Genomic DNA, 55,058 nt, shown 5'->3' with positions numbered 1-55,058 from the left:
CCAAGCCGTCCGGCCGGCAAAATCCGCACGCCGCCCAAGGTTGCCGGCTTCGGCTCAGCGGCCAGCGGTGCGATCTGGGCGGGCGAGGGCGGATAGGCTGCGCCGCCGATGGTCTGCACAAGGTTGGACAAGGCGGCCTCGCTGATGCGGCCGGGCGACAGCAGCGCAAAGCCTTCAGGATGAATGGCCGCACGCTCCGCCAGTTCGGCGGCGGTTTCGGCTTCCTCGTCCGCGCGCAGCCGGCCGACGCCCGAGATTGCCTGCGTCAGCGCCAGGAGGGTCGGTTCGGACAACGTCCCGGTGAACAGTTGCCGCAGCCTGGGACGCTGCGCCCGCAGGTCACGGTTGGACGGATCCTCGATCCAGCCGATGCCGCGCTCGGTCAGGTAGTGCCGCAGCAGCTTCGGCGGAAAGGCCAGCAGCGGGCGCAGCAGACGCAGGCCATCCACCTCCCGGGACGCGGCCATGCCAGCGAGGCCGTGGGTGCCGCTGTTGCGGAGAATCCGCATTGCCACCGTCTCTGCCTGATCCGCGGCATGATGACCCAGCAGCAGGTCGCGGCATCCGGCCTCCCGGCACGCTTCGAACAGCACCTGATAGCGTGCAAGCCGCGCCCGCTCCGCCAGGGCCGGCCCCCGCGCCAGCGTCGTCAGGGTCAGCAGACGGGCCGGGATGCCAAGGCGTGTCACCCGTTCGACCGTGACCACCGCCTCGGCCGCCGATTCCGAACGCAGGCCGTGATCGACCACCAGGGCGCACAGCCGACGCTGCCGCGAATCCGCCCAGCCCTTGGCCAGCACGGCCAGGGCCGTACTGTCGGCGCCGCCGGAAGCCGCAACGGCGAGCGCCGGTTCAGGCGCATATGGCCCCAGCCTGTCCATCGCCGCGGCAAACGCGGCTTCCAGGCAAGCCGCGGCGTCCGTCACGAACAGGCTACCGGCAGCCGGCCCGCTGTGCCGTCGAGGCCATTCTGGCCCGAACCTCCGCGTGTGGCTGCGGGAACTCGGCCCGCAGACGGTTCAACGTGTCGCACGCTGCCTTCTTCTCGTTGATCGCCGTGAGCGATTCCGCCAGCCCGAGCAGGGCGTCCTGCGCGTGGGCGCCCTTGCGGGAACGATTATAGGCATCGTCGTAGGCGATTGCCGCCTGGGCATACTGCCGCTGGCCGGATAACGACCGGGCGAGCAGAAGCTGGGCATCATAAGCGCGTGGCGACGTGCGATTGGCCAGCACCTCGCGCGCGTCGGCCTCCGCCGCCGCATAGTCCCGGCGGGCAAGCGCTGCGTTGCCTTCCTGCAAGGTCAGTTCCGGCGTGCGCTTCACCGGACGCTGCGGCGGGTTCGGCGCCGGAGGGGGCGGTGCTGCCGGTGCCTCGGAGCGCGCTGCGGGGCCCGGTTCGGCGGATCGTGGCGTCCCACCAGCCGCCGCGCCCGCACCGCCCTGGCCGACCTGGAAGGCCAGGTCGTCGATACGCTTGCCGAGGTCCGCGCCCTGCCGCTGCAATTCGTTCTGCGTCTCATCGATGCGGCCGCGGAGCTCGCGCACCTGCTCCTCCAGCGCATCGACCCGCGTCAGAAGCTGGGCGACGAGATCGCCGCTGGCCGAGGACTGCGGCGGGGGCGCATAGGCCGGCGCACCGCCAGCGGCCGCGCCGCCACCTTGGGCCACCTGACCCTCCAGCCCCCTCAGTTCCTGGCGAAGCTGGTAGATCTCGTTCTGCAGCGCGATGCCCTCGCGACTGTCGATCTGGGCTATGGCCGGTGCCCGGATGACCGGGCTGACCAGCAGAAGCGAGGCCGCGACAAGACCTGCACCAACGGACCGCATACAGACTTCCTCATGAGGATGACGAGACAGCTTCCGTAGCATATTGCCGCGGCAGTTTGGTGGCGGAACCGATACGATGCTGCCGGCGGCCTGCGGGTTTTTCAGGCGGTTGGCAGATGACGCGCAATATACGGGGGCAAATTGAATGCGCCGGTATGAATTTCCGGAGTCCAATACTGCGTCATCCCTGAAATCCCGGCCTGCTCGGCGCGTGCCCTGATCACGTCCACCGGCGTCATGGCCAGCGATGCATCCTTCGCCGCCCAGCCCAGGGTCATGAACCCGCCAACATAGGTCGGCACGGCAGCGACATAAGCGGTGACATGCGGGAAGAACCGGCGCCGGCGCGCGCTGGTATCGCGCAGTTCGTCCGCCTGCATGAACGGCACGCCGCACTGGTTCACGACCAGGCCGCGGCCGGTCAGGATGCGCGCGCAGTTGCGATAGAAATCGTCGGTGAACAGCACTTCGCCGACGCCGATGGGGTCGGTGGAATCGACGATGATGACGTCGAACGAGGCGTCAGGCGCCCGCTTCACGTAGTCGATGCCGTCGCCGACGATGACCTCGGCCCGCTTGTCGCTCCAGGCGTCGCCGGCGATCCCCGGCAGGAATTCCTTCGACAGGCGAATGACCTCGCCGTCGATCTCGACCATCACGGCGCGCTTGACATATGGATGCTGCAGGACGCGCCGCAGCACGCCGCCGTCACCGGCGCCGATGATCAGCACCCGCTCGGCCGCGCCATGCGCCAGCAGCGGCACGTGGGTCAGCATCTCCTGGTAGACGAACTCGTCCGCTTCGGTGATCTGGATGACGCCGTCGAGCACCATGACCCGGCCATGCGTCGCGCTTTCGAAGATGACGATGTCCTGGAATTCGCTCTTCACACGCGCCAGTTCGCGCACGACCAGGAAACGCTGGCCCCATGCCGGGTAAAGCGTTTCGTTAATCCAACTATCCGTGGCCATAGCCCTCGCTCCATGCGTCAACGGCCCGGGCCTGCGCCCGAGCCGTTACTGATCCGGTGCGCCAGCCGCCGATCAGGCGATCAGGCCGCGCCGCTGTTCACCGAGATTGACGGATTGCGGCGCGAAGGCGGCCTTCAGCGCCGGCAGGCTATGGTACGGATTACAGGCGCCACACATGAAGATGTCGATGGCGGCAAAGTCACGCTCCGGCCATGTATGGATGGAGATATGGCTCTCCGCCAGGACGAGCACGCCGCTGACGCCGCCGTTTGGCGAGAAGTGATGGAAATGGCCGTGCAGAATCGTCGCGCCGGCCGCCTCGGCGGCTTCGCGCAGCGCGCGGTCGATATGCGCCGGGTCGCCCAGGTTTGAAGCACCCCACAGATCAACCAGCAGATGCGTTCCGGCGAACTTAACGCCGTCCTTCTGCACGAAGTAGTCCTTCTGGACCTCGATATCCTGACCTTCCGTGAGATTCCGCTCAGCGTCGGAATAAGACTGGTTGCTGCTCGGAAGTTCCGAGACCATCCCCAGTGGGCTGAGTGCGTTCATCGCGTACCCCTTCCTACCAGTAGACGGCCTGTTGGACCGTACGCGCTGCGGCGCGCCTACGGTCCCCTGGGGCCAAGGCCGCGCAACATGATGACTAGGCCCCCCGGGTGCAAGCCCATTTTTTGTTCCAGGGGCGATTATTCCGCATAGCGGCCACGCAACACCCTGATGTCATGTGTCATATGTCAGCGTGTCAGGGGCCGCCTTGCAGCGCTTTTAATTTCTCCGGCAGCGACGCGGCCAGGTTCACCTCCCGCTTCGACCGTCCGATGTCGCCCTCTGTCCGGATCGGCTCGGCGGTCAGCAGGCGGAACATGTCGCCCAGCGGTCCGGCGCCGACCCGGCTCGCGTACTTCTCGCGCAGCGCCGTGAGTCCGGGCTCATCCCCGCCCCGCTCGGTCGCGGTCGCCAGGCGCAGCAGCGTGCGTGTCGCGGCTTCGTCGAGCGCGCCCTCCGGCGGCACCGCCAGCGCGGCGTACGCCAGCCAGGCCTGCTCGGCGTCGGCCCAGTCCTTGGCGTTTTCCAGAATTTGCGCCCGTGCGGCGGTTGCCTTCGGCGTTTTCATGTCGGCCAGGATCGCCGCCGCACCGCTCGGGTTACCCTGTCGTGCCACGGCGTTGGCGCGTAGCACGGCACGCTGCTCGACCAGATCCGGCGGCAGATTGCTACCCTCGGATGCATCGAGTGTCGTCAGGACACCGGCATCGTCGTTCTGCCGCGCTTCCAGCGCCGCAAGCCTGGCACCCACGCGCGCCTTCGCGACATCCGACTTCGCCGATTGCATCAACTTTTCCAGCAGCGGCTTCGCGCGTTCCGGCAGATCCAGTGCCAGCAGCCGATCGGCCAGGGGCTCGGCGAGGGCCTCCTGATCCTTCGGGTCGGCCATCAGATCGGCGTTCTCGTCCAGCATGGCGACAAAATCGAGCGCATTCATCTTCTGCGACGCCGGATCCCGTATCATGCCGGCGAACATGTCCTTCAGCCGCTGATGCACAGCGGCCGCCTGGTCCGGGAAATCCGTCTCGGCCTGCCGCAGCATGGCCAGCCCCTCGCGCCAGGCGCCGGACTGTCCGCGCAGGTCCGCAATCCGTTCCCGCAGGTTCAGTTCCCGCTCACCGCCCCGCCAGGCATAAAGCAGCTTGTCCAGCGCATCGGCGGCGTGCGCCGTGTCGATCCTGTGCGCCGCCAGGCGCAGCTCCACGGCCCGTATCGCGGCGCGGGCATGGTCGAACTGGTCAGGACCGTTGGCCAGCGCGTCGAGCATGGCCAGGGCACGATCCGTGTCACCTTCAGCCTGCACCCGCAGAGCCCGGGCATAGGCCAGCTTGGGGTCATCCGGCCGCAGGTCGAGCAGGCGCGCCGCCGCGGCGACCTCGCCGCCCTTAAGCATCGTCTCCAGGATCAGCGGCAGGATACGGTCCCGGATGGCCGGCGGATATTGCAGTGCCAGAGGCGCGGTCGAGGCAAAGACCGACGCCGCGGCGGGCGAGCCGGGATCCTGCATGGCCTGCCGTACCGCGCGCCACAAGGCGATTTCGTCCGTTCCGGTCAGCCGCGGGTCGTCCAGCCCCTGGGCCTCGTCAGGTCGCCCGGCCAGCAATGCGGCGATTGCGGTCAGGGCCTCGGTGTCAGCCGATGCCGCCTCACGCGGGTCCTGATCGGCCGCGACCTGCAGCACTCCCTGCGCCTCGGCTTCCATACCCAGGGACATCATGGTTTCGGCCGCGGTCCGCCGTTTCGGCCCGCGTGCCATTGGCGGGGCCATGGCCGCATTGAATGTCTGCTCGTCCAGCTGCCGCAGCAAAGCGTCCGGCGGCATCATCGAGAAGCGCAGGCGCCGGGTCAGGTTGTCCGCATCCGCCGGCCCGTCCGCCCCGCTTTCGGGCGAGGACAGCGCGAGGCCGCCTGAGTCGGTCTCCAGGCTGAACCCGCCCGGCGTGGTCTTCAGCACCAGCCTGTCTGACAGCGGCTCGATCACAACGCCCTGCAAGGTTGGCCGCAGGATGAACTCGGTCGTCCGGCGGAAATTCACGACTGCTTGTCCGGCGCGGCGTTGTGTGCCGACGAGCAAGGTGGCGCCTGTCACCGGGTCCGCCATGCTGACGACGTCGCTCGCCTGTCCAGCCGGAAAATTCAGGTGTCCTGCCACGTTGACGGCGGGAATGGATTGCGGTCTGGCGGGGACCGTCAGCGCGGCAACCCGCCATCCCTGCGGCGTCGCCGACAGTCCAACCGAGACAGAGGAAGAGTGCGGCAACCCGATCAGGGTGCCGGCGGCAAGAGGCTGCGCGAAGGCCTGCCCGAAGACCGGATCACCTTTCAGTTCGGCCAGGTCGATCGGCTGCCGTTCATCGAACACCAGATAGGTGACATCCTGTTCGCGGAACGCCGCCGCCCCGGTTGAGGTGCTGAACGGCAGCAGAATGACCGAGCCGGCCTGGTTTCCGGGCAGTTGGTCGCGCCGCGCGACCAGCCGTTTCGATGCGTCCGTTGCGGGTGCCGGGTCCCGGACCGTTGCCGGCTGCCGCGCCACTCCGGGTGCCGCCGGTTCGGGCGCAGGTGGCGCCGCCGGCACCTGCGGGGGTGTCTGCACAGGCGTAGTGCCTGTGGAGCCGGCCGTTGGGCCGCTTGGCTGGTCCTTGGCAACCGGCGGCGCCAGCGCTGCCTGCGCGACCTGGCGCCCGCCCAGTTCCGGGGATCTGGTCATGGACGAGAATACAGGTGGATGTTCCTCGGCGTTCCCGGGGGCGTTCCCGGGGGCGTTCCCGGGGGTGTTCCCGGGGGCTTTCCCAGGGGCGGATCCACCGTGGCCCTTATGCGCATGCCTGGCGGCCTGTGCGTGGCCAGGTCCCATCACATCGATCACAAAACGATCCCCGATGCGGCCCGGCCGGATCGTGCAGCCGCTTCGGATGGTCAGCTCGATAGCCTGGTCCCCGGTTCTGATCGAGACCACGTTTCGCGGCGGCGGCGGCGGCCTGCCGAGGGCGACGGGCGAAAGGAAGCGGACGACAACACGGTCACCGGCCTGGTCGATGCGGTAAGCCGCCCTGGCATCCGTGTCGATAACGATGCGGCCGAAACCGGGATGATCGCCGGCCCGGATCATGGTTATGGCGTCCGGCTGCGCCATTGCGGCAGGTCCGCCGGAGGCTGCCGCCAGGACAGCAAGCATCGCGGCGGCCACATGGCCTCGTAACGGCCCTCGCAGTCTCATTCAAAGCTGGCCATCAGCTTGTCGATGTCCGACTGATCCATGGCGTGAGCTGGAAGCTGTGGCCCGTTCAGGAGATCGGGCTCGGCCGGCGTGGCAGGTTTGTGCGCCTCGCGCTCCAGTCCCTCGGTGGACGAGCCGAACGTGCTGATGATCTGCGCGACCTTGGCTTCGATGGTCTTGAGGGTCGTTACGACCTTGGTAATGCGCTGCCCGGTAATGTCCTGGAAGCTGCACGCCTCGTAGATGCGGGTCGTCGCAGTCTGGAGCTTCGCCGCTGGATCGCCGCTGATGGTCGCCGACACCTCGTCGAGCGTCTCACAGCTCTCCAGGATCGAATGCGTCGCCTGGGCGGTATGATCCACGATGGCATCCAGCTCGTCCGTGGCGAACGGGATATCGCGATCCGTGATGTCGTCCACCCGCAGTGTCGCGATTTCCGCCTTTGCGGTTGCGATGGTGCGCCCGAGCTCCTCGACTTCCCGCAGCAGCTTTGCTTCCTTCACCGTCAGGTCGTCACTGATCGTCGTCAACACGGCGCGCACTACCTCCGTAAACATTTCCGGCTCGACTTCAGGCTGCTGTGCCCGGATCGCGGCCAGCCTCGCCTTCAGCGCTTCGATCCTGGCTTGGCCCGTGTCGTCGGTGGGATCAGGCATGGCTGAGCACTTTCTCGATCTTGTCCTTCAGCGTTTCGGCGTTGAACGGCTTGACGATGTAGTTCGACACGCCGGCCGCCTTGGCCGCGACGACGTTCTCGGCCTTGCTTTCCGCCGTGATCATGATGAACGGCATGGCCTTCAGGCGGTTGTCGGCCCGGACTTCCTGCAGCAGTTGCAGGCCCGTCATCGGCTGCATGTTCCAGTCGCTGATCACCAGGCCGAAATTGCCGCCGCGCAGCTTCGACAGCGCTTCCGCGCCGTCCGTCGCTTCCTCGACATTGTTGAATTCGATCTGCTTCAGCAGGTTGCGGATGATCCGCAACATGGTCTTGTAGTCGTCCACGATCAGCACGTTCATGGACTTGTCGATTGCCATTTTCGCTTTCTCCTCTCGCAGTCGCCTTCAGCCACCCGAAGCCTTTTCGCCGGCGGAACCGGGCGCCGGCTCCGCGCCATCTGCGGCATTGTTTCGACCGGTTCGCATCTGAGCCAGTTCCGCGGTCACCTCACGCGCCCTTTCCGGGGCCATGGCCGCCATGATGGCTGCCGCCTTGGCGTCCTTCATCCGGTCGACCACCTGGAGCAGCACCGGCATCGACAGGTCATTGAAGATCACCGCCGCGTCCCTTGGCTTCATCGCTTCGTACAGCTTGACGAGGCCTTGCCAGCCGGCGTCCTCCTTCTGCTTCTGGGCGGCGTCCAGGCCTTCCAGTTGCTTCTGCAGCGCTTGCAGTTCAGCGACACGCGCTGCGACCTTCGCTTCTGCCGCCGCCAGGACGGATTCCCGTTCCGCCAGCGCTTCGGCCCGCGCGTCCAGTTCCTTCCGCCGCTGCCGCAGGTCCAGCAGAATGGCCTTCTCGCTCTCGCTGATCGGCGGATCTGCCGGTGCCGCAGCCTGGGGAGACGGGGTCTGGTCCGCCGCGGGCCCGGCCGTCGGCCTGGCGGCGCCTTTGGCGCTGTCCGTTTCCGCTCCCACCGCGCTGGCAATCGCCATCATCGCCCGGTCGGGCCGGTGATCCGCGGTCAACGCCGCTTCCAGAATGTCGCCGCTCTTGACCAGCAGCAGCGCCGCAAGCGTCGTGATGGTCATCGGCAGCAGGCGTGGGGCAGGAATCTTCAGCATCATCGGGCCATCCGCAATGCCTGGAGAATGTCCCGCTCGACCTGGCTGTGGCTGGCTGGTGGCGCTGGGTCATCGCCTCTGGCGGGCTTTTGCGCCAACGGCCGCGCTTCCCGCACCAATGCCTCCAGCCGATCGGCGAGGCGGTCTCCGCGTTCTGTCAGGAATGCAAGATCATCCTTGAGCGAAACGGACTTCGCGAACTGGGTCTCCAGCTGCCGCCCGGCACCGTCGGCCGCGGAACGGAGCCGCTGGATGCCGCTTTCCGCCTGCTGGGTACTGGCCGCAAAGCCCGTCACCAGCTTCTCGAGCGAGGCCCGGTCGCGTCTCAGCCTGACCAGGGCGCGCTCGAGCCTGATCGCGTGAAACAACGTCACGACCAGCAACCCGACCAGGACAAGTTCCAAAGCCCATTCCATGTCCACGACTGTGGCAGGCAAACGTTAACAAATGGTGAGCGTGCCGGCGTGTCCGCATCTTTTCTTGCCCGGTACGGCCCGCCGGAAATGCCGACCCCCATTGGATGGGACAGAAGGCACTCCGGCTTTTGTCCCGGCCACCATCGGCGAGGATGGGGACTGAAGCCGGGGCGGGCGGTGGCAGTGCCTCCCGCGGAACCGTCCGTGCTTGCTCATTCTTCCTTGATTTTCAACACGGAGAAGACGGAGGGCGCACGAAGCGCCACGGAGACCGGACCATGCTGGCTATGCGGGACCGGACACGCCGCATCCCTGAACTGGCGATCAAAGCGCATCGCAGCAGCGGCTGGCCTGTTCGAGGCGATTTATGCTTTGTACCTTTCGCACGGCCTGCGCCGTGTCATTGGCTGACTCGTTCACACCCTTCGTGGTCCTCGGTGGTCCTTCGGGTTCTCCTATGAAATTGCGGACCCGCAGGCGCCAATGGCAGGGCGGAGCCAGGTCGTCTCCCTATCGTCATGGCCGGGTGTGTCCCGGCCATCTGCGCACAGGCGGCGGGGGTGGATGGCCGGGACACGCCCGGCCATGACGGTGAGAGAACGGGTCTCGCCCATTTTCCGCCATCGCGGCGCCGGAGCCGCCGGCTGGCCAACTCCGTGTTAAAAATCGGTCGCCAATCCAGGCTCCGCCGCTGCCTTGACACGTCCGGGACCACAGTGCCGCTCGTTGCAAGGGTTGAGGGAATGGCGGCGGTGTCTTCGGCGGCCGGTACTAGCCGCGATCCGGCTGGTGCGCGCGGGACAGCTCGTTCTCGATCTTGACCGCGACGTGGTTGTTCTTCTGGCCGACCCGGCCCTCGAACAAGGCGATCGAGCCGCACCGGACGGTCACGATCCCGCCCGGGACAGTATTGAGCAGAAGCTGATGACCCGGCTTCAAGGCAATCACGTCAGACAAACGCATGACATGCTCATCCAGCACGACAGACAGCTCGACTTCGGTGTTCCAGAGCTGCTCGGCGAGATGGGTTTCCCAGATCGAATCGCGGCCGAATTTTTCGCCCATGAACTGCTGCAGCAGCAGTTCGCGCACGGGTTCGAGCGTCGCGTATGGCAGCAGCAGTTCCACGCGGCCGCCGCGATCCTCCATGTCGATGCGCAGTCGCGCCAGGATGGCCGCGTTCGACAGGCGGCTGATCGTGGCGAAGCGTGGATTGACCTCCAGCCGCTCGAACCGGAAGGTCACCGGACAGAGCGGATCGAAGCTGGTGGACAGGTCGGTCAGCACCACCTGGATCAGCCGCTCGACCAGCGTGCGCTCGATCGTGGTATAGGGGCGGCCCTCGATCCGCATGGCGGCGGTGCCGCGCCGGCCGCCCAGCAGCACGTCGACGATCGAGTAGATCATCGCTGAATCGATGACCATCAGGCCCTGGTTGTCCCACTCCTCGGCCTTGAACACCGCCAGCATGGCCGGCAGCGGGATCGAGTTCAGGTAGTCGCCGAACCGCAGCGAGATGATGTTGTCGATGCCGACTTCGACGTTGTCCGAGGTGAAGTTGCGCAGGCTGGTGGACATGATGCGGACCAGCCGGTCGAATACGATCTCCAGCATCGGCAGGCGCTCGTAGGAGACGAGGCCGGACTGGATGATCTTCTGCATGCCCGTCCGGTCTTCGCCGGAAGCCGGGCCGTTGTCGAAGCCAAGCAGGCTGTCGATTTCCGCCTGGTTCAGCACGCGCGCGGCCTGGGCGCTGTCCACCGCAGGCTCGGTGCCGGTCTCCGCGCCCCAGGCGGCGGCAAGATCCTCGTCGGACTGCTGGGGCGTATCGCTCATTGGATGATCATCTGGGTGAACAGGACATCGCTGATCCTGGCCGGCGCCACCGCGACGTTGGCGCGGGCCAGCAGTTCCTCGCGCAGCCGGTAGGTTCCGGCCGAGCCGCGCAGTTCGTCCGGCCGCATCTCCCGGAGATAGGTCTGCATGAGGTCCTGCAGCCGCGGCATCACTGCCTTGACCTTGGCGACGTCATCGGGCTTTGGCACTTCCACCCGCACAACGACCTTGATGTAGCTCGCGCGATGCGTGCCGCTGTTCAGGTTGGCAACCATTTCCGGCACATCGACATAGGTCGGCGGAGGAGGCGGCTCCTCCACATGCGCCTTCGGCTTGTCCATGCCAAGCAGGTGCGGCAGGACGCCGCTGAACCACAGGCCAGCGAGGGCCAGGACCAGGACAACCGGAATGGCGATCAGGATCAGCTTGCGCTTGCCGGACGCCTGTTTGGGCTGTTCGGCGACATCTTCCGCGGCGGGCTCTTCCGGGGCACTCATGCAGGACAGGATGCCAGACAACCGTTAACGAATGGTTGACGGACATTCCGGTGTCGGATCACCCAGGACGGGTCTATTGTGCCGGGCGGCAGGATTTGCCGGGTCAAAGCGGCATCCGCTGCTGAACCGCACGCTGCGGCCCGCGGATTGGCGCGCGTTTCCGGCCGCCGCGGCTCTGGCACGGCGCTTGCGGACGACGCGCGTATGGACATCACGACCGCACTCGCTGCCTCACGGCTGGTCGCGCAGCAACGCGCGATGGACGTCACCGCGAACAACCTGGCCAACGCCAGTACGCCGGGCTTCCGGGCCGAGCGCGTCCAGTTCAGCGCCTGGATCGACCGCCAGCCGTCCGGGTCAACCGTGCCGGGCGACCGCACCGTCGCCTATACCCAGGACCGCGCAACCTGGCGGGAGCAGCAGCCGGGCACGATCACACACACCGGCAACCCCTTCGACCTTGCGCTGAGCAGCGACGGCTACTTCACCGTCAATACCAAGGCCGGTCCACGGCTGACCCGCGACGGGCGGTTCGGACCAATGCCGAACGGCATGCTGGCGGACGGCAGGGGCAATCCCGTGCTCGATGTCGCCGGCAAGCCGATCCGGCTTTCGCCGACGGATACGCGGATCACCATCGCCAGTGACGGCTCCATCAGCTCGGAAAACGGACCGGTCGGCAAGATCGGCGTCGTGCGGCCGAACGATCCGATGAAGATGCGGGCCGAGGGAGCAACCAACTTCGTGTCCGACAGCCCGACCTCTCCGGTCGCGTCGCCCGGCATCGTGCAGGGCGCGGTCGAGGACTCCAATGTCCAGCCGGTGATGGAGGTCACGCGGATGACGAACGACCTGCGTGAGTTCGAGTTCGTCACGCAGCTTGTCCAGGCGGAAAGCGACCGCCAGCAGACCATGATCGACAAGCTGCTGCCGCCGGGTTCGTAAGGCCGGCATTTTTGGATCAACAGGAGGTTGATGCATGCGTTCGCTCGATATCGCCGGCACCGGGATGCAGGCCCAGCAGACCAATGTCGAAGTCATTTCCAACAACATGGCCAACATGACCACCACGGGCTTCAAGCGCTCGCGGGCTGAATTCCAGGACCTGATCTACCAGAACCTGCGCCGCGTCGGCTCTGACAGTTCCGACAGCGGGACGATCGTGCCGTCCGGCGCCCAGGTCGGGCTCGGGGTCAAGACGGCGGCCATCTACCGGATCAACGAGCAGGGCAACCTGCAGCAAACCTCCAACTCCCTGGACCTGGCGATCCAGGGCAATGGTTACTTCCAGATTACGTTGCCCAGTGGCCAGACAGCCTATACGCGGGACGGAACCTTCGCGCTCGGGGCAGACGGCACGATCGTCACGGCGGACGGCTATACGGTTCAGCCCGGGCTGCAGATTCCCACGGGGGCAACCGGGGTGACGATCAATACCTCCGGCCAGGTGCAGGCGACGATTGCCGGCCAGACGGCGCCGCAGACCATCGGGCAGCTTCAGCTTGCGGTGTTTCCCAATGAAGCCGGTCTCGACGCGCAGGGCGGGAACCTGTTCATGCAGACCGCGGCCTCGGGCTCGCCGGTCACCGGCAACCCTGGTTCGCCGGGCTTCGGCTCGGTCATGCAGGGGTTCGTCGAGACCTCCAACGTCAACGTGGTGACCGAGATCACCAACCTGATCACCGCCCAGCGCGCCTATGAGATGAACAGCAAGGTGATCACCACCAGCGACGAGATGCTGTCCACCCTGACCAATCTGCGGTAATCCGATGCGCTTCCTGGCGGCATTGTTCGCCGTGGCGCTGTCGATCGAGGCGCACGCGGCATCCTTGCGGACCATGACGACGCTGCACGGTCCCAACGTCTATCTCCGCGATCTGTTCGACAACGCCGGGCGCTATGCCGATCGGCTGCTGGGACCGGGACCGGCGCCGGGCGGACGGATCGTGGTCCAGGCGCCGCAACTGGATGCGATTGCGCGCCAGTATGACGTTCACTGGCGCTCGATCTCCGAAGGGGATCGCGCCGTGCTGGAGTGGCCCGGCCAGCCACTGTCGAAAGACATTGTCCTGGACGCGCTGCGGGCTGAGATAAAGGCGACCGGCGAGGCGGGCGAGTTCGATATCGACATGCCGGATTTCGTGCCGCCGGTCATTCCTGCCGAGGCAACGCCTGTCCCGACGGTGTCGCAACTCGACCTCGACAGCAACACCGGTCGCTTTTCGGCAATGCTGGTGGTGACCGGGAAGGCGATGAACCGGGTGCAAATGCCGCTCAGTGGCCGCGTTGCAGAAGTGGTCGAGGCGCCGGTCTGCGCCACCCGCCTGCTGCCGGAGACGGTCATCCGTGCCGGCGATCTCAGGATGGGGCGGATCAGGAAGACCTTGCTGCAGTATGAAATTGCCCGTTCGATCGACAGGATTGTCGGCATGCAGCTTCGCCGACCGGTTGCCGCCGGCATGCCGATCCGCCTGGAGGATCTGGTCCGGCCTGTGCTGGTTCAACGCGGCGGGGTCGTTCGCCTGGAACTGCAGGCGGCCGACCTGTTCATTTCGAGCCAGGCGGTGGCGCTGGAGGCCGGCGCGGCCGGCGACATTATCCGCGTGCAGCCGAAGAGCTCGAGCGCAGCGGTCACGGCCCAGGTGACCGCCCCCGACCAGGTGAGCGTGATCATCCAGCCGGCCAGGCTGAGCAGCCGGAATGCGGCCCTGCAATGAACATCCGGCGGCTTCTTCCCTGCGTCCTTTCCGTCATGCTGCTGAGCGGTTGCGGCCTTCTCACCCGCCTGTCCGAGGTCGGGCGGGATCCGGCGATGACGCCGACGGCGGACCCCACCAAGGACCCGTCATGGCGCCCGGTCTCCATGCCGATGCCCAGGCGGGAGCCCACGCCGAACGAGCCGAACGCGCTCTGGCGGTCCGGGTCACGCGCCTTCTTCAAGGACCAGCGCGCCGCGCAGGTGGGCGATATCGTCACGGTGGTGGTCAACATGAACGATGCCGCCAACCTGAAGAACGTCACGTCCGCCAACCGGACCAGCACCGAGTCCGCCGGATTGCCGAATTTCTTCGGACTCGAGGCCATGATCCCGAAAACGGTCACGGCGTCGAGCCTGGTCTCCGCGAGCAGCGCCAACAACAACACCGGGACCGGCCAGATCCAGCGCACGGAGGCGGTGACGCTGCGGCTGGCAGGCGTCGTCACGCAGGTCCTGCCCAACGGCAACCTTGTCGTCGCCGCCCATCAGGAATTCATGGTCAACGGTGAATTGCGGGATCTTCGGATTACCGGGGTCGTCCGCCCGCAGGACATCGCATCCGACAACACGGTGACGCACGATCGCATGGCGGAAGCGCGCATTTCCTATGGCGGTCGAGGGCAATTGACGGATCTGCAGCGTGCCCGCTGGGGCGAGCAGATGCTGGATATTTTGATGCCGTTCTAGAATGTCCCGGCTCTGATTGCAGTGCCGGAAGAATGACCGCTGGTCCGGCTGACCCCGGCGCAGGGGTGGACCTGACCTCGATTCCGGCTTTTGACAACGAAACCCGGGAAGCCACAGGTCGTGGCGAGGCACACGCTGCCTCCCCCCAACGGTTCGGCAGGAACATGGAACGGAGGCAGCGTGCCGGCGAAGCTTACCTCGCCGGAGCGGTCGCGGCCGGTGCTTCGGTAGCCGGCGCCATCTCGGTCGGCGCGGCAGCGGCCGGCGCCGGTGCGGCCGCTCTCGACTTCCTGGTTCTGACGTGTACGACCTGGCCACGGATCTCGCCGCCCGGATGAGCGGCGGTATGGATGTTGACGTAGATCCTGCCGGACCGCAGCTCCTTGAGCTGCTGCTCGGTCAGGGTGATCGAACCGCTGACGGGACTTGCGGGATTCGAGCCGTCGATGGGCGCGATCACACCGGCGGTCTGCCGGCGCGTCGCCGGGCCATGAAAATGAGCACCGGTGACAGGGCCGCTCAGGCCTTCAAAAGTCAGTGTGTACTTCAGTTCCTTCGTTGCCGAATCGACCGTGGCTTCGAGTTTGCCCGATCCCTTGGTTTGCACCTTCGGCACCTCGTTGCGGCCAGACAGGGTAGCCGTGTAGCTCATCGTCGCGGCGGAGGCGGACGCGACGAAGGCCGCCGCAACCGCGGCCGCCAGAACAACTCTCAGAAGCATGGTGGTCTCCCGTATGAAAAGGGAACACCGGCCGCGAAGCCGGAGCAATGACGGCTTGTCCGCAGCCGTCACTGAAGTCACGGTATCCCACGAAATGAAGGAATCTGTCATGCCTTTGCCGATTGGCCCGAAGGTCGATCCGACACCGCGTCCGCTGCCCGCGCGCGTTCCGATCCGCGGGCAGTACGCTTCGCTTGAGCCTTTGCACCGGCGCCATGCCGCGGAACTCTGGCGGTCCGCCCAGGGCGCGGACGAAACCTGGACCTACCTCGGAGCTGGTCCGTTCGCCTCCGCCGAGGCCATGGCGCGGCAGGTCATGGACCTCGCCGCGACCCATGACCCGATGCTGTGGGCGGTGCGTCCCGTCACCACAGGCGTGGTGGCAGGCTGGCTCGCGCTGATGGACATCCAGCCGAAGAACGCATCGATCGAGATCGGCAACATCTGGTTCAGCCCCGGCCTGCAGCGCACGCGCGCCGCGACCGAGGCCATGTTCCTGTTGCTGAAGCTGGCCGCGGACGACCTGGGCTACCGCCGCATGGTATGGAAATGCAATGCGTTGAATGCGCCATCCAAACGCGCGGCCGAACGTTTGGGCTTCACCTATGAAGGACGACACCGGATGCACATGATCGTCAAAGGACGCCAGCGCGACACCGACTGGTACAGTCTTGTCGGGGAGGAGTGGCCGCCCTGCCGCGACGCGCTGCTGGCCTGGCTCGATCCCTCCAACTTCGCCGCCGACGGCACGGCCCTGCGCGGCCTGGCGGACCTGCGGAGCCAGCGCGCATGATCGGAACCAGCCTGCTGCCGTGGCGCCGGCCTCGCCTGAACGTGATCATCCTGCACGGCATCATCGCGCCTCGGCCGGGGATGCTGAATGCCGACTCGGCCCGGCCGCTGATCGAAAAAGCCTTTGCTTCGGCGGGCCGCCGGCCAGTCATCCTCGACATCGAAAGCCCCGGCGGATCGCCGGTGCAGTCCGAGCTGATCGCCGGCATGATCCGCTCCCACGCCGAACGCACCGGAGTGCGCGTTCATGCGGTGATTCGGGAGATGGGGGCGTCCGGCGGCTACTGGCTCGCCTGCGCGGGCGACGAGATCCACGCCAGCCCCATGAGCATCGTCGGCTCCATCGGCGTCGTCGGCGGCGGCTTCGGCTTTCCCGGCCTGCTGCACCGGTTCGGCATCGAGCGCCGGATCTACACCGCCGGCCGCAACAAGGTGCGGCTCGATCCGTTCAGTCCGGAAAAGCCCGAGGATGTCGCCTTCGTCAAGGATCTGATGGAGAAGCTGCACGTCCGCTTCAAGGACTGGGTGCGCAGTCGGCGTGGCGCGCGCCTGAAGGCGGATGACGACACCCTGTTCGACGGCGGCTTCATGCTTGGCGAGCAGGCGCTGGAACTCGGCCTGATCGACGGGTTCTCGACGGTGGACGATCTGGTGCGCCAGCTTGGCGGCGACCGCGCGCGTCCGCGCCGGATCGCGCCGAAACGGTCGCGGCTGCTGGGGCGCCTGCCGCGCCTGACCCTGGACGCGCTGCTGGATGCGCTGGAAGATCGGAGCTGGCGGATCACGCTGCGCTAAAAGACACACAGGAGGAGACACATGCGTGCTGCGGTATTCCGGAAAGGCTCGATCGTCGTCGATACGCTCCCGGATCCGAAGCCGGTGGAAGGACAGGTGCTGGTACGTACGGTCGCCTGCGGGATCTGCGGATCGGATCTGCACGCCGCCAAACACACGCATCAGTTTGTGAATTTGGCACAGCGCGCCGGCAACCGCTGGTCGATGGATGCGGACCGGGACGTGGTCTTCGGACACGAATTCTGCTGTGAGGTGGTGGAGTACGGGCCGCGCACGCCGCCGCGCCTCGCGCCCGGCACGCTGGTCTGCTCGATGCCGATGACGCTCGCCGGCGAAACGGTGCAGGGGATCGGCTACTCCAACGACATTGCCGGTGGGTTCGCGCAATACATGCCGCTGGCCGATCGGCTTGTGTTGGCCGTGCCGAACGGCCTGCCGGCGTCCAGCGCCGCGCTGACCGAGCCGATAGCGGTCGGCTGGCACGCCGTGCAGCACGCGCGGCTGACGGCGGAGGACGTGCCTCTGGTCGTCGGCTGCGGCCCGGTCGGGCTGGCGGTGATCGCCGGGCTGGCGATCCGGAACATCCATCCCATCATCGCCGCCGATTTTTCACCCACGCGGCGCGCCCTGGCGCTGAAGATGGGCGCCGATATCGTCATCGACCCCGCGCAGAACTCGCCCTATGAAACCTGGCTGCAGGCGGCGAAGCCCGAGGGCTATGACGGCGGCCGCTACGCCCAGTTGTTCGGGCTCAGCCCGAAGCTGCGTCCGGCGGTGATTTTTGAATGCGTCGGTGTGCCCGGCGTGATTCAGCAGATCATCGAGGGCGCGCCCCCGTCGGCCCGGGTCGTCGTTGTGGGCGTCTGCATGGAAACCGACCGGTTCGAGCCGTTCTTCGGCATCGTCAAGCAGCTGAATGTCCAGTTCGTGCTCGCCTACACGCCGCAGGAGTTTGCCGAGAGCCTGCACCATATCGCCGAGGGCAGGGTGGACGTGACGCCGCTGATCACCGGGACGGTCGGGCTGGAGGGGGTGGACAATGCCTTCGCGGACCTGGCGAATCCGGAACGTCACGCCAAAGTGCTGGTTGATCCCTGGCAGTAAGGGGAAGTCGCCGTCGTTCTCTCTCCGGCACGGCCGGGACACGCCCCATGCGTGTCAGAATGAGCGAACTGGCGGAGCAAGGGCTTCTCCCCATCGTCATGGCCGGGCGTGTCCCCATATGTAGCAGGATAACCGGCATGGCGGAGCAAGGGCTTCTCCCTCACCGTCATGGCCGGGCGGCAGTCCCGGCCATCCGCGCTTCGACGGCGGGGGGGTGGATGGCCGGGACACGCCCGGCCATGACGGTGAGAGAACGGCCGCGGCACCAAATCCTCCTTCAGCCGCCGTCTTATCCTGCTACATATGGGGGCACGCCCGGCTATGACGATGGGGAGACGACCTTGCTCGGACGGGCCCTTGGCGCTCATGTGCATGGGAGCTGTGACAACCAGTGCCACGACACGCCACCGTCGATCAGCACGCACGCGGCGGAGTTCAGTCCTGACTGGGTGCAACCTCCGCAATGAACGTGACATCACCGGTCGCGACATCCGGATCACCGGGCCCATCCATCGCGACGATATGCCCGTTTCCCTGCAACGCGATCCACACCGTATCCAGCTTCGCCGCATGCTCGGCTTCCGCAATTACGTCCTTCGGCACCTTCGGCCATAACGTTTCATTCAGAACCTTGATTCGATCCATATCACCCTCCCGGTCTACGGCATGGTAACGCATCGGGTCTCGCAGCGGTTCAAGCCACCCGTCATCGGACCACCTTCACCAGCGGCAGCGATGCCAGCAGCCTCCGCTCATCGCCGCGGAAATCATCCATCACCCGGGACTCCCGGTCGAACACCATCGTTGCGCGGGTGGCGGATGAAAACGGCGGCCATTTCGGAATGGCGCCGTTGTCGGGACTCCCGTTTCTGGCGAAGGCAATCCAGGTGGCGCTCATCTGGTCAGCCAGAATCTGTGGTTCCGGCCCGGTTCCCACCAGTGACGCCGATCTGGCGACATTGTCGAAGACCAGGGGCACATCGAGCAAATGCGGCGATCCCCATTTGCCGCCATCGACCGGCGTCTTCCAGTCCAGCTCATATAGCCAGACCGGCGCCCCACCCTGGGCCGCCTTGCGCTCCGCCTGCGCCCAGGCCTGCTGCCGCACGCGCCGATCGGCGGTGATGGCAAAATACAGGCCGGACGGCGAGGCGGACGGCATGATGCGGCGGAATCCGGCCACAATCACGGGGATTTCCTTCTCCGGTATCCACGCGCCGAGGCGCCTGGTCAGCGTCGCCTCATCCATGTGGAAATCCTCGGGCGCATGCGATGCCAGCAGCGTTGTCGTCTCGGTTCCCGTGGTGCCTACGATCATCGGGATCGCGGCCGACACGGCCGGCGCGTCCGGCTGCCACGGTCCCTTCGGCAGCACGATGCCATCGACCACCGGGCTGTAGTTCGGCTTCGGGCCGGGCGCCTGCATCACCGTCTTCAGGCCGGCCACCAGCTTGTCCGGCGGCAGCCGCGCCAGGCGTTGCAATTCCGTTGGCTTCACATCCACCGCCGACAGGAACGCCAGCGCATGTTTCGTCGCCTCGGCCGGCGTCAGCCCCTCCAGGTGCGAGCCGCTCTGCACGATCGCCTTGTGGAACAGCCCGCGCGCCTGCGGCATGGCGAGCAGCGTGCTGACCTTCGCGCCGCCGCCCGACTGGCCGAAGATCGTGACGTTGGCGGGGTCGCCGCCGAACGCCATGATGTTCTCGTGCACCCAGTGCAAGGCGGCAATCAGGTCGAGCATGCCGGCATTGCCCGACTCCGCATACTCGCTGCTGCCGAGCCGTCCCAGGTACAGGAAGCCGAACACGTTCAGCCGGTGATTGACCGTCACCACCACGACATCGCCGCGCTGGCACAGGCGTGTGCCGTCGTACACGTTGCGCGACCCGGAGCCGGCGGAAAACCCGCCGCCGTGCAGCCAGACCATCACCGGCCGCTTCCGCTGGTCGTACAGCGCCGGGGTCCAGACGTTCAGCACAAGGCAATCCTCGCTGGCTTCCTTGTCGGTCGTCCAGGATGCCGCATAGCTGGCGCGCGCGGCGGGAAGCTGCGGACACATCGGCCCATAAGCGATCGCGTCGCGCACGCCCGTCCAGTTCTTCGCCGGTTTCGGTGGGTGGAAGCGGTTCAGGCCGGCGGTGCTCGCGGCGTAGGGAATGCCCTTGAACACCTTGATCCCGTCCTCGAGCGCGCCGCGCACCTTGCCGCGATGCGTCTCCGTAACGATATTCGGGGGCGGCGCCGGCTTTTTTCCTTTCATCGCCGGTGCCCCAAGGACCGGACCGGCAGACAGGGCGGCAGCCGCCAGACCCAGAAGGCGTCGCCGCCCGGCCGGCATCAGCCGCGGCCGATCCAGGGCATCTTCGTCGCCATGATGGTGACGAACTGCACGTTCGATTCCAGCGGCAGGTTCGCCATGAACGCCACCTGCTGGCCGACATGGTTGACGTCCATCCGCGGCTCCACCGCGATCTGTCCGTTCGGCTGCAACTGGCCCTCGGTGGACTTCGCCGTCATCGGCGTGGCGGCGTTGCCGATGTCGATCTGGCCGCAGCAGATGTCGTATTGCCGCCCGTCCAGCGCGATCGTCTTGGTCAGGCCGGTGACCGCATGCTTGGTCGAGGTGTAGGCGACGGACCCCGGCCGCGGGTTGTGGGCCGAGATCGAGCCGTTGTTGATGATCCGCCCGCCGCGCGGCTGCTGGTCGCGCATCATCCGGAAGGCCGCGTTGGCGCAGAGGAACATGGCGTCGAGGTTGATCGCGCAGACCTTGCGCCACATCTCGAAGGTGAAATCGCCGAAATTGGTCTGCGGCACGTTGCCGCCGGCGTTGTTGAACAGCATGTCCAGCCGGCCGAAGGTCGATTTCACCTTGGCGAACAGGGCGTCGACCTGCGCCGGATCAGTGACGTCCGTCGGCACCACCAGCGAGTTGTCGCTGGTTGCCAGGGCGGCGGTCTCCTCCAGCGCGTCCTGGCGGCGGCCGACCAGCGCGACCGACCAGCCTCCGTCCAGCAGCGCCAGGGCCGAGGCGCGCCCGATCCCGCTGCCGGCTCCGGTGATGATGGCGATCCGATCTGTCATTGGTTTCCTCTCCCCGTGTGAATCGGCGGCATATTGGACCGCGGTTGCCGCAGGGGAAAGATGCTGCAAGGTTGCGTCCGGGAGGAACGCCGATGACCCGCTTTGCCGCGATCGGTCTTGACCACCGCCATGTCTATGACATGACCGCCGGCCTTCTCGCCGCCGGCGCCGCGTGCGCCGGGCATGATCCGGAAACGACGGACCCGCGCGTGCTGGTCGGTTTCCGCAAGCGCTTTCCCGACGTGCCGGCGATCGAACGGGAGCGGCTGCTGGATGACCCGTCGATCGATTTCGTCGTACTGGCCGCGGTGCCGCGCGACCGGGCGGCGCTAGCGATCGAGGCGATGCGGCGCGGCAAGGACGTGATGGTGGACAAGCCCGGCGTGACGACGGCGGATCAGCTTGCCGCCGTGGAAGCGGCCGTGCGGGAAACCGGCCGGATCTGGTCGATCTGTCTGGGCCGGCTGACCTCGCCGGCGGTGCAGGCGGCGCTGGCCGTGGTCCGGTCCGGCGAGATCGGCCGCCTGGTCAGCCTGACCAGCCTGGCGCCGCATCGCCTGAACCGCGCGCTGCGCCCGGCCTGGTTCTTCGAGCGTGCGGCCTACGGCGGCATCATCAACGACATCGGCACGCACTCGATCGACCAGTTCCTCGCCTTCGCCGAGGCCAAGGGGGCGATGATGGACGCGACGATCCTGTCCAGCACCATCGGCGCCTTCGGCACCGAACCGCCGGGTTTCGAGGACTTCGCCGCGATCACCCTGCGCAGCGACACGATGCTCGGCTCGATCCGGCTCGACTGGTTCACGCCGGACGGGATGCCCGACTGGGGCGACGGGCGGCTGTTCCTCGTCGGCACCGACGGCACGCTGGAACTGCGCAAGAACCTGGATATCGAGGGCAGGGCAGGCGGCGAGCACATGTTCGTCGCCAACCGGCAGCGCACCCGCTACCAGGACTGCAGCGGGGTGCCGGTGACCTATTACCGGGACTTCCTGGACGACGTCCGCGACCGGGCCGGCCGGGTGTCCGAGGACGGCCGCGCCTTCTCGGTCTGCCGGCTGGCGCTGCGCTGCCAGCAGGAGGCAACACGATTCGCGCCGGTCAGGCGTCCCTGACGACGATCTCGGTCAGCCCCATGGCCAGCACGCGCCGCAGGTCGGGTTCCGCCAGCGCGATGCAGCCTTCGGTCGGCGCATAGTCGGGTTGGGCGATGTGGAGGAAGATCGCCGAGCCGCGGCCCGGCTGCACCGGCGAATCGTTCCATCCCAGCACGCCGATGATGTCGTACACCCTGTCCTCCCGCCACAACGCCTCGGCACTGGCGCCGATCGGCAGCCGGACCGGGCGGTTGTAGTCAGGATACCCGGGATCGTCGCACCAGCCATCATCCGGAGCGAGGAGCTGGACTGCGACGGCGCAGTGCGGCGCAAGGCCGCGATCGGGCCGGTACAGCACTTTCCGCAACGGCAGCACGCCAACCGGAGTCGCGCCGTCGCCCTCGTGCTTGTCCGCGCGCACGCCGCCGCGGCCGAGCGCCGCCCGGAAGGTTTCCGCATGGATCGTCAGCCAGCCGCCAGGAACAACAATGGCACGCATGAACGTCTCCGTCAGAGGAACGTGATGTGACCCGCGGATCGCTCTTTGCGCAAGCGTCCGCGGTTGCGCGTCCGGCGGCGGGCCTTACGCTGGTGCCATCACAATCTGGGGGAACACCATGGCCCGAGTCCCGTATCTGGAATCGTCCGACCTTGCGCCCGAGGACCAGGACCTGCTCAAGCGGCCGATCTGGCTGTTCAAGGCGCTGGTGAACTCACCTCAGGCGGCGCGGGCGTTCTCCGGCCTGGGCAGCTACATCCGCTATGGCAGCAAGCTCGATCCGCGGCTGCGGGAACTGGCCATCCTGCAGGTCGGCTGGCTGGCGCGGTCGCCCTATGAATGGTCGCACCATGTCAAGATCGGCCATGATTTCGGCGTCAGCGATGACGACATCCACGCGCTGATCGACGACACGGCCGGCAAGCCGACGCACCTCGACGAGCTGACCAAGGCCGTGCTGAGAGGGGCACGCGAGATGACAGCCGACGGGGCCATGGCCGAGACGACATTCGCGGCGCTGCGGGCCGAGCTGGGGAACGAGCAGGTGGTGGACCTGACGCTGACCATCGGCTTTTACAACGCGGTGGTCCGGGTGCTGGCAACGCTGCAGATCGACGTGGAGCCGGACTACAGGCCGTATCTGGAGCAGTTCCCGCTGCCTGCTTGAAGCGGACGTGGATCCGCCGGCGCGTGGCCGGTGGTCACGCTGCCTTGTCGCGCTGTTCCATAACACGTTCCCGCACATCAAGGATTTCTATACCAACTACGTTTCCGGCCGTATCGAAATCCAGCAGTATGCCGGGAGCAACCTCTTTCGTGGTCGCGGATGCTGTTCCCTCAGGGGCAAACCAGACGAACATCGCATCGGCCTCCGGATCATAACTCGTGCGCATCATGGTCGGGCATCTCTATCTGGGTGAGCGGTAATGACAATCATATCAGATCCCTCTTGCCGAAAGACAACCCGCAGGATCCGGCCGCCGAAATCAGTAATGGCTTTATAAGCACGCATCCGATCGGCATGACGCGGGTCAGTTTCAACCCAATCCGGCGTCTGAAGCGTCGCCTCTACCCACGCAATGGCGATATTCCGCGCTTGGATGGCTTCCGCCGCATGTCTGGTCAGTCGGATCATTGCCGTTGAGGAGGTATGTGCCCTGGCAACACTTTCCTGCGCCAAAGCTGTGGCGGTTTGAGCTTGGCGATGAGGGCGGATTGAGGCGGTTGAGATGCGGATCACGGGCGTCAGCCTCCTGAACGTCAGGTGTAGTTGCCGCCCGGCGAAACCCCAAGCCGGTTTGGTATCGAAGCCCTGATAGGTGTACTGGTCGAATGCAGTCAAGAAGATTCGAAAGGCTGCATGGCCAGACAGCCTGCGAGTCCCGGAACCTGGCCGAATAATGCTGCATGGTCAGGCGCGACCCTCCTGGCGGAGCCTGTTTTACTCGAATTGCTCCTCCTTTATCGCAGCGAGCCGGGAACTACCTCCACCCTTGACTGTCGGCAGGCGCGGGTCGTGGGCATCCTCCAACGACCGTTCCTCCATGGAAGTCGTGGGCGCCGTGTTCCTCTATCAGGTATCATGATAAGCCATTGATCGATAAACACTATCCATTCAAATAGGCTCGGCAAACTCATTCCATTCCAATACCATACTTGGCGTGAGACTCGTCGAGTGCAAACACGATGTCTCGAGGCAATTTGCCTGCGTGAAAAACTTCAATCTGCCGACTGAATTGCATTCGATGGTGCTCTGCCTCCTGGTGCGATGAAAAACCGTTTGTGAGCTTGTTCTGATCGTGCACTTCAGATCGCGCCTTCTTCCATAATGGGTCGATGAATGAGAGGGGTGTAGAACCTACCCAGGCGGTACGCCTGCTTCAAGCTGGGCCGTGATCTGGCGTGTATCCCATCCGACCGGCTTCCTACAAATTCCGATTCGCCCGCGCCACCACCGCCTCGAACAGCACCTGGCACCCGGCCTCCGCCTGCCCCGGCTCGATGCTTTCCTCCTCGTTGTGCGACAGTCCGTCCCTGCACGGCGTGAAGATCATCGCCGTCGGCACGTGCCGGGCGACATACACCGCGTCATGTCCGGCGCCGGAGACGATCTCCCGCGTGCTGTAGCCGAGTTTCGCCGCGCCCTGCCGCACCAGATCGACGCAGGACGGGTCGAACAGCTGCGCGGGGATCTTGAACAGCGTCGTCAATTCCAGCTTCACCCCGCATGCATCCGCGATCGACTGCGCCGCCGGCGGGAATTCCTGGTCCAGCTTATCGACCTCGGCGTCACTCGGATGGCGGAACTCGACCGAAAAACGCACCTCGCCGGGCACCACGTTGCGGCTGTTGGGGGAGACCAGCAACTGCCCGACCGTGCCGCGCCCATCCTCGCCGCGCGCCCGCATCATCCGGTCCACGAGGTCGATGATCCGGGCCGCGCAGACCAGGGCGTCCTTGCGCGCCGAGGGCGGCGTCGTGCCGGCGTGGCTGTCCCGGCCGATGGTCACCGCGTCGTACCAGACCATCGCCTGCGCCCCGGTGACAATGCCGATCGGCTTGTCTTCCCGCTCCAGGATCGGCCCCTGCTCGATGTGCAGCTCGAAATAGGCATCCGCCCGGAACGGCTTCGCCGGCTCGGTGCCGCGGTAGCCGATGGCATCCAGCGCGCTGCCGACCGTCGTGCCTTCGACGTCCGTCAGCGCACAGGCCTTGTCGAGCGTGAAGATCCCCGACCACACGCCCGAGCCCATCAGGCTGTGGCCGAAGCGGGAGCCTTCCTCGTCCGTCCAGTTGATCAGCTCCAGCGGCGCCTCGGTGACGATGCCCAGGTCGTTCAGGCTGCGCATCACCTCCAGCCCGCCCAGCACCCCCAGCGCGCCGTCGAATTTTCCGCCGCTCGGCTGGCTGTCGAGGTGGCTGCCGAACAGCACGGGCGCCCGGTTGGGATCGCGCCCCGGGCGGCGGGCGAACATGTTGCCGATGGCATCCACCCGCACTGTCAGGCCGAGCGCCTCGCACTCCGCCCGGAACCTGTCCCGCCCGCGCTTGTCGGTTTCGCTGAGGGTCAGGCGGCGCACGCCACCCTTGGGGGTGGCGCCGATCTCCGCGAAGCTCATCAGGCTGTCCCAGAGGCGCCTGCCGTCGATGCGTTGGTTCGTCTGTGCCATGCGGGCATCTTGCCCAGGCCCCGGCTTCCCGCAAGCCTGCGCCGGATGACATTCCCGACGATCAACCGCCCCGGCGACCTTGGCCGATCCGAGGTTCGGGAGGCCCGCGCCGCCTGCCCCGCCGCCGGGCGATGACGATGGGGAACGACATTGCTTTGCGAGCGGGCTTTTCCTGATGCACATGGGGCGCCGCCTGATCCTGCTCCTACGCATGTCCGCCGCGGCAACCGTGCAATATGCGGCGCGAAAGCGGACGGGACTGGCCCTGGCGGCATTTGGACAGTATCAAACGCCAACTTGACCGTGATGCCCTGGAGTATCGGCAGTGACCCGCCTTGTCCCCGTTGTTCTCGCCCTGCTGAGCTTCACCGGCTGTACGCTGATCGACCAGCGCACCTTTGCCCCGTCGCCCGAGGCCAAGGCGCAGCCGGCTCCCCCGCCGCCGCCCGTGGTGATCGACCGGCGGACCGCGCTGGTCACCATCGACTACACCATCCCGTCGCCCGACTACGCGCAGCTTCTGCATGCCGCGGTGCGCGCCGCCGAGTCCCGCGATCCGGAGGTGCAGTACGACGTCATCTCGGTCCTGAAGGATACAAGCGACGCCTCGCTGGGGCAGGAGCGCGCCACCGACGTCATGCGCGCCATCATGCGCGACCACGTGCCGGCGTCCCGCATCCATCTGGGCCTGCGCACCGACCCGGACCTGGCCGCCAGCCAGGTCCGTGTCTACGTCCGCTGACGACGACAGCGCCCGGCCGGATCCCGCGCCGAGGGCACCGCCCTGGTGCTGCACACCGCCCGCACCTGCGGCACCCGGGGCCTGCCCTGGCCGCAGGCGAAATACCTGCTGACCATGGCGCCGTCGTTTTCCATGCGCGCCTGCTGCCGACAGCCAGCGTTGCGAGGCAGGCGCGGCTTTGTTGGACCGGATCGACGCATGTCCTGACCCTTGCCGACTCATATCGATTCTGGCGCTTTCCCCGGCCGGAGGCTACGCTTCCACGCCGCGTTCCGACTCTGCGGCCTCGTGACACGACGGAGATGCTCAAATGCTGAACAGATCCATCCTACCGGGCCGTCGCAACGGTCTTCTGGGCGCCGTGGCGACCCTGGCCATCCTGCTGGGCGGCGCGGCCATGCCCGCGAGCGCGCAGATCCATATTGCCGTGGCCGGCCCAATGACCGGGGAATACGCGGCGTTCGGCGCGCAGCTGAAGGCGGGCGCCGAACAGGCGGTCGCGGACCTGAACAAGGCCGGCGGCGTGCTGGGCCAGCAGCTTGTGTTGGATACCGGCGACGACGCGTGCGACCCGAAGCAGGCGGTCTCGGTCGCCAACCAGCTTGCCTCCAAGGGCGTGAAGATGGTGGACGGGCATTTCTGCTCCGGCAGTTCGATCCCGGCCAGCAAGGTCTATTCCGAGGAAGGAATCCTGCAGATCTCGCCGGGTTCGACCAACCCCAAGTACACCGACGAGGGAAGCTGGAACACCTTCCGCGTCTGCGGCCGGGATGACAACCAGGGCAAGGTCGCCGGCGACTACCTGGCGACTCATTTCAAAGACGAGAAGATCGCCATCCTGAACGACAACTCCGCCTACGGCAGGGGCCTGGCGGATGAAACCATGAAGGCGCTGCACGCCAAGGGTGGCAAGGAGGTCCTGGCAACTGCCTATACACCAGGTGAAAAGGATTACTCCTCCCTCGTCAGCCGGCTGAAGCTGGCAGGCGTGACCGTGATCTATGTCGGCGGCTATCATACCGAGGCCGGCCTGATCATCCGCCAGGCCAAGGAGCAGGGTATGAAGGCCACCCTGGTCGGCGGCGATGCGCTGGTGACGAATGAGTTCTGGAACATCGCCGGCGATGCCGGCACCGGCACTCTGATGACCTTTCCGCCCGACCCGCGCCTGATGAAGAGCGCCGCCGACGTGGTGAAGGAGTTCAAGGCGAAGAACGTCGATCCGGAAGGCTACGTGCTGTATTCCTACGCCGCGGTCCAGGTCTGGGCGGACGCGGCCAAAAAGATCAAGAGCATCAACCCGAGAAAGGTCGCCGCGGCGCTCAAGGCAAGCGGCGACTGGCCGTCCGTCCTGGGCCCGATCAGCTTCGACAAGAAGGGCGACACGACCGGCGGCGGCTATGTGTTCTTCGTCTGGAAGAACGGCACCTACGCGCAGATGTAATCAAAGCGGCCCTACCATCGACCGCTTTCGTTCGGCAGGGCCGTTGGAGTGTTATACCAAGCGCCCGAAATTCTGACACTTCGGCACCGGCCTCTCATCGTCATGCCGGGCGCAGGCCCGGCATCCACGCCTTGTGCTGAAATCAGCGCAGAACAGCGTGGATGGTGGCCCTTCGGCCGCCATGACGGGAAGAGGCTGCCTGCCCCATTCCACGTTATTCTAACGCCAATGCGGCCTGCGCTGGCCATGCCGGGTGGGATCGTCTGTGCCGACGTGTCAGAATTTCGGGCGGTTGGTATTATCGGTTGCGCGCGGGCGCCCTGCCAACCCCGTGCGTATGGCAGGCATCTCTTCGGGCCGCTGGCATCACCACTCCGCCCGGGAATTCACGGGCGGGCGCCGCATCCCGATCGCAACCGATTGGGAACAAGCTTCCTGCCGCGGTTGATCATGGAATGATCAACTTTCGTAATGCTGCCTCCCAGCGGGGGAGTCGCAATACCGATATGGCCGAGAGAAAGCCAAACCAATCAATCTGTTATAACTGTAGCGTTCTCTTTGACGCCTGCAGTCACTTCTGCTACAGATCGAGTTGTCCGTTAGATCGGGCCTGGCCCTCCAGCCTGGCTGTCCAGGCACTGCAATCCACCGCAGACAAGGATCCACCTGATGGCTATGAGTGCACACCCCGCCGTGGTTCTCGCGCTGGGCAGCCTTCTCGCGTTTGCCGGACTCCAACCGGCCAGGGCTGCAGACGCGCAACCTGCCGGTGCCACGAACGAGCGCACCGTGATCAAGATGCCGCCCGATATGCGCGCCGAATTTCTTGACCACATGAGCCACCACATGGCTGCACTCAATGACGTCATTACCGCTGTTGCCAGTGGCAATTTCCAGCACGCGGCCCAGGTCGCCCGCGATAAGCTGGAGGTCGGCGCCGGCAAGGGGTTTGGCCGCTATCTGCCAATCAAATTCCGTGAAATGGGCTTGGCCATGCATCGTGCCGCCGGCGAATTCGCCACTGCGGCCGAAGCGGCCTCGGTACCCCCCAGCGCCGAAAACTGGAAGGTTGTTTCCGGCAAACTCGGGGAGATCTCGGCCCGGTGCCAGGCCTGCCATGCGACTTTCCGGGTCGAGTAAGCCTGGCACGCGAATAAATCGGCGAGAGGCGAAGCTCAACCACCAGTCTTTCGAAATACAGCAGACCGCAGCTCGGTTGGGACGGGACGACGTCGCGTGTTCATCGTCATGGCGGGCGCAGGCCCATAGGCGCTAAAATAGAGGCACAGCCGGCGCCACCGCTCTGTCGTCATGGCGGCCGCAGGGCCGCCATCCACGCCTTTCTGCCGCTTCAACACCGCCAGGCGAGGATGCCGGGCCTGTGCCCGGCATGACGGGATAGCAACGACAGCCGCTATTTCAACACCTATAGGGCGCAGGCCCGCCATCCACGCCTTTTGCCGATTTCAGCACCGCAAGACGTGGATGGCGGCCCTGCGGCCGCCATGACGACGGGACAGGCCGTCCGTGCGTCCCAACCGACCTGCGGCTTGCTGTGGCTTCGCCCGCTGATTTGCACGGACACCCGCAGTCCGGTGTCTCTGTCGGGCGGCTTGATTCGCGGATACCGTTGTCCCGGCAGGGGACTGCATCATGGAACAGGCGCGACGGCGTGGTTCATGATCCGGATCGGGAGCACGCACACTTCGTTCCGCTTGAGGGAATCCGGCACTCGTCCTGTGGCGTGACCCTGGCTTGCCGCCGACCGGCCCAAACGCCGTATCGTTTCACGGCGTCATTGAAACCTTGTGGTAGCCACGGCCGTAGTAGATCAGGCCTTCATGCGCCGTCCCGGTCCGCACTGCCTCCACCGAGCAGAAGAACACGTCGTGTGTGCCGACCTCGACGATCTGGTTGATGCGGCAGTCGAAGACAACAACGGCCTGGTCCAGCACCGGCGCGCCGGTTTCCAGCGTGCGCCAGGCGTAGCCGTCGAACCGTTCGTTCATCGTGTGCTGGGTCATGCCCGCAAAGATCGGTGACAGCCCCTCCTGCGCCGGCGTCAGCGTGTTCACGCACAGCACGCCGTTCTGCCGCATGGCCGGATAAGAGTCGTTCGTCCGGTTGGCGCACACCAGCAGGGTAGGCGGCGCATCGGTGACGCTGGTGACCGCGCTGGCGGTGAAGCCGGCCCGGCCGCCAGGCCCATCCGTGGTGACGACATTCACCGCGGCGCCCAGGCGGGCCATCGCCTCACGGTAAGCTTGCTTCTCCACAGGCACGACGTGCATCCTCCGCTTGTCCGTTCGGATTATGCAGCAGGTCCCCTCGCATGGCCAGACGACGTCCAGGAAAGCCACGGCCCGAAGCGGCCGATATCCCGGCCTTGTTCAGGCGCGGCATGTGCTGCGCCATCCTGCTTCTGCCCTTGTTGCTTGCACCGGCGAGAGCCCAGCAGGCTGTACCGCTGCCGCCCGGCAGCCGGATTACCATCCGGGTCTACGCCCTCGGCCTGATCCCGATGGACGGCCGGTTCGATCGCTTCCACGGCTGGTTGCGGTATGATCCGGCCAACCCGAAGGCATGCCAGGTCAGCGTGGAGATCGAGGCGGCCAGCCTGCAAACATCCCTCAGCATCGCCCGGGACACCGCCCTCGGCCCGCAGTTCATGGACGTGGCGCAGTTTCCCGAAATGGCCTTCCAGGGCGCCTGCCAGGGCGACGCCGTCGATGGCGACCTGCTGCTGCACGGCCAGACGCATCCCTTCAGCCTCACGCGCGAACCGAGCCGCGCCGGCGGAACCCTGGTGGCCAGCGGCCGTTTGCGCCGCGCGGACTGGGGGATCACCGCGCGCCGGTTCACCGTGGGATCGACGATCCGCATCCGGGTGGAAATCCCCATGAACGGGTCGCACACCTGATGCGCCTGCCACTCGCCCTGGTGCCGCTGCGCAACGGCACCTTCCGCAGCCTGTGGACCGCCAGCGTCATCGGCTGGCTGGGAACCTGGCTGCAGAACACCGGCGCCGGCTGGCTGATGACCACGCTGGCGCCCGAGCCGTTCATCGTCGCCATGGTGCAGGCGGCGACGATCATGCCGGTGTTCCTGCTCGCCCTGCCGGGCGGCGCGCTGGCCGACATCGTCGATCGCCGGGTCTATCTGCTCGGGACCCAGGCCTGGACCATCACGGCGGCCGGCCTGCTGGCGACCCTGACGGTGCTGCACCTGATGAGCGCCGGCTGGCTGCTGGCGCTGACCTTTGCCATCGGCATCGGCACGGCCCTGACCAACCCGGCCTGGGGCGCCATGGTGCCGGAGCTCGTCCCGCGCGAGGACCTGGTGCAGGCCATTGCCCTGAACGGCATCGGCTTCAACCTGACCCGCGCCGTCGGCCCCGCCATAGCCGGGTTGCTGATCGTCATTGGCGGCGCCAGCCTCGCGTTCTCGATGTACGCGCTGTCGATCGTCGCCGTGATAGCGGCGGTGGCCGTGTGGAAGCGCGAGCGCCGCTTCACCGGCCTGCCGCGTGAGCATTTCCTGTCGGCGATCCGCGCCGGCGTGCGCTTCGTCCGCAACACGCCGGCCGTCCGGGCGGCGATGGTGCGCACGGCGGCCTACGCGCTTCCGGCCTCCGCGCCGTGGGCGCTGCTGCCGCTGTTCGTCCGCCGTGACCTGGGCCTCGGCCCGGGCATGTACGGCCTGATCCTGGGCATGATGGGCATCGGCGGCGTGACCTCCGGCATGCTGCTGCCGATGGTGCGCGGCAGGCTGTCGCGCGGGGCGACAGTAATGGGCTGCACCGTGCTGTCGTGCCTTGGCATGGCCGTCGTCGGCGCGTCGCGCCACTGGATCCCGGTGTCGCTGGGCATGCTGCTGTTCGGCCTGGGATGGACGTCGGCCTTCGCCACCATCCAGGCGGCGGCGCAGCTTGTCTGTCCCTCCTGGGTGCGGGCCCGCGCCTTGTCGATCTACCAGCTTGCCCAGAACGGCGCGCTGACCATCGGCTCGTTCTGCTGGGGCTGGGTTGGCGGTTCCATCGGCCTGGCCGACACCTTCCTGGCCGCCGCGATCGTCGGCCTGGTACTGATGCTGGTCGTCCGCTTCTTCAGTATCGAAGCGATCGTGCGGGAGCCGGCGCCCGCCGCCGCCGAACCGGCGCCAAGGCCCGAAGCGCCGGCGCCGGAGCTGGCGCCGCTGCTGCGCAGCATCCGCGGGCGGATCATGGAGATGGCCTATTACCGCGTCGATCCGCTGCAACGCTCGGATTTCCTGCGCCTGATGAACGAGGTCCATCAGATCCGCGGCCGGGCCGGCGCCGTGTTCTGGCAGGTTTACGAGGACGTCGCGCATCCCGAGGAATGGGTCGAGGTCTGGACCGTGGAGAGCTGGACCGACCATCTGCGCGAAGCGATGCGCCTGTCCGATGAGGACAAGCGGGTGCTGACCGCGCTGGCGGTCTTTCAGTACGACGCTCACCGGCCCACCCGCTACCTGGCGGTGGATCCGCATGAACATCTCCTGGCGCACCAGCCTCCGCCCCCCAGGCCGGAGCGGTTGTCAATCGGCCCGGCCGGCGAGGCCCAGGCCTGAGTTCCTTGAGGGGCAAGCGGCAGCGCCGGCGCCACGACGACGGAAGATGAGTGGACCGTCCATTGCCCCATCGTCATGGCCGGGTTTGTCCCGGCCATCTACCCCCCGCCGTTGAAGCGCGGGTGGCCGGGACAAGCCCGCCCCCTATCGCCCGACCCCTATCGATGGAGATACGACCTTGCGCCGTATGCATATTGGCGCTGGCGGATTTCACTTCGTATACGTGATAGTTTGTTTCGCCATCCTGCTGCGCACGGATGTCTTGCACTCCGACGTCTTGCCGGCGGCCCTGCCTGCCGGATCGGCACAAATGTAACTGAAAGCCCTGCCCGGATCACCGCAGTTGTGATCACAACCGCCGCCAGCCCGCTCCGTTCATGCTTTGCCGGATTAATACGTCCGGCATTGATGAAGGAGGAATTCAATGGCTCAGCAACCACACTCCGGAAACCCCGGCAATTTTGCCGAAGACCGGGAGAAGGCCTCGCGAGCCGGATCAATCGGCGGCCAGCATAGTTCCGGGAACTTTGCCCACGACCGCGAGCGTGCATCCGAGGCAGGCCGGAAAGGCGGCCAGGCCAGCCATGGCGGTCATTCGCAGTCCAGCGAACACCGCTCCGAGCCGGGCTCATCGCAGGGCGGCGGCGCGGAACATAATCCCGGCAACTTTGCGGAAGATCGCGAAAAGGCGTCCGCAGCGGGCGCAAAGGGCGGCCATGCCAGCCATAGCGGCTCAGGCGGCAGCCACTCCGGGTCCGAGAGTGCCGAGCATCGGCCAGGCAACTTCGCCGAGGATCGTGAAAAGGCATCCGAGGCAGGACGCAAAGGCGGCCATGCCTCTCACTGACGCCGGTCCATCCAGGAGGTCGATATGAGCGATCATGCAGACGACGTATCAGCGCTACGGCTGGCGCGAGCGACTTTTGCCAGTCCCGATCAAATGCAGGATGCGGTCAGCAAATTGGCCATGTCGGGCTTCGACCGTGCGGACATGAGCCTGCCGACGGAAAACGTCGCCTCGGGTCATGGCGGCAGCCTCGCCGAGGCGTCGAAGCCTGCTTCGACGGAGGAGGACGCCCGGCAGGCGCGAATTCTCGGCGCCAGCACGGCTGGTTCGGCTGCCGCCCTGGCCGCGGCCGGGATCACGATCGCGACCGGAGGTGCTGCGGCTCCCGCCGTTGCGGCTGCCGTGCTTGCCGGTGGCGCGGTCGGCGGCGCGACCTTCGCAGTACACGAAGCAGCCGACAAGAACGAACAGCATACCCGTGAGGCTCAGGCTGCCGCCGGCGACCTGGTGCTGACGGTGCATGCGAAAACGCCGGAGAAGCAGCAGGAAGCCGCGTCGATCCTGCGGGACGCCGGCGCCACGAATGTCGAAACAATCGGATAGGAGGCCGTAATGGCCGCAGCGAAAGGCTCTGACGAACTGATCCTGAGTTTCGTCCAGGACATTTATTACGCGGAACGGCAGATTCTGAAGACCCTGCCGAAAATGGCGAAGGCCGCGGCAAGCTCCGAACTCAAGGAGGCCTTCACCCAGCATCGCGAGGAAACCCAGGGACAGGTGGAGCGCCTGCAGAAGGTCTTCGAGGCGCTTGGCAAGCGGGCTCGTGGAGTCACCTGCGAGGCGATCAACGGCCTGATCGAGGAAGGCGAGGAAGTCATTGAGGACTTCCCCGAAGGCAGTGTCCGCGACGCCGGCCTTGCCGCCTGCGCGCAGGCGATCGAGCACTACGAGATGGCCCGCTATGGCGCCCTGATTGCCTGGGCCAAAAGCGCGGGCCGGACGGAAGTCGCTTCGCTTCTCGAGGAAACGCTGGCTGAGGAAAAGAAGGCTGATGCTCTGCTGAACCAGTTGGCCAACAAGAGCATCAATCCGCAGGCTTTCAAGCGAGTTGCGTAATGGTTATGCCGGCGCCGCATGATCTTCCCTGATCATCGAGGCGCCTTTTTCGCCGATCATGATCGTCGGCGCGTTGGTGTTGCCGGTGGTCAGCGTCGGCATGATCGATGCGTCGATGACGCGCAGCCCCTGCAATCCGTGGACCCGCAGCCGTGTATCCACCACGGCGTTAGGGCCTTCGCCCATGCGGCACGTCCCGACAGGATGATATATCGTGGTGCCGTAGCGACGGGCGTAATCCAGCAGCCCGTCCTCGGTATCGATGTGGGAACCTGGAAGCGTCTCGACGATGCTGTGCTGGGCAATCGGAGGCGCTGCGAAGATCGTCCGGGTAAACCGCATGCCGGCAAGCAGCACCCGGCCGTCGGCCGGATCGGAAAGATAATTCGGCGTAATGATCGGCGGTCTGGCCGGATCCGGGCTGGCTGCCATGATCGTACCGCGGCTGTCCGGGCGGACCGGGCAGATCGCGACGGTCATGCCATCTTCCTGCTCCAGCGCGCCGAAGCGGCTTGCGTCATAGCTTGCCGGGGTAAACAGGAGTTGCAGATCGGGACTCGCTTTTTCCGGCGATGACCGGCAGAACACCTGCGCCGACGTCACGCCGAACGTCAGCGCGCCGCGCCCCTCGGCGGCGAACCGCACCACCTCGCGCACGAGGCGGAGGCCACGCCCCAGCTTGTTGATCGAGATCGATCCCCTCACCCGGTGAGAGATGCGCGCGACGTAATGATCCTGCAGGTTCGCGCCCACGCCACGCAGGTCGTGCACCACCGGCACGCCGATGGACTGCAGGTGAGCGGCCGGCCCGACGCCGGAAATCTGCAGCAGATGCGGCGAGTTCACCGTGCCGCCGCACAGGATGACCTCCTTGTGCGCCTTGGCAACGATGTCCTGGCCGCGCTGGCGGAAGGCAACGCCCGTGCACCGCTTGCCGTCGAACAGCAACTTCGTCGCCAGCGCCTCGGTTTCCACCCGCAGGTTCGGACGTCCCCGCGCTTGCTTCAGGAATGTCTGCGCCGTCGACCCCCGCCAGCGGCCGATCCGGGTCATCTGCGAGTAGCCAACGCCTTCCTGCTCGCGGCCGTTCAGGTCCCGGCTGAATTTGTAGCCGACCTGCTGCGCGGCTTCGATGAAGCGGTGGGTCAGCGGCAGGATCGTGCGGTAGTCCTCGACCTTCAGCGGCCCGTCCTTGCCGCGGTATTCGGGATCGGCGCCCTGCTTGTAATCCTCCGACTTGCGGAAATACGGCAGCACATCGTCGAAGCTCCAGCCGCGGCAGCCCATCTGCGCCCAGCCGTCGTAATCGGCCGGATTGCCGCGCACATACAGCATGCCGTTGATCGAACTCGACCCGCCCAGCGTCTTGCCGCGCGGCCAATGGATGCGCCGTCCCGCGCTGCCTTCGGTGCCCTCGGCGCTGTAGTTCCAGTTGACCGTGGGATGATGCAGCAGCTTCAGGACGCCGGCCGGGATGTGGATCCACAGCAGAGAGTCCCTGGGGCCGGCCTCCAGCAGGATCACCTTCGCCCCGGTTTCGCTCAACCGCGCTGCGACCGCGCATCCGGCGGAGCCGGCGCCAACCACGATGTAGTCCGTTTCCATCGCCTTAGCTTTCGTTCACCAGCGGCAGCTGTTCGCCCGCGAAGAACCGCCGTGGATTGTCATGCAGGATGGCGTCGATCTCATGGTCCGACAGGCCGCGTTCCTTCAGCATCGGCACGAAGTCGGTGAACAGGTAGGTATACGGCGGCGGCCATTTTCCCTCGGCGCGCAGCGCATCGATCCGAGCCTGTTCCTCGGTGCTGAGTTGCCGGGGGAATTTCCCCAGCCAGCCGCAATGACGATCCTGGCTCATCATGATCTGCGCGCGATGGCCCGAACGCACGAGGCGAACCAGGTTGTCGGCGCGGACCTCGTCCGGCTGGAAGCGCAGAATGCCGATCCGGTCGAAGCCGATATAGGATCCGCCATCGACGATCCGCCGGTGATAGGCCGGATCGGCATTGCCGCAGCAATGGCCGATCAGGCAACGATGCGCCGGCACGCCGCCTTTGGCAAAGGCTTCCTGCTGGTCCGGGCCGGCCTGGCCATCTTGCGTATGTGTAATGATAGGCACGCCGGTTGCCCGCTGCGCGATGCAGGCCGCCTCCAGGAATTTATGTTCCAGAGGCGTGATGACCGGCGCGCCGGTCGCCGCCTTGATCGCACCGGCCTTCACCCCGGTCGAGCCGATGCCGTGGCTGATTTCGCGAATATACAGCTCCGCGATTTCCTCCACCGTCCGCGCCCGCCAGTAAACCGGCAGTCCCATCTCCTCGAAATAGAAGCCCGTGGTGCAGACCACGTTCATCTCGGATTTCTCGGCAATCTCCTTCATCAGCGCGGCATCGCGGCCCAGTTCGATCGGGCAGGGATCGACGAATGTCCGTACGCCATGCTCGGTGCGCAACTGGCGCAGGCGCCGGACGGCTTCCGCAACGAAAGCCGGGCGATCGAACGCCGCCGCCGGGTCGAACTCGGCACCCGGAAATGCAATGAACAGATGCTCGTGCATCAAGGTCCGGCCGAGTTGATCAAGGCTGACAGGTCCGGTGACCGTTTGGACGTGCATGGATCGTTCCCCCTATAGCGTGCCGGTAATCTCTTGCCAGAGCTGGCGTTCCTCGCCTCTTGGATCGTTGTCGACACGGCATTCGGTATCCAGGGCCAACGTCGCGCGCCGATCGGCGTCGTATGCCGGCCAGGGCGGGATGGCCGGGTGATCCGGCCGCCCGGTCCGGGCGAAGGCGGCCCAGACGGACGACATCGTATCCGCCAGCGCCTGGGCCTCCGGACTGCCGCCGGTCGCGTTGGTCAGGTCCAGCGTGTTGAAGGTGAACGGCACATCCATGGCATGCGGCGCGCCCAGCCTGCCGCCCAGCACCGGCGTCTGCCATTCGAATGAATACATCCACACCGGCCCCCGGCACAGCGCCGCCCGCCGCTGCGCCAGCACCAATGAGCGGATGCGGAAATTGCAGTCCGTGGTGACGGCGATCAGCCGCTCGGCCGGGTTCAGGCCGGGATACACGCAGTGATACAGGTCCAGCACTCGCTCGGTATCCGGCCCGGCAATGGCCGCCACAAGCTGCCTCAGTTCCGCTTCGGTCAGCGTGCGGTTCCAGACCTGGTCCACCACCGCGAGGAAATTCGCCGTCTCGTGCCGCATGTCGCCGACGATCAGCGGCACATCGGCGGAAACCGCGGAGGCCTCGGGATGGAACGGCTGCGCCGGCACGATCTGGCCATCCACCAGAGGTCCGAACGGATAACGGTCGAACAGGGGCGCCGGCGATGGCCCGAGCGCCCGCTGCGCCGGCTCGATCGCCGCCAGAAGGTCGCCGGCCGGCATGGCCTGCAAGGCCGGGATGGAGCGCGAGCCGAGGTGCCGCAGGACACATTCGGTCAATGCCAGCGCACGCTCGCGGGTGCGCAAGCGCACCGCGGCGCCGCTCTGGATGATGGCGCGGTGGAACAACCCCTTCGCGGCCGGCATCGCCAGCAGCGTGCTGACCTTCGCCCCGCCGCCCGACTCGCCAAAGATCGTAACGCAACCGGGATCACCGCCGAATTCGGCGATATTGTCCCGCACCCACGCGAGTGCCGTGACCATGTCCAGCGTGCCGGCATTGCCGGAGGCGGCGAACGCCTCCCCACCGGCGACCGACAGATCCAGATGGCCGAAAATGTTCAGCCTCTGGTTGACTGTCACCACCACGACATCGTTCCGCAGCGCCAGGCGGCTGCCGCGAAGCCGTGGCGCATTGGCGTTGCCGTAGGCAAAGGCGCCGCCGTGGAGCCACACCATCACCGGCCGCTTCGCCGCCGCATCAACACCCGGCGTCCACACGGTCAGCGTCAGGCAGTCCTCGGTTTCCGGCGAAGCATCCGGCGCGCCGGAGAAATCCTCGAGTTCCGGCCGCGTCGCCGGCCGCAAGCCCGCCTGCGGCGCATGTCCGGTGAACGCCGTGCAGTCGCGCACGCCGCTCCACGGCTCAGGGGCCCGCGGGCCGCGGAACCGTTCGGCCGTGCCATAGGGAATGGTCTTGAACACAAGGACGCCTTCGACGACCGTGCCCAGCACCTTGCCGGCTGTCGTGCTCACCACGGTGTTCATCGCGGTTCCTCCCCGTTTTCCGGCGATCATGCCGGAGGACGGGGCGGGAAGGGAAGGGCAGCAGTCTAATCCAGCGTGAATCCGGGCCCGGGCCGATCGGCGAACCGGCGCATGGCGGAGAAGACCTGTTCCAGATCGTCCGAAGGAAGTTCGATACCGAAATGCTCGTGCAGCGCATCACGCAGCGCCGCTCGGTTACGAAGCATGGTCCGTTCCGCCTCGTTGTCCAAATCGCGCACCGTCACATCGCCGTTGAAGAACGTCCTGCGGCACGAGGGGCCGGGGCGGGCGGCCATGACATTCTCGGTGAACAGCCCACCGGGCCGGGTGCTGGTGAACCGGTTTCCGACTTCATGGTCGACAGGATAGGTTGGCACCAAAGCGAAGCGGTACAGGTTTTCCCACACGTCCCCCAGACATGCCTGCAGCAGGATTTCCCCGTTCATCCGTTGCAGACGAAACCACTCGTGCTCCGTCGGCTGTGCCGCGTCGCTGTCCAGCCGCAGCGGGCGCGTCGGGGTCAGGTTGCCGAATCCGACATCGGCGAGATACGCCCCCTCCGGCAAATCGATGCACAGGAGCATATGGGTCCGGGGCGTTATAGCGTCCGCTGTGGTGCCGCGGACGACCCGGGCCATCAGGCTGGTCACCCGGAAGCCAAGCCGTTCCAGCGCCGCGCGCAGCAACGTATTCTGCTCGAAGCAGTATCCGCCGCGCGGGCGGTCGACCAGCTTCGCCTGGATCGATCCGATATCCAGGCGTATCGGCCGGCCGAGGATGACGTCGAGGTTCTCGAACGGAATCGAAGCCGCATGCCGCGCAACGACCGTTTGCAACAGGTCCAGGTCTGGCGCGCCCGCCGCGGTCAGGCCAATCCGCCGGCGGTAGCGGTCCAGATCAAGCGTGTCGTTTGCCATGCGGGGGCACCTGATAAAGCGGGCGATACGATCCGATCTCCGGTACACTACGCAGGTGTGGCCGGCTTGCGAAGGTCGCCGCCTCGGTCTCCTGGCCATCAAGCAGAGGAACAGCCTGACTGATGCTCAAGCAACCGCAGACATACCTCGACTTCCAGGACCCGCAGGCGCGGCCGCGCCATACCGGCATCGCATCGTTCTTCCGCGCGCCGATCAGCCAGCAACTGGATGGGGTGGATATCGGCCTCATCGGCGTGCCGTTCGACGGCGGCGTGACCCATCGCTCCGGCACCCGCCATGGCCCGCGTGCGGTGCGCGATCAGTCCACCCTGCTGCGCCGCATCAACGCCGCCACGCAGGTCACGCCCTTTGCCACCGCCCGGGTGCGGGACCTTGGCGATTGCTGGATCGAGCAGCCATACGAGCTCGTCACCGCGCTGAAGGAGATCGAAACCTTCTACCGCGCCGTCACCGCCGCCGGCGTCGTCCCGCTTTCCGTCGGGGGCGATCACTCCATCAGCTTCCCCATCCTCCGCGCCGTGGCGGCCAGCGGCCCGGTCGGCATGGTCCACGTCGATGCCCATTGCGATACCGGCGACGACTACATGGGCTCGCGCTTCCACCACGGCGCGCCGTTCCGCCGGGCGGTGGAAGAAAACCTGCTCGACCCGAAGCGCGTCATCCAGATCGGCGTCCGCGGCACCACCAACGACCCGGACATGTGGGGCTTCAGCCAGCGCAGCGGCATGCGCGTCCTGCCAATGGACGAATTCGACGACCGCGGCTGGCGCCATGCCGCCGAGGAGGCCCGCCGCGTCGTCGGCAACGGCCCGGCCTACCTGTCGTTCGACATCGACAGCCTGGACCCGAGCCACGCCCCCGGCACCGGGACACCCGAAGCCGGCGGAATCACCGCCTTGCAGGCGCTGCGCCTGCTGCGCGACCTGCGCGGCATCGACTTCATCGGCGGCGATCTTGTGGAGGTCTCACCGCCCTTCGACGTCGGCACGCTGACTTCGTTCAACGCCGCATCGATCCTGTTCGAAATCCTGTGCCTGTTGGTCGAGGCCCGGGAAAAGCGCCAGCCGCTGCGATAAGCCGCGGCGGATCAGCAACGGCCGTCGCTCTTTCGTCATGGCCGGAGGCCCGTTGCCTCACCGTCATGGCCGGGCGTGTCCCGGCCATCTACCCCGCGCCGTCGAAGCGCAGATGGCCGGGACACGCCCAGCCATGACGGTGAGGCAACATCTCGGCTGCCACCACCCGCCATCCCCTCAAACCCTCCTGGGCCGCCTGATGCTCGCCAGCAGGGCCGGAATGAATATCAGGCTGGCCAGCAACGTGCATCCCAGGCTGATCAGCAGCAGTTTGCCCATGCTGGCGGTGCCGGGATGGGCTGACAAGGCGAGCGACCCGAACGCCGTCCCGGTCGTCAGCGCCGAGAACAGGATCGCCCGCGCCGTCGCGCTGCCCAGCGGATGCCGCTCGCCGGCGCGCCAGTTCATCACGAAGTAGATGTTGAACGACACCCCGACGCCCAGCAGCAACGGCAGGGCGATGATGTTGGCATAGTTCAGCGGCAGCGGCAGCAGCACAATCACCAGCAGGGTCAGCAACGCCGACATGATCAGCGGCGCCATCACCAGGGCCGCGTCCAGCACCCGCCGGAGCAGCCCAAGCAGGATGGCCGCAATCGCGATGACCGCATAGATGGCGGCCGAGCGGAAGGCGCCGACAATCGTGTGGCTGGTTGCGACAATGGTCACCGCGGCGCCGCCGGCATCGGGCGCGATCGAGGTGACCTGGCGCACGAACTCGGCCAGGCCCTTCGGCGTATGCGCCTCCGGCTTCGGGTTGACCTGCACCCGTGCCTGTCCGTCCGGCGTCATCCAGTCCCTGGCGAAGCTCGCCGGGATGCTGCTCAACGTCACCGGCTCGGCGCTGAGCGCGGTTCGCAGCCGGTTCAGCTGGTCAGGCAGGAAGCGTGTCAGCGCCTTGTTGGCCGCCATCAGCACCGCATCCGGCGCGGTTTCCATCCGCCGCAGATCCTCGGCGATCGAGGCCAGGGGACTGTCCTTCGGCAGCTTGGGCAAGGCCGGCTCGATCTCGCTCAGCGCCGCCTTGGCGGCCATCCGGATCTGGTCCGGCGTGACCGGCGCGGCCGGCGTGCGCGGCGCGAGCGTGGGCGCCAGGATGTTGTTGGCGTCCGCGATCACCGCCAGCTTCTGCGATTGGTCCTTTGGCACGAAGCTGTCGATGCTGATCACGCTGGCGACCGTGGGCAGCTTCTCCAGCTTGTCGCCCACCACCGCCGCGGCCTGGGGGTTCGGCGCCAGCACGTCGGCGGTATAGGGATTGGTGATCGGGTTGTTGATCAGGTCGCGCAGCGTCCGCATCGCCTCGGTATTCGGGTTCTTCGTCGCCAGCGGATCCGAGTCGAACCGCAGGAACGGCGAAACCGAGACGGCCGCAACCGCCAACACGCCGAAGACGCCCAGGATCGGCCACCGTCGCCGGACGATGACCGGATCGACCCGCTTGGCCCAGGCGAAACCGACCTCCGCCGCCTCGCCTCGCGGACGGAACAGGGTAATGGCGGCCGGCAGGAAGCCGAGCGTGCAAACGAAGGCAATCAACATGCCGATCCCGGCAATCAGGCCGAGTTCCGCCACGCCGGAGAAATCGGTGGGGACGAACGCCAGGAATCCCGCGGCCGTGGCCAGCGAGGCGATCAGGATCTGCACGCCAACACGCCGCGCGGTTTCACGCATCGCGCCGGGGGGATCCCCGACCTCGAACCGGTACTCGCGATAGCGGACCGAGAACTGGATCGCGAAATCGACGGCGATGCCGACGAACAGCACGCCGAAGCCCACCGATACCAGGTTCAACGTGCCGACGGCGGCCGAGGCGAACAGCACCGTCAGGAACAGACCGAGGATCAGCGTCATCAGGATCGGGATGATCAGCCGCCAGGTATGCACCGCCAGGAACAGCCACAGGGTGATCAGGACCAGGCTGCCGATCAGGCCGGTGACGGCGCCTTCCGCGACGGAGGCGAATTCCTCGTCGGCAAGGGCAACCTGGCCGGTGATCCGGACCCGGGCATCGCCGGATTGGACGAACGGCAGATCGGCGATGATCTTGCGCATCGCCTCGGTCGCCGCGCCGCCCGGCTGCAGCGCGCCATAATCCTGCCTGGCCTGGACCAGGACGAATCGATAGGGGCCGGCCAGTTCGCTCAGGCTGCCGCCCAGCAGTCCCTGCCACGACAAGGGCTTCGGATGACCGTCCAGGGCATCCACCATCGCGGTGTTGAACGCTTTCATCGGCTGCCGATAGGGGGACAGGTCGGCATCGCCGTGGGTCACGCCCATGCCCAGCAGCGACAGCGCCGAGAACAGGCCGCGCGCCGACGGATCCGCCACCAACTGCCCCAGGAAGGGCTGCGCGTCGATGGTCTGGTCCATCAGGTCGGACAGGTCCTTGGTCGGCAGGAACAGCAACCCTTCCTTATTCAGGAAAGGGCTGGAATCGGGGCGGCGGACCGAAGGGAAATCGACCGGATCAGCCTGCAGTCGCTTCGCGAGCTCATTGGCGGTCGCGTCCGCTTCCTCGGGGATGGGCGCGTTCACCACGGCAACCAGCAGGTTCTGGAACTGCGGGAAGTCCTTGTTCATCTCGATCGCCCGCTGCCGCCAGGGCAGCTTGTCGGAGAACATCACATCGGTGTCGGTGCTGACACCCAGATGCGTTGCGGCAAACCAGCCGGAGAAGGCCGCCAGGACGATGCCGGCCAGCATGACAGGGAGGGCGTGGCGGCGGCTGAAATCAACCAGACCGACGAGCAGGCGGATAAGCATCAATGAGAATGCCTACGATGGTGGGGCGTATGACGATGGGGCGGCCCTGATAGTCGGTTCGCTCCGGGTGGTCCATCACAAAGCTGATCAACCAAGACTTGAGCTCTGTGTCCGCGACCGCTATAGGCCGCCGTTCGCGTGGCCGGTCGGTATCGGTCGCGCCTGCAAGGACATATGGAATGAAGCCGGGCATCCACCCAGAGTACCACGAAATCACCGTCATCATGACCGACGGGACGCAGTTCAAGACGCGTTCCTGCATGGGCAAGGCCGGCGACACGCTGCGCCTGGACATCGACCCGAAGTCCCACCCGGCCTGGACCGGCGTGCAGCGCATCCTGGACACCGGCGGACAGGTGGCCAAGTTCAACAAGAAGTTCGCGGGGCTTGGAATCAAGAAGTAGCGGTCTGGTGGGGACCCGGTGCATCCCGTTCAAACGGAAGCTCCTCCTCGCCGTGCCACCTGAGGACCTCACATACACGTGAGGTCAAGCGGCATCAGGTGGGCAGGCCGATCCGCCTGGGCTCATTTTCCTATCGTCGTGACCTGGCTTGCGCATAGGCGCAAACTTAGGCGGCCGGGCGCGATGCACCGCCCCGTCGTCATGGCGGCCGCAGGGCCGTCATCCACGCCTTACGGTGCTGATATCGGCAAAAGGCGTGGATGGTGGGCCTGAGCCCACCATGACGGGGTAGCAACGGCCGTGCCCCTGGCCGCCTAAGTTAGCGCCTATGCGGACAAGCCGGGCCATGACAATGAGGGAGCGCCGTCGCCCTGTCTCAATCGACCTGTGGTCTGCTGTAGCGCCTGCGCGGTTTGTTCGAGCCATGATGGTGGGCGCTACGGCCGCGGCGGATTGTCTCCGGGATCCGTGCATGCGGTCGGAACAAGCCCTTGCATCCGCCATGCCGACAGAGCCAACGCGCCGCCGGTCCTGCGCCACTGGTTTCGTCAGCGATTTCCTCGGACCTACTGCCATGGCCCTCTTGAAGGGCCTGTTATGCCTTCCTATCTCGGTCGCGTCGGGAATGCCCAATGGGGTTCCCGGGACTGAACGCCGAAGGGCTTGCCCGTGCCGGGAAGCCCAGGATCAAGACCTTGCTTAGCAGGAGGTTTGTTATGACAACCGTCGATTTCGCTCCGCTATTCCGTACGGCCATCGGCTTTGATCGGCTTGCCCGTCTGGTCGATACTGCCGCTGCCGGGCAGGATGCGCAGAGCTATCCCCCGTACAACATCGAAAAGACCGGTGATGACACGTACCGCCTGACCATGGCGGTTGCCGGTTTCCGCCCCGAAGAGCTTGACCTGACGGTCAAGGAGAACACGTTGGTCGTGTCCGGCCGCATGTCGCCGGAGGCCCAGAAGTCCGAAGTCCTGTATCGCGGGATCGCTGGACGGGCGTTTGAGCGGCGCTTCGTGCTCGCGGATCACATCGTCGTGGAGGGCGCGGACATGGAACACGGGCTGCTTCATGTTGGCCTGAAGCGTGTCGTGCCCGAGGCGCTGAAGCCGCGGAAGATCGCAATCGGCAACGCCGCGCCGGCAGCCATCGCCAACGACTCGCGGGATGCCGCCAAGGCGGCATAATCAGCCGCCGGCATTGGATGCTGAGGATGGCGGAGGCCGGACACCGGCCTCCGCTTTTTGTTGCCGCGACTCGCCTGGCCTAGGGGCGCCTGAAGAACGCGTCCGCGGCGCTACGGTGGCTGTGCTTGCGGCTTATGTCGCTTTCGACCCGCGCGATCTCGAGTTTCAATTCCTCGATATACGCTCGCAGTTCATCGATCCCCAGCGTGTCCAGTGGCAACGGCTCGAGCCGGCGGCGTTTCGGAGGCGGGGCGTCTTCATCCTGTGCCATTGCAGTTTCTCCATCGTCTTGCCGGGCGGAGCCATCGCCTTGGGCTGGTTCGCTTTATGTAAATTAATAGTACCAAAGTTGCTTGACCCACCCCGGCCGGATTGTCATATCCGAATGCTAGCCGCGGTTATGAACTGTCTTTTGTGCTGGTCGTCCCACCAAAGACATCCTCAGAGTTAATGAACGTCCGCCGGCGACCCAGAGAGTGTGGAACCATGACCCTGCCGCTGATGCCGAAGGCCACCGCCGTGTGGCTGATTGAGAAAACCGCCCTGACCTTCACGCAGATCGCGGATTTCTGCGGCATGCATCCACTGGAAGTGCAGGCCATCGCCGATGGCGAGGTGGCGCAGGGCATTGTTGGCTACGACCCGGTCGCCAACGCCCAGGTCACGCTGGAGGACATACGCCGGTGTGAAGCCGATCCGAACGCGCGCCTGAAGCTGCTGATCGGAACCTTGCCGACGCCCAAGCGGCTGCGCGGCGCCCGCTATACCCCGGTGGCCAAGCGCAACGACCGGCCGGACGCAATCGCATTCCTGCTGCGCAATTTCCCTCAGCTTTCGGAAGCGCAGGTCGGCAAGCTGCTCGGCACGACCAAGGACACCATCCAGAAGGTGCGGGAGCGGACGCACTGGAACAGCGCCAACATCAAGCCGCGTGATCCGGTCATTCTGGGACTGTGCAGCCAGACCGACCTGAATGCCGCGGTCGCCCTGGCGAACGAGCGTCTGGAACGGGAAGGCCGGACTGTGCCGGTACCGCCACCGCCGGAGGCGGACGAGGCCGCCTGACGGCGTGGCGGGGTCATCTGTATCGTGTCCGCTCAGCTGGCGCTGGCTCGCAGCCGTTCCATTTCCTCCTTCAACCGCAATTTCTCGAGTTTGAGCCGCGTGAGTACCTGCGTATCGGGGGACGGGCGCTGGTCCTCCTCGTCAATGCGCGTTTCCAGCGACGCATGGCGTTCCTTGAGAGCGTCGAGGCGCGTATTCAGGCTCATGAGCTTCATACCTCCGTTAAGAACCGGTTGGCTTGCCGTCACTAACAAGGTAGCAACGACGCCGTACTGTAACGCCGTTGCGAGCCATCTGACCAGATGCAACTTGTTTCCAGAAGTCGGGTCAATGTCTTCTATCGTAGGTTGTGAAACATGCTGAGCGATAGGGATTCGCTTCTTCGTAAGCTGCACGGGCTGCGTAGTGAGCATCGTGATCTCGACACGGTCATTGCACGGCTCGCTGATCAGGGTGCGTCGGACCAACTGCACCTCCAACGTTTGAAAAAACGCAAATTAATGCTGCGTGATGAGATCGCCTGGCTGGAAAGCCGGCTGATCCCCGACAGCATCGCCTGACATGACAGTCTCCGTGTCCGGGAAGCCGGTCGTGGGAATCATCATGGGAAGCCAGTCGGACTGGCCGACCATGGGGCATGCCGCCGACATGCTCACCCGCCTGGACGTGCCGCATGAGGTCCGGATCGTGTCGGCGCACCGCACGCCTGAACGGCTGCGGGAGTATGCATCGACCGCACGGGACCGTGGCCTGAAAGTGGTCATCGCCGGCGCGGGCGGGGCGGCGCATCTGCCGGGCATGTGCGCGTCATGGACGCCGCTGCCGGTGCTGGGCGTGCCGGTGGAGACGCATGCGCTGAAAGGCATGGACAGCCTGCTGTCGATCGTCCAGATGCCGGCGGGCATTCCGGTCGGGACACTCGCCATCGGCCGGACCGGCGCGGTGAACGCGGCGCTGCTTGCCGCCGCCATGCTGGCCACCCAGGACCCGGGCCTCGCCGCGCGGCTGGACAGGCTGCGCGCCGAACAGACCGCCGCCGTCGCCTCGGCACCCGAGCCGGCGCCTGATCGCGCATGACCGCTTTTCCGCTTCCGCCCAACGCCACCATTGGCCTGGTGGGCGGTGGGCAGCTTGGCCGCATGTCGGCGATGGCCGCCGCCCGGCTGGGTTATCGCTGCCACATCCTGACGCGGGAGGTGGACAGCCCGGCAGCGCAGGTTTCCCATGCCGTGACGATCAGCAACTACCGCGACCCCGTGTCGCTGCGCGCCTTCGCCATGGCGGTCGACGTCATCAGCTTCGAATTCGAGAACGTCAGCGCCGAGGGGCTTGATCTTCTCGCATCCATGCGGCCGGTCCGGCCGTCGCCTGCGGTGCTGCGGATCAGCCAGGACCGGGTGGACGAAAAGACCTTCCTGAACGACGCCGGCATCGCGACCGCGCCCTGGGCGCCCGTCGGCTCGCGGCAGGAACTGGATCAGGCGGCGCAGCGTCTCGGGCTGCCCGCGGTGCTGAAGACCACCCGCCTGGGCTACGACGGCAAGGGCCAGGCGATGCTGCGCGCGCCCGAGGACCTCGACCCGGCGTGGGAGCGGCTGAGCCCGAAGCCCCTGGTGCTCGAGGGTTTTGTCGATTTCGCCCAGGAAATCAGCGTCGTGGCGGCCCGCGGCGCGGACGGCGCGGTGGCTGCCTTCGACACCGTCGAGAACCGCCATCGCAACCACATCCTGGACCTGACGCTGGCGCCGGCGCGCGTGCCGGAAACCGTGGACGCGGCGGCCCAGGCCATTGCCCACCGGGTGGCGGAGGCTCTCGACCTCGTCGGCCTGCTGGCGGTGGAGATGTTCGTCGATGCCGGTGGCAGGGTCCTGGTCAATGAAATCGCGCCACGCCCGCACAACTCCGGGCACTGGACGATCGATGCCTGTCCGGCGAGCCAGTTCGAGCTGCACATCCGCGCCATCGCCGGGTTGCCCTTGCCGGCGGCGCGGCGGCATTCCGACGCCGTGATGAAGAACCTGATCGGCCCGGAAGGGATGGCGCTGTGGCCTGCCGCCCTGGAGGAGCCGGGGCTGATCCCGCACCTCTATGGCAAGGCGGACGCGTTACCAGGCCGCAAGATGGGCCATGTGACCCGCCTGTTTCCGCGCGGTGCGCTGCCGGGGGATCTTGGCGTCGCCGCGGCCCTGGGCAGCCTGGGCGAAGCCTGACCGCTCGCGACCGGACAGGTCCCGGCCGTCGCGCGACTGCAGGTGGCCGCGGCGATAGGGAGACGACCCTGCCACCCGCGGACCGCCTTCCCACCCACGCGGACCGCATACCGCCCACTGGAGCCCTCGCTTTCGCCGCAGGTCCCTCTTCCGCTTTGCACGGTGTCGCCTTATGGAGCCTCCATGGCAGACATCGCCGACCTGTCGTTTGATCGTCCTGCACTGGCCCTTCAGGCGGAAATCCTCTCCCGCCCGATGACGACCGCGCGCCGCATGGCCGACGCCCTGCGCGCCCTGGCGATCGATGCGACGGAGCAGGCCAGGTCCGGGCATCCGGGCCTGCCGATGGGCATGGCCGATGTGGCGACCGCGCTTTGGACCCGGTTCCACAAATTCGACGCCGCCGATCCGCGCTGGCCCGACCGCGACCGGTTCGTGCTCTCCGCCGGTCACGGCTCAATGCTGCTGTATGCGCTGATCTATCTGACCGGCCATGACGGCATGGCGATCGACGACATCCGCAGCTTCCGGCAACTGCACGCGCCGGCGGCGGGCCATCCCGAATACGGCGAGCATCCGGCGATCGAGACCACGACCGGTCCGCTGGGGCAGGGCCTCGCGACTGCCGTGGGCATGGCGATCGCGGAACGCAATATGGCGGCCCGCTTCGGCAAGTCGCTGGTGGACCATCGCACCTGGGTGATTGCCTCCGACGGCGACCTCATGGAGGGGATCAGTCACGAAGCGGCGGCGCTGGCCGGCCATCTGGGCCTGTCGAAGCTGACCGTCCTGTATGACGACAACCATGTGTCGATCGACGGGGACACCGCGCTGGCCAGTTCGGAGGACACGCTGAAGCGGTTCTCCGCCTATGGCTGGGCGACCAAGCGGGTGGACGGCCACGATCCGGCACAGATCAATGCCGCCCTGTCCTTCGCCGTACGGTCGAAAAAACCCACCCTGATCGCCTGCCGCACCGTCATCGGCCTGGGCGCGCCGACCAAGGCCGGGACCAATGCCGTGCATGGCGCGCCGTTGGGGCCGGCCGAGGCAGCCGGCGCCAGGCAACTCCTGGGCTGGCACGAGCCGCCATTTTCCACGCCGCCCGACCTCAAGGAGCGCTGGCACGCCGTGGGCGCACGAGGGGCCGTATCGCGGCGATCCTGGCTGAAGCGGCTGGCCCGGCACAACCAGCGCGCCGAGTTCGAGCGGGTCACGGCCGGCCGCCTGCCCGACAACTGGCACGAAGCGATGGCGGCATTGAAGCAGGCGGTCGCCGACGAGCGGCCCCGGATCGCCACGCGTGCCGCCAGCCAGCGAGCCCTCGAGGCGCTGGCGCCGGCGACCCCGGAGCTCGTCGGCGGCTCCGCCGATTTGACGGGGTCGAACCTGACCTTGGTCAAGGGCATGTCCGCGATCGCCAACGGCAACTACGGCGGCCGGTATATCCATTACGGCATCCGCGAGCACGGGATGGCCGCCGCGGCGAACGGCATGGCGCTGCATGGCGGCATCATTCCCTATGTCGGCACCTTCTTCGTCTTCACCGACTACCTGCGCCCGGCGCTGCGCCTGGCCGCGATCATGCGCCAGCGTGTGATCTACGTGCTGACCCACGACTCCATCGGCCTCGGCGAGGACGGGCCCACCCACCAGCCGATTGAGCATCTCGCCAGCCTGCGGGCGATGCCCAACCTGCATGTGCTGCGTCCGGCCGACGCGCTGGAGACCGCCGAGTGCTGGGAACTGGCCATGCGCCGCAGCGACGGCCCGAGCCTGCTGGTTCTGTCGCGGCAGGCGCTGCCGGCTGTTCGCATCGATGCCGCCGAGAACCGCTCGGCGCGTGGCGGCTATGTGCTGGCCGAGGCGGACGGCCCGCGCCAGGCCACGCTGATTGCCACCGGATCGGAAGTGCCGATCGGCATGGCCGCGCGGGAGAAGCTGGCGGGCGAGGGAATCGCCGTGGCGGTCGTCTCGTTGCCGTGTTGGGAACTGTTCGCGCAGCAGGACGCGACTTACCGCGCGCAGGTGCTGGGCGGCGCGCCGCGCATCGGAATCGAGGCGGCCGGCAGCTTCGGTTGGGAACAATGGCTGGGACCCGATGGCATTTTCATCGGCATGACCGGTTTTGGTGCATCGGCCGCTTATCAGGACCTCTATGCCCATTTCGGCATCACGCCGGACGCGGTCGTCGCCGCGGTTATGCGCCGGATCGGTTGAGCGGAACCCACCATCTGTTATAAAACGCACGTGAGATATAATTTGTGGCCCGGCGACCGTTGATCTCCGTCAACGACTGAGGTCATAAGACGCACGAGCGTAATATCGGGAAGTCTCGTAAAGGAAGCATGGTATGGCTGTAAAAGTGGCGATCAACGGGTTTGGTCGGATCGGACGTCTGGTGCTGCGCGCCATCGTCGAAAGCGGGCGCGACGACATCGTGCCCATCGCCATCAACGACCTCGGCAGCGTGGAGGCCAACGCCCATCTCTTCGCCTATGACAGCGTGCATGGCCGGTTCCCCGGCCAGATTGAGGTGTCGGGCGACAGCATCACCATCCGCCACAACGGCAAGGTCTATGGCCCGATCAAGGTTTCGGCCGAGCGCGACCCGACCAAGGTGCCCTACCAGGGCGTCGACGTCGCGATGGAGTGCACCGGCATCTTCACCAGCAAGGCCAAGGCCTCGGCGCTGCTGACCGCGGGCGCGCGCAAGGTGCTGATCTCCGCCCCGGGGGACGAGGTGGATGCCACGATCGTCTATGGCGTCAACCACAAGACGCTGACCAAGGACATGACGATCATCTCCAACGCGTCGTGCACCACCAACTGCCTCGCGCCGATGGCGAAGGTGCTGCATGAGCGCTATGGCATCCTGCGCGGCTACATGGTGACCATCCACGCCTACACCGGCGACCAGAACACCGTGGACACGCTGCACAAGGACCTGCGGCGCGCCCGTGCGGCGGCGGTTTCCACCATCCCGACCTCGACCGGCGCGGCGCGGGCCGTCGGCCTGGTGCTGCCGGAGTTGAAGGGCAAGCTGGACGGCACCGCCATCCGCGTGCCGACGCCGAACGTGTCGCTGGTGTCGCTGGACGTGAACCTGTCCAAGCGAGCCACAGTGTCCGAGATCAACGCCGCGATGCAGGATGCCTCGAAGGGCGAGATGGCCGGCATCCTGGACTACAACACGGCGCCGCTGGTCAGCGTGGATTTCAACCACTGCCCGGCTTCCTGCTCCTTCGATGCCACCCAGACCGCGGTCGTCGACAACGAGCTGGTGCGGGTGATGGGCTGGTACGACAACGAGTGGGGCTTCTCCAACCGGATGTCCGACACCGCCGCACTGTTCGGCAGCCTGTAAGCTGAGAGCTGCGCTGCCATGAGGTGATGTCGATTCTCTCATGGCAGCGCTGCACACGCGCGTCCGGTGTCCAAATGTCGGATTCGTAGTCAACAATGACTTGAACGCGCGGCCATGGTATAAGCCCTGGTTGCCTCGGAGGTTCAGTCGAAGGGCGCCATGTTTCGGTCGGTTCAGATCATGGGCTACCGGGGGTTCTCCCGCTATGAGATGGGAGACTTGGCGCGCGTCAATCTTCTTGTCGGCAAGAACAATAGCGGCAAGACCTCGGTCCTTGAGGCGCTCTACCTGCTCGGCGCCGGTGGTGACCCTGCTGCGCTCTGGCGCATCGCCAACCGGCGCGGAGAGCGGTTTGACGGCAGGCGCCCTGAAATCGATGTGTCTCATATGTTTATGGGCCATGAACTAAGCGTTGGGAGTTCCTTTTCTGTTGCAGGGACAAACGGTTCCCTGCCGCAATCGGTTGTTCTCACCATTGAGGACCGAGCCGAGCGGCCGGACCAAAACGAATTGAATTTGCTTGGCGACGAGTTTGAGTTGTCGCGGCGCCGTCTTCTAATAAGTATCGCTTCAACCGCATCGCCACGGCCACAGATATTACAGCTGAGCCGGCAAGGCGGCCTCGACCCGGAGATCACTCGTCGATTGCCTGGTTCTAGACAAGACGCTGAACCTAATGTCCATTTTATCTCAACCGACTCGCTTGCCGGAAACGAGCTGGTGCGCCATTGGGATCAGGTTCAGCTCACTCCGAATGAAGAACTCGTTCTGGGTGCATTGCGTTTCGTCGATCCGTCAATTGAACAGATTCGATCGTTTGGATCTGGTGCTGTCTATGGGCCAAGGGGCGGATTTATCGTCAAGCGTAAGGGGGAGGCCGTGCCGTTTCCGCTCGGCAGTCTCGGGGACGGCGCTTGGCGTATGCTGGCGATGGCGATTGTTCTGACGCAGTGCGCGGGCGGGATGTTGTTTGTCGACGAGATCGACACTGGCCTTCACTACACCGTCATGGCGGACATGTGGCGGATGATCTATTCCGCAGCCAAGCAGTTCGATGTGCAGGTGTTTGCCAGCACTCACAGCTATGATTGCGTCTACAGCCTTTCCACCATCTGTCGATCTGCCAAAACCGAAGATGCCGAGATAACAATTCAACGCATTGAGGCCGATCGGTCGACCGCCACACCTTTTTCCGGAGCGGAGATTCGTACCGCGGCGGAGCGGCAGATCGAAATTCGCTGACCATGTCGTCCGTAAAATCGAAGCAGTTGCTCGTCGAAGGCCAGGATGACAAATTCGCTGTCGTTGGACTTATGGAACATTACATTCCCTGGCCTGACAAACGGGATGATGCGCCCGTCTTCGTCGATGCGGTCGGCAGCGTAACCGAGATCCTGTCTGCCACCTACCTACGAACAAAACTGAAGGAAAGCAGCCTTCAGATTCTCGGCATCATGCTCGATGCGGACGACGCCCCAGCATCCAGATGGGAAAGTTTTCGCGCGATTTGCCGGCCGATGTTTCCCACGTTCCCCGCTGAACTGCCACCTGGTGGCCTGATCATTGAAAATGCAGGGGGCATTCGGTTGGGCTTCTGGCTGATGCCTGACTGTTCCTCGTCGGGAATGCTTGAAAGCTTTCTGCGACACCTCGTTCCGGTACCGGCTGAACCGCTGTGGCAACATGCCAGGACGTCGTTCGACGCCGCGCGGTCGCTCGGGGCCGCCTGCCGTGTTGTCCACTCGGATAAGGCCCGGGTCCACACCTGGCTGGCCTGGCAAGATCCGCCGGGGGAAAGTTTGGGACGTGCCCTGACACGCAAAACGCTCGATCCAAAGGCGCCGGCTGCGGCGGCATTCGTCTCATGGTTCAAACGCTTATACCGTCTTTAGGGGAGTTCTCATGTCCTTCCGTACACTTGACACCGTTGACGTCGCCGGGAAGCGCGTCCTGCTGCGCGCAGACCTGAATGTACCCGTGCGCGATGGCAAGATTACCGACCTGACCCGCATCGAGCGCCTGTCGCCCACCATCCGCGAACTCGCCGACAAGGGCGCCAAGGTCGTGGTCTGCAGCCACTTCGATCGCCCCAAGGGCAAGCGCGTGCCGGAAATGTCCCTCGCGCCCATGGCCGCCGCGCTGGGCGAGGTGCTGGGCCGCCGGGTCCGCTTCGTCGAGGACTGCACCGGCACCGCCGCCGAGCAGGCGGTCGATCTGCTGGCCCCGGGCGACATCCTGGTGCTGGAGAACACCCGCTTCCACGCCGGCGAGGAGAAGAACGATCCCGCCTTCTCCGCCGGCCTGGCGAAGCTGGCGGACATCTTCGTCAACGACGCCTTTTCCGCCGCCCACCGCGCGCATGCCAGCACGGAAGGGGTGGCGCACCTGTTGCCGTCCTATGCCGGGCGGCTGATGCAGGCGGAGCTTGAGGCGCTGGAGTCCGCCCTCGGTTCGCCGGTGCGGCCGGTCGCCGCCATTGTCGGCGGCGCCAAGGTTTCCACCAAGCTGGAACTGCTGGGCAACCTGGTGGCCAAGGTGAACGTGCTGGTCATCGGCGGCGCCATGGCCAACACCTTCCTCGCGGCACAGGGCAAGGATGTCGGCAAGTCGTTGCAGGAAGCCGACATGCATGCCACCGCGCGCGACATCCTGGCGAAGGCCGAGGCAGTCGGCTGCAGCATCGTCCTGCCGATCGATGCCGTGGTCGCGGCCGAGTTCAAGGCCAACCCGCCGACGGAAACCGTCTCGGTGGACGCCGTGCCCGGCAACATGATGATCCTGGACGTCGGCCCGGCCTCGGTCGCCGCGCTGATCCGGCAACTGCCGTCGCTGAAGACGCTGGTATGGAACGGCCCGCTTGGCGCGTTCGAAACCCCGCCCTTCGACGCCGCGACCGTCGCGCTGGCGCAGGCTGTCGCTGAAGCCACCCGGAAGGGGGACCTGCGCAGCGTCGCCGGCGGTGGCGACACGGTGTCGGCCTTGCGTCATGCCGGCGTGATCGACCAGCTTTCCTACGTATCCTCGGCCGGCGGCGCGTTCCTGGAGTGGCTGGAAGGCAAGACCCTGCCGGGTGTCGCGGTGCTGGAGGACTGAGCGCCTCCTGCTTTGAAAATACGGTTCCGCGGGGTCATCGCCCCGTCATCATGGCCGGGCGTGTCCCATGCGTATCAGGATGAGCGGCCCGGCGGAGCAAGGGCTTCTCCCTCACCGTCATGGCCGGGTGTGTCCCGGCCATCCACCCCGCGCCGTCGAAGCGCAGATGGCCGGGACATGCCCTACGGGATGCACACATCTCGGAAACGGTCCGCCGCTGCGTTTCCCTTTCGTCATGGCCCGGCTTGTCCGGGCCACCTATTCCAGCACTTGTGCCGCGACAGGTGGCCCGGACAAGCCGGGCCA

At 66.1% G+C, this 55,058-nt stretch carries 57 protein-coding genes (1 of these 57 running past the window's edge); 30 read left to right on the top strand and 27 right to left on the bottom strand.

What is annotated here, in order from left to right; all coding sequences use genetic code 11:
- The 5 genes from tilS to CCS01_RS29485 form a co-directional block, all read right to left on the bottom strand.
- Positions 1-926 carry the 5' portion of a tRNA lysidine(34) synthetase TilS gene (gene tilS / locus CCS01_RS29505; RefSeq protein ID WP_146102026.1) on the bottom strand. Its footprint begins 382 nt before the window's first position, so only the first 926 of its 1,308 coding nucleotides appear in the window; it begins with the start codon at positions 924-926; its stop codon lies beyond the left edge, outside the window.
- 7 nt (positions 927-933) lie between these two features.
- On the bottom strand, positions 934-1,827 hold the full coding sequence (locus CCS01_RS29500; protein ID WP_104522351.1) for a tol-pal system YbgF family protein: 894 nt from the start codon (positions 1,825-1,827) through the stop codon (positions 934-936).
- A gap of 101 nt (positions 1,828-1,928) precedes the next feature.
- Positions 1,929-2,798, bottom strand: coding sequence for a polyamine aminopropyltransferase (gene speE / locus CCS01_RS29495; RefSeq protein WP_104522350.1), 870 nt, complete (start codon positions 2,796-2,798; stop codon positions 1,929-1,931).
- Positions 2,799-2,870: 72 nt separating this feature from the next.
- Positions 2,871-3,350: an adenosylmethionine decarboxylase gene (speD, locus tag CCS01_RS29490; protein WP_104522349.1), complete on the bottom strand. Its 480-nt coding sequence runs from the start codon at positions 3,348-3,350 to the stop codon at positions 2,871-2,873.
- Between the two features lie 193 nt (positions 3,351-3,543).
- Complete coding sequence (locus CCS01_RS29485) at positions 3,544-6,057, bottom strand: hypothetical protein (protein ID WP_146102025.1); 2,514 nt, start codon at positions 6,055-6,057, stop codon at positions 3,544-3,546.
- A gap of 18 nt (positions 6,058-6,075) precedes the next feature.
- Between CCS01_RS29485 and CCS01_RS29480 the strand changes: the two genes are divergently transcribed.
- The gene (locus CCS01_RS29480; protein WP_146102024.1) at positions 6,076-6,549 is read left to right on the top strand and encodes a hypothetical protein; all 474 of its coding nucleotides are present in this window, start codon (positions 6,076-6,078) and stop codon (positions 6,547-6,549) included.
- A gap of 14 nt (positions 6,550-6,563) precedes the next feature.
- Here CCS01_RS29480 and CCS01_RS29475 read toward each other — a convergent pair whose 3' ends face one another.
- The 6 genes from CCS01_RS29475 to CCS01_RS29450 all read right to left on the bottom strand — a co-directional run bounded on the left by CCS01_RS29475 (position 6,564) and on the right by CCS01_RS29450 (position 11,098).
- Complete coding sequence (locus CCS01_RS29475; RefSeq protein WP_104522346.1) at positions 6,564-7,223, bottom strand: protein phosphatase CheZ; 660 nt, start codon at positions 7,221-7,223, stop codon at positions 6,564-6,566.
- The gene (locus CCS01_RS29470) at positions 7,216-7,602 is read right to left on the bottom strand and encodes a chemotaxis response regulator CheY (protein ID WP_104522345.1); all 387 of its coding nucleotides are present in this window, start codon (positions 7,600-7,602) and stop codon (positions 7,216-7,218) included. Before CCS01_RS29470 ends, CCS01_RS29475 begins: the two co-directional genes overlap by 8 nt.
- Positions 7,603-7,629: 27 nt before the next feature.
- Positions 7,630-8,352: a MotE family protein gene (locus CCS01_RS29465; RefSeq protein ID WP_104522344.1), complete on the bottom strand. Its 723-nt coding sequence runs from the start codon at positions 8,350-8,352 to the stop codon at positions 7,630-7,632.
- Positions 8,349-8,753, bottom strand: a complete 405-nt coding sequence (locus tag CCS01_RS29460; RefSeq protein WP_104522343.1) for a DUF6468 domain-containing protein — start codon at positions 8,751-8,753, stop codon at positions 8,349-8,351. The genes CCS01_RS29465 and CCS01_RS29460 overlap by 4 nt, the downstream gene beginning before the upstream one ends.
- Positions 8,754-9,536: 783 nt before the next feature.
- Positions 9,537-10,601, bottom strand: a complete 1,065-nt coding sequence (gene fliM, locus CCS01_RS29455) for a flagellar motor switch protein FliM (RefSeq protein WP_104522342.1) — start codon at positions 10,599-10,601, stop codon at positions 9,537-9,539.
- Positions 10,598-11,098, bottom strand: a complete 501-nt coding sequence (locus tag CCS01_RS29450) for a flagellar basal body-associated FliL family protein (RefSeq protein ID WP_104522341.1) — start codon at positions 11,096-11,098, stop codon at positions 10,598-10,600. The genes fliM and CCS01_RS29450 overlap by 4 nt, the downstream gene beginning before the upstream one ends.
- 204 nt (positions 11,099-11,302) lie before the next feature.
- Between CCS01_RS29450 and CCS01_RS29445 the strand changes: the two genes are divergently transcribed.
- From CCS01_RS29445 to flgH, 4 genes are read left to right on the top strand one after another with little or no spacing between them, the layout of a single operon-like run.
- Positions 11,303-12,043 carry a flagellar hook-basal body complex protein gene (locus tag CCS01_RS29445; RefSeq protein WP_146102022.1) on the top strand — a complete coding sequence of 247 codons (741 nt, stop codon included), beginning with the start codon at positions 11,303-11,305 and terminating at the stop codon, positions 12,041-12,043.
- Positions 12,044-12,077: 34 nt separating this feature from the next.
- Positions 12,078-12,863: a flagellar basal-body rod protein FlgG gene (flgG, locus tag CCS01_RS29440; RefSeq protein ID WP_104522339.1), complete on the top strand. Its 786-nt coding sequence runs from the start codon at positions 12,078-12,080 to the stop codon at positions 12,861-12,863.
- 4 nt (positions 12,864-12,867) lie between these two features.
- Entirely contained in the window at positions 12,868-13,815 is a 948-nt protein-coding gene (gene flgA, locus CCS01_RS29435; protein ID WP_104522338.1) for a flagellar basal body P-ring formation chaperone FlgA, read from the top strand.
- A complete protein-coding gene (flgH, locus tag CCS01_RS29430) occupies positions 13,812-14,543 on the top strand; it encodes a flagellar basal body L-ring protein FlgH (RefSeq protein WP_104522337.1) in 732 nt (243 codons plus the stop codon). Before flgA ends, flgH begins: the two co-directional genes overlap by 4 nt.
- A gap of 193 nt (positions 14,544-14,736) precedes the next feature.
- Here flgH and CCS01_RS29425 read toward each other — a convergent pair whose 3' ends face one another.
- Positions 14,737-15,264 (bottom strand): CHRD domain-containing protein, encoded by a 528-nt coding sequence (locus CCS01_RS29425; protein WP_104522336.1) that lies wholly within the window; start codon positions 15,262-15,264, stop codon positions 14,737-14,739.
- Positions 15,265-15,373: 109 nt separating this feature from the next.
- Here CCS01_RS29425 and CCS01_RS29420 point away from each other — a divergent pair, with 109 nt between their 5' ends.
- From CCS01_RS29420 to CCS01_RS29410, 3 genes are read left to right on the top strand one after another with little or no spacing between them, the layout of a single operon-like run.
- The gene (locus tag CCS01_RS29420) at positions 15,374-16,057 is read left to right on the top strand and encodes a GNAT family N-acetyltransferase (RefSeq protein ID WP_239992453.1); all 684 of its coding nucleotides are present in this window, start codon (positions 15,374-15,376) and stop codon (positions 16,055-16,057) included.
- Positions 16,054-16,851: a S49 family peptidase gene (locus CCS01_RS29415; protein WP_104522334.1), complete on the top strand. Its 798-nt coding sequence runs from the start codon at positions 16,054-16,056 to the stop codon at positions 16,849-16,851. Before CCS01_RS29420 ends, CCS01_RS29415 begins: the two co-directional genes overlap by 4 nt.
- 21 nt (positions 16,852-16,872) lie before the next feature.
- Entirely contained in the window at positions 16,873-17,955 is a 1,083-nt protein-coding gene (locus tag CCS01_RS29410) for a zinc-binding dehydrogenase (protein ID WP_104522333.1), read from the top strand.
- A gap of 435 nt (positions 17,956-18,390) precedes the next feature.
- Here the strand turns inward: CCS01_RS29410 and CCS01_RS29405 are convergent, their stop codons facing one another.
- The 3 genes from CCS01_RS29405 to CCS01_RS29395 form a co-directional block, all read right to left on the bottom strand.
- Positions 18,391-18,600 carry a hypothetical protein gene (locus CCS01_RS29405; protein ID WP_104522332.1) on the bottom strand — a complete coding sequence of 70 codons (210 nt, stop codon included), beginning with the start codon at positions 18,598-18,600 and terminating at the stop codon, positions 18,391-18,393.
- A gap of 61 nt (positions 18,601-18,661) precedes the next feature.
- Entirely contained in the window at positions 18,662-20,215 is a 1,554-nt protein-coding gene (locus tag CCS01_RS29400) for a carboxylesterase/lipase family protein (protein WP_204848468.1), read from the bottom strand.
- 77 nt (positions 20,216-20,292) lie between these two features.
- Positions 20,293-21,039 (bottom strand): SDR family oxidoreductase, encoded by a 747-nt coding sequence (locus CCS01_RS29395; protein WP_104522330.1) that lies wholly within the window; start codon positions 21,037-21,039, stop codon positions 20,293-20,295.
- A gap of 92 nt (positions 21,040-21,131) precedes the next feature.
- Between CCS01_RS29395 and CCS01_RS29390 the strand changes: the two genes are divergently transcribed.
- Positions 21,132-22,157: a Gfo/Idh/MocA family protein gene (locus CCS01_RS29390; protein ID WP_104522329.1), complete on the top strand. Its 1,026-nt coding sequence runs from the start codon at positions 21,132-21,134 to the stop codon at positions 22,155-22,157.
- Here the strand turns inward: CCS01_RS29390 and CCS01_RS29385 are convergent.
- Positions 22,144-22,638, bottom strand: a complete 495-nt coding sequence (locus CCS01_RS29385; protein WP_104522328.1) for a L,D-transpeptidase family protein — start codon at positions 22,636-22,638, stop codon at positions 22,144-22,146. The two genes, CCS01_RS29390 and CCS01_RS29385, sit on opposite strands and share 14 nt — an antisense overlap.
- A gap of 118 nt (positions 22,639-22,756) precedes the next feature.
- Here CCS01_RS29385 and CCS01_RS29380 point away from each other — a divergent pair, with 118 nt between their 5' ends.
- Complete coding sequence (locus CCS01_RS29380) at positions 22,757-23,305, top strand: carboxymuconolactone decarboxylase family protein (RefSeq protein ID WP_104522327.1); 549 nt, start codon at positions 22,757-22,759, stop codon at positions 23,303-23,305.
- Between the two features lie 34 nt (positions 23,306-23,339).
- Here the strand turns inward: CCS01_RS29380 and CCS01_RS29375 are convergent, their stop codons facing one another.
- The 3 genes from CCS01_RS29375 to CCS01_RS29365 all read right to left on the bottom strand — a co-directional run bounded on the left by CCS01_RS29375 (position 23,340) and on the right by CCS01_RS29365 (position 25,808).
- The gene (locus tag CCS01_RS29375; protein WP_104522326.1) at positions 23,340-23,534 is read right to left on the bottom strand and encodes a DUF2283 domain-containing protein; all 195 of its coding nucleotides are present in this window, start codon (positions 23,532-23,534) and stop codon (positions 23,340-23,342) included.
- Complete coding sequence (locus CCS01_RS35560; RefSeq protein WP_239992452.1) at positions 23,531-23,980, bottom strand: DUF4258 domain-containing protein; 450 nt, start codon at positions 23,978-23,980, stop codon at positions 23,531-23,533. Before CCS01_RS35560 ends, CCS01_RS29375 begins: the two co-directional genes overlap by 4 nt.
- Before the next feature lie 583 nt (positions 23,981-24,563).
- The gene (locus tag CCS01_RS29365) at positions 24,564-25,808 is read right to left on the bottom strand and encodes a Zn-dependent hydrolase (RefSeq protein WP_104522324.1); all 1,245 of its coding nucleotides are present in this window, start codon (positions 25,806-25,808) and stop codon (positions 24,564-24,566) included.
- Positions 25,809-26,133: 325 nt separating this feature from the next.
- On the opposite strand from CCS01_RS29365, the gene CCS01_RS29360 reads away from it, so the two are divergent.
- The 3 genes from CCS01_RS29360 (at position 26,134) to CCS01_RS29350 (ending at position 29,134) form a co-directional block, all read left to right on the top strand.
- Positions 26,134-26,550 carry a hypothetical protein gene (locus tag CCS01_RS29360; protein ID WP_104522323.1) on the top strand — a complete coding sequence of 139 codons (417 nt, stop codon included), beginning with the start codon at positions 26,134-26,136 and terminating at the stop codon, positions 26,548-26,550.
- Positions 26,551-26,860: 310 nt separating this feature from the next.
- Positions 26,861-27,994: a branched-chain amino acid ABC transporter substrate-binding protein gene (locus CCS01_RS29355; protein ID WP_104522322.1), complete on the top strand. Its 1,134-nt coding sequence runs from the start codon at positions 26,861-26,863 to the stop codon at positions 27,992-27,994.
- Between the two features lie 669 nt (positions 27,995-28,663).
- Positions 28,664-29,134 (top strand): hypothetical protein, encoded by a 471-nt coding sequence (locus tag CCS01_RS29350; RefSeq protein WP_104522321.1) that lies wholly within the window; start codon positions 28,664-28,666, stop codon positions 29,132-29,134.
- 647 nt (positions 29,135-29,781) lie between these two features.
- Here the strand turns inward: CCS01_RS29350 and CCS01_RS29345 are convergent.
- Positions 29,782-30,285, bottom strand: coding sequence for a flavin reductase (locus tag CCS01_RS29345; RefSeq protein WP_104522320.1), 504 nt, complete (start codon positions 30,283-30,285; stop codon positions 29,782-29,784).
- A gap of 41 nt (positions 30,286-30,326) precedes the next feature.
- Here CCS01_RS29345 and CCS01_RS29340 point away from each other — a divergent pair, with 41 nt between their 5' ends.
- From CCS01_RS29340 to CCS01_RS29320, 5 genes are all read left to right on the top strand, one after another.
- Positions 30,327-30,914: a YceI family protein gene (locus CCS01_RS29340; protein WP_104522319.1), complete on the top strand. Its 588-nt coding sequence runs from the start codon at positions 30,327-30,329 to the stop codon at positions 30,912-30,914.
- A complete protein-coding gene (locus CCS01_RS29335; RefSeq protein ID WP_104522318.1) occupies positions 30,914-32,584 on the top strand; it encodes an MFS transporter in 1,671 nt (556 codons plus the stop codon). The genes CCS01_RS29340 and CCS01_RS29335 overlap by 1 nt, the downstream gene beginning before the upstream one ends.
- A gap of 424 nt (positions 32,585-33,008) precedes the next feature.
- Positions 33,009-33,431 (top strand): con-10 family general stress protein, encoded by a 423-nt coding sequence (locus tag CCS01_RS36275; protein ID WP_104522317.1) that lies wholly within the window; start codon positions 33,009-33,011, stop codon positions 33,429-33,431.
- 93 nt (positions 33,432-33,524) lie between these two features.
- Complete coding sequence (locus CCS01_RS29325) at positions 33,525-33,974, top strand: hypothetical protein (protein WP_104522316.1); 450 nt, start codon at positions 33,525-33,527, stop codon at positions 33,972-33,974.
- Positions 33,975-33,983: 9 nt separating this feature from the next.
- A complete protein-coding gene (locus CCS01_RS29320) occupies positions 33,984-34,487 on the top strand; it encodes a YciE/YciF ferroxidase family protein (protein ID WP_104522315.1) in 504 nt (167 codons plus the stop codon).
- A gap of 3 nt (positions 34,488-34,490) precedes the next feature.
- Here CCS01_RS29320 and CCS01_RS29315 read toward each other — a convergent pair whose 3' ends face one another.
- From CCS01_RS29315 to CCS01_RS29300, 4 genes are all read right to left on the bottom strand, one after another.
- On the bottom strand, positions 34,491-36,092 hold the full coding sequence (locus CCS01_RS29315) for a GMC family oxidoreductase (RefSeq protein ID WP_104522314.1): 1,602 nt from the start codon (positions 36,090-36,092) through the stop codon (positions 34,491-34,493).
- 4 nt (positions 36,093-36,096) lie between these two features.
- Entirely contained in the window at positions 36,097-37,101 is a 1,005-nt protein-coding gene (locus tag CCS01_RS29310; RefSeq protein WP_104522313.1) for a phosphotriesterase family protein, read from the bottom strand.
- Between the two features lie 12 nt (positions 37,102-37,113).
- Positions 37,114-38,646, bottom strand: a complete 1,533-nt coding sequence (locus CCS01_RS29305) for a carboxylesterase/lipase family protein (RefSeq protein WP_158258674.1) — start codon at positions 38,644-38,646, stop codon at positions 37,114-37,116.
- Between the two features lie 65 nt (positions 38,647-38,711).
- Complete coding sequence (locus CCS01_RS29300; RefSeq protein WP_158258673.1) at positions 38,712-39,563, bottom strand: arylamine N-acetyltransferase family protein; 852 nt, start codon at positions 39,561-39,563, stop codon at positions 38,712-38,714.
- Between the two features lie 122 nt (positions 39,564-39,685).
- Between CCS01_RS29300 and speB the strand changes: the two genes are divergently transcribed.
- Positions 39,686-40,660, top strand: a complete 975-nt coding sequence (gene speB / locus CCS01_RS29295) for an agmatinase (RefSeq protein ID WP_104522310.1) — start codon at positions 39,686-39,688, stop codon at positions 40,658-40,660.
- A gap of 177 nt (positions 40,661-40,837) precedes the next feature.
- Here speB and CCS01_RS29290 read toward each other — a convergent pair whose 3' ends face one another.
- Positions 40,838-43,426, bottom strand: coding sequence for an MMPL family transporter (locus tag CCS01_RS29290; protein WP_104522309.1), 2,589 nt, complete (start codon positions 43,424-43,426; stop codon positions 40,838-40,840).
- Between the two features lie 179 nt (positions 43,427-43,605).
- Here CCS01_RS29290 and rpmE point away from each other — a divergent pair, with 179 nt between their 5' ends.
- Positions 43,606-43,830, top strand: a complete 225-nt coding sequence (gene rpmE / locus CCS01_RS29285; RefSeq protein ID WP_104522308.1) for a 50S ribosomal protein L31 — start codon at positions 43,606-43,608, stop codon at positions 43,828-43,830.
- Between the two features lie 716 nt (positions 43,831-44,546).
- Positions 44,547-45,017 (top strand): Hsp20 family protein, encoded by a 471-nt coding sequence (locus CCS01_RS29280; RefSeq protein WP_104522307.1) that lies wholly within the window; start codon positions 44,547-44,549, stop codon positions 45,015-45,017.
- A 79-nt stretch (positions 45,018-45,096) separates the two neighbouring features.
- Here the strand turns inward: CCS01_RS29280 and CCS01_RS29275 are convergent, their stop codons facing one another.
- Entirely contained in the window at positions 45,097-45,288 is a 192-nt protein-coding gene (locus tag CCS01_RS29275) for a DUF1192 domain-containing protein (RefSeq protein WP_104522306.1), read from the bottom strand.
- 215 nt (positions 45,289-45,503) lie between these two features.
- On the opposite strand from CCS01_RS29275, the gene CCS01_RS29270 reads away from it, so the two are divergent.
- Positions 45,504-46,082 (top strand): DUF1013 domain-containing protein, encoded by a 579-nt coding sequence (locus tag CCS01_RS29270; protein WP_104522305.1) that lies wholly within the window; start codon positions 45,504-45,506, stop codon positions 46,080-46,082.
- A gap of 32 nt (positions 46,083-46,114) precedes the next feature.
- Here the strand turns inward: CCS01_RS29270 and CCS01_RS29265 are convergent, their stop codons facing one another.
- Complete coding sequence (locus CCS01_RS29265; protein ID WP_104522409.1) at positions 46,115-46,288, bottom strand: YdcH family protein; 174 nt, start codon at positions 46,286-46,288, stop codon at positions 46,115-46,117.
- 150 nt (positions 46,289-46,438) lie between these two features.
- On the opposite strand from CCS01_RS29265, the gene CCS01_RS29260 reads away from it, so the two are divergent.
- From CCS01_RS29260 to CCS01_RS29225, 8 genes are all read left to right on the top strand, one after another.
- Positions 46,439-46,642: a YdcH family protein gene (locus CCS01_RS29260; RefSeq protein WP_104522304.1), complete on the top strand. Its 204-nt coding sequence runs from the start codon at positions 46,439-46,441 to the stop codon at positions 46,640-46,642.
- A gap of 43 nt (positions 46,643-46,685) precedes the next feature.
- Positions 46,686-47,159 (top strand): 5-(carboxyamino)imidazole ribonucleotide mutase, encoded by a 474-nt coding sequence (purE, locus tag CCS01_RS29255; RefSeq protein ID WP_408887519.1) that lies wholly within the window; start codon positions 46,686-46,688, stop codon positions 47,157-47,159.
- Positions 47,156-48,292, top strand: coding sequence for a 5-(carboxyamino)imidazole ribonucleotide synthase (locus tag CCS01_RS29250; protein WP_104522302.1), 1,137 nt, complete (start codon positions 47,156-47,158; stop codon positions 48,290-48,292). Before purE ends, CCS01_RS29250 begins: the two co-directional genes overlap by 4 nt.
- Before the next feature lie 183 nt (positions 48,293-48,475).
- Positions 48,476-50,512 carry a transketolase gene (gene tkt, locus CCS01_RS29245; protein ID WP_104522301.1) on the top strand — a complete coding sequence of 679 codons (2,037 nt, stop codon included), beginning with the start codon at positions 48,476-48,478 and terminating at the stop codon, positions 50,510-50,512.
- Between the two features lie 133 nt (positions 50,513-50,645).
- On the top strand, positions 50,646-51,659 hold the full coding sequence (gene gap / locus CCS01_RS29240) for a type I glyceraldehyde-3-phosphate dehydrogenase (RefSeq protein WP_104522300.1): 1,014 nt from the start codon (positions 50,646-50,648) through the stop codon (positions 51,657-51,659).
- Positions 51,660-51,818: 159 nt separating this feature from the next.
- A complete protein-coding gene (locus CCS01_RS29235) occupies positions 51,819-52,901 on the top strand; it encodes an AAA family ATPase (RefSeq protein ID WP_104522299.1) in 1,083 nt (360 codons plus the stop codon).
- A gap of 2 nt (positions 52,902-52,903) precedes the next feature.
- On the top strand, positions 52,904-53,551 hold the full coding sequence (locus CCS01_RS29230; protein ID WP_104522298.1) for a DUF3226 domain-containing protein: 648 nt from the start codon (positions 52,904-52,906) through the stop codon (positions 53,549-53,551).
- Between the two features lie 10 nt (positions 53,552-53,561).
- Positions 53,562-54,752 (top strand): phosphoglycerate kinase, encoded by a 1,191-nt coding sequence (locus CCS01_RS29225; protein ID WP_104522297.1) that lies wholly within the window; start codon positions 53,562-53,564, stop codon positions 54,750-54,752.
- Positions 54,753-55,058: the final 306 nt, after the last annotated feature.

The sequence above is a fragment of the Rhodopila globiformis genome, from assembly GCF_002937115.1.
Classification (GTDB): Bacteria; Pseudomonadota; Alphaproteobacteria; order Acetobacterales; family Acetobacteraceae; genus Rhodopila; species Rhodopila globiformis.
Note: the sequence above shows the minus strand (reverse complement) of the source record. Positions and strands in the feature narration are given on the sequence as shown.

Excerpts from the sequence above, each read along its gene's own strand:
- CCS01_RS29235 (WP_104522299.1), top strand. The coding sequence starts at position 51,819 with ATGTTTCGGTCGGTTCAGATCATGGGCTACCGGGGGTTCTCCCGCTAT.
- fliM (WP_104522342.1), bottom strand. The coding sequence starts at position 10,601 with ATGAGCGATACGCCCCAGCAGTCCGACGAGGATCTTGCCGCCGCCTGG.
- CCS01_RS29315 (WP_104522314.1), bottom strand. The coding sequence starts at position 36,092 with ATGGAAACGGACTACATCGTGGTTGGCGCCGGCTCCGCCGGATGCGCG.
- CCS01_RS29380 (WP_104522327.1), top strand. The coding sequence starts at position 22,757 with ATGGCCCGAGTCCCGTATCTGGAATCGTCCGACCTTGCGCCCGAGGAC.
- CCS01_RS29450 (WP_104522341.1), bottom strand. The coding sequence starts at position 11,098 with ATGAGTGCCCCGGAAGAGCCCGCCGCGGAAGATGTCGCCGAACAGCCC.
- CCS01_RS29345 (WP_104522320.1), bottom strand. The coding sequence starts at position 30,285 with ATGCACGTCGTGCCTGTGGAGAAGCAAGCTTACCGTGAGGCGATGGCC.
- CCS01_RS29320 (WP_104522315.1), top strand. The coding sequence starts at position 33,984 with ATGGCCGCAGCGAAAGGCTCTGACGAACTGATCCTGAGTTTCGTCCAG.
- CCS01_RS29425 (WP_104522336.1), bottom strand. The coding sequence starts at position 15,264 with ATGCTTCTGAGAGTTGTTCTGGCGGCCGCGGTTGCGGCGGCCTTCGTC.
- CCS01_RS29405 (WP_104522332.1), bottom strand. The coding sequence starts at position 18,600 with ATGGATCGAATCAAGGTTCTGAATGAAACGTTATGGCCGAAGGTGCCG.
- CCS01_RS29365 (WP_104522324.1), bottom strand. The coding sequence starts at position 25,808 with ATGGCACAGACGAACCAACGCATCGACGGCAGGCGCCTCTGGGACAGC.
- CCS01_RS29340 (WP_104522319.1), top strand. The coding sequence starts at position 30,327 with ATGGCCAGACGACGTCCAGGAAAGCCACGGCCCGAAGCGGCCGATATC.
- CCS01_RS29420 (WP_239992453.1), top strand. The coding sequence starts at position 15,374 with ATGCCTTTGCCGATTGGCCCGAAGGTCGATCCGACACCGCGTCCGCTG.
- CCS01_RS29400 (WP_204848468.1), bottom strand. The coding sequence starts at position 20,215 with ATGAAAGGAAAAAAGCCGGCGCCGCCCCCGAATATCGTTACGGAGACG.
- gap (WP_104522300.1), top strand. The coding sequence starts at position 50,646 with ATGGCTGTAAAAGTGGCGATCAACGGGTTTGGTCGGATCGGACGTCTG.
- CCS01_RS29375 (WP_104522326.1), bottom strand. The coding sequence starts at position 23,534 with ATGATGCGCACGAGTTATGATCCGGAGGCCGATGCGATGTTCGTCTGG.
- CCS01_RS29265 (WP_104522409.1), bottom strand. The coding sequence starts at position 46,288 with ATGAGCCTGAATACGCGCCTCGACGCTCTCAAGGAACGCCATGCGTCG.
- CCS01_RS29350 (WP_104522321.1), top strand. The coding sequence starts at position 28,664 with ATGGCTATGAGTGCACACCCCGCCGTGGTTCTCGCGCTGGGCAGCCTT.
- CCS01_RS29415 (WP_104522334.1), top strand. The coding sequence starts at position 16,054 with ATGATCGGAACCAGCCTGCTGCCGTGGCGCCGGCCTCGCCTGAACGTG.
- CCS01_RS29480 (WP_146102024.1), top strand. The coding sequence starts at position 6,076 with ATGTTCCTCGGCGTTCCCGGGGGCGTTCCCGGGGGCGTTCCCGGGGGT.
- CCS01_RS36275 (WP_104522317.1), top strand. The coding sequence starts at position 33,009 with ATGGCTCAGCAACCACACTCCGGAAACCCCGGCAATTTTGCCGAAGAC.
- CCS01_RS29395 (WP_104522330.1), bottom strand. The coding sequence starts at position 21,039 with ATGACAGATCGGATCGCCATCATCACCGGAGCCGGCAGCGGGATCGGG.
- CCS01_RS29410 (WP_104522333.1), top strand. The coding sequence starts at position 16,873 with ATGCGTGCTGCGGTATTCCGGAAAGGCTCGATCGTCGTCGATACGCTC.
- CCS01_RS29325 (WP_104522316.1), top strand. The coding sequence starts at position 33,525 with ATGCAGGATGCGGTCAGCAAATTGGCCATGTCGGGCTTCGACCGTGCG.
- tkt (WP_104522301.1), top strand. The coding sequence starts at position 48,476 with ATGGCAGACATCGCCGACCTGTCGTTTGATCGTCCTGCACTGGCCCTT.
- CCS01_RS29335 (WP_104522318.1), top strand. The coding sequence starts at position 30,914 with ATGCGCCTGCCACTCGCCCTGGTGCCGCTGCGCAACGGCACCTTCCGC.
- CCS01_RS29470 (WP_104522345.1), bottom strand. The coding sequence starts at position 7,602 with ATGGCAATCGACAAGTCCATGAACGTGCTGATCGTGGACGACTACAAG.
- flgH (WP_104522337.1), top strand. The coding sequence starts at position 13,812 with ATGAACATCCGGCGGCTTCTTCCCTGCGTCCTTTCCGTCATGCTGCTG.
- CCS01_RS29280 (WP_104522307.1), top strand. The coding sequence starts at position 44,547 with ATGACAACCGTCGATTTCGCTCCGCTATTCCGTACGGCCATCGGCTTT.
- speB (WP_104522310.1), top strand. The coding sequence starts at position 39,686 with ATGCTCAAGCAACCGCAGACATACCTCGACTTCCAGGACCCGCAGGCG.
- CCS01_RS29225 (WP_104522297.1), top strand. The coding sequence starts at position 53,562 with ATGTCCTTCCGTACACTTGACACCGTTGACGTCGCCGGGAAGCGCGTC.
- CCS01_RS29300 (WP_158258673.1), bottom strand. The coding sequence starts at position 39,563 with ATGGCAAACGACACGCTTGATCTGGACCGCTACCGCCGGCGGATTGGC.
- CCS01_RS29475 (WP_104522346.1), bottom strand. The coding sequence starts at position 7,223 with ATGCCTGATCCCACCGACGACACGGGCCAAGCCAGGATCGAAGCGCTG.
- CCS01_RS29390 (WP_104522329.1), top strand. The coding sequence starts at position 21,132 with ATGACCCGCTTTGCCGCGATCGGTCTTGACCACCGCCATGTCTATGAC.
- CCS01_RS29445 (WP_146102022.1), top strand. The coding sequence starts at position 11,303 with ATGGACATCACGACCGCACTCGCTGCCTCACGGCTGGTCGCGCAGCAA.
- CCS01_RS29485 (WP_146102025.1), bottom strand. The coding sequence starts at position 6,057 with ATGACCAGATCCCCGGAACTGGGCGGGCGCCAGGTCGCGCAGGCAGCG.
- CCS01_RS29230 (WP_104522298.1), top strand. The coding sequence starts at position 52,904 with ATGTCGTCCGTAAAATCGAAGCAGTTGCTCGTCGAAGGCCAGGATGAC.
- CCS01_RS29275 (WP_104522306.1), bottom strand. The coding sequence starts at position 45,288 with ATGGCACAGGATGAAGACGCCCCGCCTCCGAAACGCCGCCGGCTCGAG.
- speE (WP_104522350.1), bottom strand. The coding sequence starts at position 2,798 with ATGGCCACGGATAGTTGGATTAACGAAACGCTTTACCCGGCATGGGGC.
- CCS01_RS29290 (WP_104522309.1), bottom strand. The coding sequence starts at position 43,426 with ATGCTTATCCGCCTGCTCGTCGGTCTGGTTGATTTCAGCCGCCGCCAC.
- purE (WP_408887519.1), top strand. The coding sequence starts at position 46,686 with ATGGGAAGCCAGTCGGACTGGCCGACCATGGGGCATGCCGCCGACATG.
- flgG (WP_104522339.1), top strand. The coding sequence starts at position 12,078 with ATGCGTTCGCTCGATATCGCCGGCACCGGGATGCAGGCCCAGCAGACC.
- CCS01_RS29250 (WP_104522302.1), top strand. The coding sequence starts at position 47,156 with ATGACCGCTTTTCCGCTTCCGCCCAACGCCACCATTGGCCTGGTGGGC.
- CCS01_RS29385 (WP_104522328.1), bottom strand. The coding sequence starts at position 22,638 with ATGCGTGCCATTGTTGTTCCTGGCGGCTGGCTGACGATCCATGCGGAA.
- speD (WP_104522349.1), bottom strand. The coding sequence starts at position 3,350 with ATGAACGCACTCAGCCCACTGGGGATGGTCTCGGAACTTCCGAGCAGC.
- flgA (WP_104522338.1), top strand. The coding sequence starts at position 12,868 with ATGCGCTTCCTGGCGGCATTGTTCGCCGTGGCGCTGTCGATCGAGGCG.
- rpmE (WP_104522308.1), top strand. The coding sequence starts at position 43,606 with ATGAAGCCGGGCATCCACCCAGAGTACCACGAAATCACCGTCATCATG.
- CCS01_RS29465 (WP_104522344.1), bottom strand. The coding sequence starts at position 8,352 with ATGATGCTGAAGATTCCTGCCCCACGCCTGCTGCCGATGACCATCACG.
- CCS01_RS29260 (WP_104522304.1), top strand. The coding sequence starts at position 46,439 with ATGCTGAGCGATAGGGATTCGCTTCTTCGTAAGCTGCACGGGCTGCGT.
- CCS01_RS29500 (WP_104522351.1), bottom strand. The coding sequence starts at position 1,827 with ATGCGGTCCGTTGGTGCAGGTCTTGTCGCGGCCTCGCTTCTGCTGGTC.
- CCS01_RS29305 (WP_158258674.1), bottom strand. The coding sequence starts at position 38,646 with ATGAACACCGTGGTGAGCACGACAGCCGGCAAGGTGCTGGGCACGGTC.
- CCS01_RS29270 (WP_104522305.1), top strand. The coding sequence starts at position 45,504 with ATGACCCTGCCGCTGATGCCGAAGGCCACCGCCGTGTGGCTGATTGAG.
- CCS01_RS29310 (WP_104522313.1), bottom strand. The coding sequence starts at position 37,101 with ATGCACGTCCAAACGGTCACCGGACCTGTCAGCCTTGATCAACTCGGC.
- CCS01_RS29355 (WP_104522322.1), top strand. The coding sequence starts at position 26,861 with ATGCTGAACAGATCCATCCTACCGGGCCGTCGCAACGGTCTTCTGGGC.